The organism is Micavibrio sp. TMED2 (assembly GCA_002168225.1).
In the GTDB taxonomy this organism is placed as follows: domain Bacteria; phylum Pseudomonadota; class Alphaproteobacteria; order TMED2; family TMED2; genus TMED2.
Genome location: NHBH01000009.1, coordinates 345119 through 402789, shown reverse-complemented (window position 1 = coordinate 402789; position 57671 = coordinate 345119). Strand labels below are relative to the sequence as shown.

The window sequence follows — 57671 nt, the reverse complement described above, 5'->3', positions numbered from 1 at the left end:
ACCTCACGCATGTTCTTCACGCCGTATGGTTCGGTCTCGTTATATTGCGAGACCAGCCCACAAAGCGGAATGCGACCATTGAGCCGCATCAGCGGCAGGGCGGTATCAAAGATCATGCCGCCGACATTGTCGTAATAGATGTCATAGCCATCGGCACCGGCCCGGTTCATCTGCTCTACAAAGTCATCGGCCTTGTAATCGAGACAGTCATCGAGGCCGAAACGGTCCCGTACGATGCCGCATTTCTTCGCACCACCGGCAATCCCGACCGTATGGCAACCATGGAACTTCGCCAGTTGCCCGGCAGTTGAACCCACCGCGCCTGAGGCAGCGGAAATCAGCACCCGCTCACCATCCTGAAGCCCGGCAATATGCATCAGCCCAATCCAGGCCGTGATACCGGTCGATCCGAGCGCACCGAGATAGGCGCTCAACGGGGCCTTGTCCGGGTGTACGATCTGCAGTTCGGCTTTTTTGGCAATACTGTAATCCTGCCAGCCAAGACGGCCGACAACCCAGGTACCCGTCGGGAGGGTAGGGTCCCGGGTGTCGACAATCTCTCCCACCGTACGACCAACCATGATGTCGCCGATCTTCATCACCGGGGCATAGGAGTCCTCTGCCTCCATACGCATCCGGATATATGGATCGAGTGAGAGATAATGATTGCGGACCAGCACCTCACCGTCACCGAGCGAGCCGATCGGGCTCGCCTCGATGCGGAAGCAACTCTCATCCGGCATACCGTCAGGGCGCTTTGCGTACAGGACCTGACGGTTTTCAGTATGCGCACTCATGCAACAATTCCTACGGTTTCGGCTTCACGAGGCTGCCAGTGCAGCAGGCGGCGTTCGACGACGCTGACCAGCGCATCCAGCGCAATGGCAAAGAACGTGAGCAGGATCACACCGGCAAAGACGCCATTGATATTGAACAGCCCCTCGGCCTGCAGGATCAGGTAACCGACACCGGCAGCCGATCCCATATACTCACCGATCACCGCACCGACGAAGGCCATACCGACAGCGGTATGCAGGCTGGAGAAAACCCAACTGGTCGCCGACGGGATATAGACGGTCCAGAGCAACTGGCGCTTGTTGGCGCCAAGCATCTTGGCATTGGCAAGCGTGACCGGGCTGACTTCCTTCACGCCCTGATAGACGTTGAAGAACACAACGAAGAATACCAGCGTGATGCCGAGGGCGATCTTGGAAGTCACACCGAGGCCGAACCAGACCGAGAAGATCGGTGCCAGAATGACCCGCGGCATGGCATTGAAGCCCTTGAGGTAAGGTGAGGCCAGTGTCGAGGCCATCGGGCTGAGCGCCAGCCAGAGACCGGCCATCAGCCCCAGTGTCGACCCGGCTACAAAGGCGCAGGCCGTCTCAAACAAGGTCACCCACAGATGCTTGAAGATCATCCCGGTCGCGAACCATTTGTAGATCTGATCGAACACCTTGACCGGATCACCGACAAAGAATTCAGACATAAGATCGAAATGGGTAATCGACTTCCAGGCTGCGAAAACAGCCACCAGAATAATCACATGATAAACAATGAGTTGAGGCCGAGCGGGCAACAGCCGGCTCAAGATGCTCCGTCTACTTGCGCTGTTGTTCATAGCCTTTAAGGACCTCTTCCTTCATTACATCCCAGATATCGGCATGCAGTTTATTGAACGCATCAAGATGGCGAATGTCAGCGACATCTCTGGGACGAGGCAGGTCGATGACAAATTCGCCGATAGGGTGGGTGCCAGGGCCGGCAGAGAGCACAATGACCCGATCCGAAAGCGCGATGGCTTCCTCGAGATCATGGGTGATGAACATCACCGATTTGCGGTCTGCCTGCCATAAATCCAGCAGTTCGTTTTCCATCAGTTGACGGGTCTGGATATCGAGCGCGCTGAACGGCTCATCCATCAGCATGATCTTGGGATTCATAATCAGCATCTGGGCCAGCGCCACACGCTTGCGCATGCCGCCGGATAGATGATGCGGATAGCGATCTTCAAAACCGGCGAGGCCAACCCGCGCCAGCCATTCGATCGCCAGTTCACGGCGTTCCTTCTTGTCCGCCTTGTGAAATTCCAGGCCGACCATGACGTTTTCCAGTGCAGTACGCCATGGCATCAGGCTTTCGGCCTGGAACATGTAACCGGCATCGCGGTTGATGCCCTTCAGCGGCTCACCAAAGACATTGATGCTGCCGCTGCTTGGCTGCAGCAACCCTGATGACACATTCAGCAGGGTGGATTTGCCGCAACCGGTAGGGCCAACGATCGATACAAATTCGCCCTTGGCTATCTCAATCGTCGTGTCGGCAACGGCGGTATAGGTACCGCCGGGATTGCCACGTGCCGGAAACACGCATTCCACATTATAGAGGCCCAGGGCGGGCGTATCCGCCCCGGGTTGCTCTATCGATTGTCCTACAGCCGATTGATCGGGCTGCATTGTATCGAGCGCAGTCATAGTTCAAGACCCGTTAGCATGTTCAACGAAACGGTTGGTGTAGACCGAACCGAGGTCCATTTCACCAGCCTCAGCCACCGCAGGATTGTAGCTCTTCTGAGCACGGTAAGCGGTTTCAACAGCAGCTTCAGGGATCACACCATCCGGTGAAAAGGCTGGTTTGACCTTCTCCAGCATCTCGATGTAAAGCGCCCGGTCACCGCCAACCAGCATGTCCTCAGGCAGAACATCGACGATTTCCTCGGGCGTGCTCTCGTTGATGAACTTCAGCGCCTTGACCATCGCGCTGGCCAGAGCTTGCGTGGTGTTCGGATTGGCTTTCACGAAAGCGGTCGGGACCGACAGGGTCGCAGCGGGCATCGGGCCGCCATAAACCTGCTCGGTACCTTCCGGCGTGCGGGTATCGACCACCGGCACCGCGAGACCTTCTTTTTCAAACAGGGTCGCAGCCGGATCTGCCTGAACCGCAGCCTCTACGCTGCCGTTACGGAATGCGGCCAGGGTACCCGGACCGGCGCCGACACCGATGATAGACACATCGCTTGGCTCCATACCGGCGCCGAGCAGCAGAAGATCAACCATCTTGTTGGTGCTTGAACCCGGTGAGGTTACACCGACATTCTTGCCGCGCAGGCTTTCCATGCCCTTCCAGTCCTTCGCCAGCTCAGGGGTAACACTGAGTACGAAGCCCGGATACTGGCCCATCAGGGTGATGGCGGTGAAATCCTGGTTTTTCGCCTTGAGGACGATCATGTGCTCAAAGGCCGAGGTCAGGACATCGGCACTGCCGCCGACAACCGCCTGAACCGACTTTGAACCGCCCTGGAAGTCGACAACGTCAACATTCAGGCCTTCTTCCGCAAAATAGCCGTTCAGATCGGCAATATTGAGCGGCAGGTAATACAAGGCAACACGCCCACCAATCGCGAGCGTCAGGTCCGGCTTCTCGATCTGTTGTGCCGCAGCCGGTTGTGTCACGGCGGGCGATACGGCAAATGCGCCGATCGCCATCGCGGCAACGAGGGATTTAAACAGTTTCATTTTATTCCTCCCATATAATAGGTCCGGTTGATCCGGGTGTGTATTCGGGCCGGTTGATACGGATGGCCGGCCCCGACCATCGTTTAACGTCGCCTTACTCGGCGGCGGTACTGTGATTGGCTCCCTCGGTTTTTGTCGCAGAGACGATGCCCTTTTCAATCAGGGCAGCGATCTTCTCCGCGCTGTACCCCAGCGCAGCCAAAATCTCTTCCGTATCCTGCCCTACCGGTGGCGGATCGGAGCGGTAGGCGGTTGCCCCCTCGCCCATCACAAGCGGCAGTTTCGGCAACCGTGTATGGGTGCCGTTGGGTAATGTCGTGTCATACAGCGCGCCTGTGGCCTTCAGATGGCGGTCCTCGAACAGATCTTCGGGACGGGCAATCGGCGCAAATGGAATACGCGCCTGCTCACACAGTTCGCTTGCCTCGGCGGTGTCGAGTCCAGCAAAAATCGCCGCTACAATCGGCAATAAGGTCTTGCGGTTCTCGATGCGGAGGTTGTTGGTACGGTAGAGCAGGTCTTCAATCAGCTCGCTGCGCCCGACCGCGTGGCAGAACCGTGCCCAGTGCTGATCCGAGGTAATGCCGACGAACAGTTGCTTGCCGTCGAGCAGGGTAAATGGCTCATAGACCGCCCAGGCAGAGACCCGCTCCGGCATCGGCGGGATCGGCGCATCCGACTGCGCGGCGTAACAGAGGTGCTGGCCCATCATGAAGACGGCGGTTTCAAACAGCGCGGATTCCACATGCTGCCCCTTACCGGTCTGCTCACGCTGACGCAGGGCCAACAGGGTGCCGATGACACCGAACATGCCACCCGCAATATCGATAACCGAGGTTCCGGCCCGCAATGGCCGACCGGTCGGCCCGGTCATATAGGCAAGGCCGCTCATCATCTGGACCACTTCATCAAGCGCCAGACGATCGCGATATGGTCCTTCAAGGAAGCCCTTGAGACTGACATAGATCAGGCGTGGGTTGATGCCGGCAACCGTGTCGTAATCGAAGCCGAGCCGCTCCATCGTGCCCGGCGCATAATTCTCGATCAGAATATCCGCATCGGCACAGAGTTTGGTCATGGCCTCGCGCCCCTCATCGGTCTTGAGGTTCAGGCACAGGCTCTTTTTATTGCGATTGAAATAGCCGAAATAGCCAAGGCCGAACCCGGCAAGACGGCGGGTCGGATCTCCAGCGGGCGATGGCTCTATCTTGATGACTTCGGCACCAAGATCGGCAAGCACCATGGAACAGGACGGTCCCATCACGGTGTGACCAAAGTCCAGTACCCGAAGCCCAGCTAATGGTTGAGACGCTGATGCGGTCATCTGAAATGACTTCACTACTCTTTTTGTTTCCTCGTATCGTTCTGTTCTGCAGAACGTTGTTTCATTTAGTAGAACATCACCGATATAGCCCGTCAACCCCGATTTGCAACTCGGGCACTGACCGGGGACACACAGCTGAGGATAAGAAATCGGCACCGATCAAAATAAGCGTGCACAAACAAGGCGTAACAGGGATACTCCCGGCATCGTGACAAAGAAAAACGCCGCCCCAGAAATCACCACAACTGCAACAGCTGCCAGCAAGGGCGGTGTTGAGGCGGTTGATCGTGCCCTGTCGATCATCAAATGCTTCGGTGCCGGTGAGGATCGCCTGACCCTCGCCCAGATCGCCGAGCGGACCGGCTATTACAAAAGCACGATCCTGCGATTGGCCGTCTCCCTCGAACGACAGGGCTTCCTCAGCCGGTCCAGTGACAAGAGCTTCATGCTCGGCTCGCAACTGCTGCGGCTCGGCAATCTGTATCAGCGTTCGCTGAAACTCGAGGATCAGGTGCGGCCATCGCTGATGAACCTGCTGCAGGAAACCGGCGAGAGTGCCTCGCTGTTCATCCGGCAGGGGGAAGACCGCATCTGCCTGTTCCGGCAGGATTCCGACCACGCGGTCCGCGACCACGTATCGGAAGGCCAGATACTCAGCCTTGATCGCGGTGCCGCCGGTCACGTGATCAGCAAGTTTGATCCCGACTACAACAGCGAAGCAGATATCCGTCCACGCGTAGCGGACCTCCCGGTCTTCTCCTTTGGCGAACGGGTGGCCGAAGTGGCCGCCGCCGCCGTGCCGGTGTTCTGGCTGCATGAGGGACGGGTCAAACTGACCGGTGCCCTCACCGTATCCGGCCCACTCAGCCGCTTCACCGATGACGCCTGCAAGATCATGCGCGCAGCCCTGCTGAAAGAGGGCCAACAGCTCTCGGCCAGACTTGGCGCGGAATATATCTGGAAATAAGCCCAGCAAAAATGCGCCATTAATGGCCGCCAATAACCCGGTATCACTGATTGTGAAACTGCAACCGCTGATTATTCAGCGTCGAGCTTGGCAATCCAGCCCTTGGTGGCAGCACTCAACGCCGGATAGCGGGCCATGACTTCGGGGTCATGGCCGGGAATGATGCGGCCAATATCGTTGCCCGCCAGCTTTCTAAGCTTCTCGTAACCGAGCAGCACGCCCGAGACGCTGTCGCAGCTCGGGAAAACCCGATTGCTTTCCACATGGGCGTAGTGGTGGGTCACATCGGAGGCGAGCACGACCGGTCCACGCGCGGTATTGACCCGCACGCATTGCAGCCCGCGTGAATGGCCACCGATATGATGCAGGGTAATGCCGGGCAGCAGTTCTTCATCCCCATCATGAAAACAGACACACCCGGCATAGACCCGTTCCACCAGATCGGTCACATGCTCCACATCATAGGCATGGTTACCCTGATGGGTGCACATGCATCGCCCGGTGGCGAAACTCATTTCACTGTCCTGCAGGTGAAAGGTCGCGTTCTGGAACAGGTTGTTGTTGCCGGCGTGATCGTAATGCATATGGGTGATGATCACGTCCCGGACCGTATCCGGGTCGACTCCTGCGGCAGCCAGACCGTCCGCCACGGGTGTAACAAGCTGGCGACCTCTTCGCTCGCCGGAATCGGGGCTGAAACCGGTATCGACCACAATCGTGCGATCCTGATTGCGGATCACCCAGACAAAGTAATCCAGCGGCATGGGCAGATCATGGCTGTCACCGCCAATGAAATTTTCCGATGCCGGACGATCATGGTGGCCATAACGAATGGCCAGAACTTCATACTGGTCGTGCATAGCTGCGCCCCAACTCCAGATTACAAGCGAAGCAGGCCGTAATCAGCCTGCATCCTCGTCAAATACCTGACGCGCGGTGCGGAAGGAATCCACCGCAGCAGGAACACCGCAATAAATGGCAACCTGCAGGAAAACCTCACGGATTTCTTCCTTGCTGACACCGTTACGCAAAGCGCCACGAATGTGCATTTTCAGCTCATGCGGACGGTTGAGCGCGCTGATCATCGCAAGGTTGAGCATTGAGCGCGTCTTCTTGGGCAACTCATCGCGGCCCCAGACGGCGCCCCAGCAATACTCCGTCACCAGTTCCTGCATCGGCATGTTGAAGTCATCGGCCGTTGCGATTGAATTCTCGACAAACTCCTTGCCGAGGACGGATTTGCGGATTTCCAGGCCGCGCTCAAAAGTAGCTTTGTCCATGATTTTTCCTTTCGGGACAGGGGAAATAAAACCTCTTCAAAAAAGCCACCGCCGGGTCAGCCATTGACTGACCGTCCCGGCGGTGCAGGGAGGTTAACGGGTTGGCCATTTCGGTTCTGAAACCGCCAGATCCTCAGGGAAGACGGTGACAGGCACACTGTCCTGCCACTGGATGATGGTCAGGCTCGCCCCTTCACGACGGCCATTCTCATCAAAACTGATCGTGCCGCCCGGATAGTATTTGGACGGGCCGCCATCCATGCTGCGCAGCGCATCACCGACAGCCTTGCTGTCACGGCTGCAGGCTTGCTCAAGCGCATCCTTGAAGATCCACATATCGCCATAGGTGGAAACGGCATTCTGGGTCGCCCATGGCTCGCCATAGACATCCTCGAGACGCTTGATGAAGTCTTCCTGACCCTTGACGCCCCAGTTGGCGACAGCGGACATGACGCCATCGAGCAGGGCCGGATCAACGGTTTTCAGAACCTCAGGCTCGGCAATCGCGATACCGAATGAAATGGTCGGAACCTGCACCCGGAACTCGCGCATTTTCTCGAGAATCAGCTTGGAATCCGAAATAACCGTTGGCAGGAAGAACAGCAGGTCAGGGCGCTTGCCGCGCAGTTGCTGCACAAGTGCAGAGGCATCCGCGAGCGGCGGCGTGAAGACTTCCTCGGAGACGAGCTCGAGGCCGACATCATCGAACAGACCTTCCTTCATCCGCTTGACTGAAGACAGGGATGCGGCGGTGTTGTCGGTGATGACCGCTACTGTTTTCGGACGCTTGCCGGTCTGGCTCTCGGCCAGATCCATGATGATCGGCAGGGCGATCTCAGCCTGCGCACCGGAGGTGGCAGAGGTCTGGAAGACATTATCGAAATCCCGGCCGGTAATCAGGTCCGAATAGGACAGGGTAAGCACCGGCAAATCTGCTCGCTCGGTAATCTCGGTAACCGCCAGGGTAAAGGAGCTGAGATAGGAGCCGGTCGCACCAACCATATCGGGATACTCGGCAACCATGCGCTGGGCAGCATTTGCGGCCTTCTCGACGCTGTCGCCGGTATCAACCACCACCAGCTCAAGCGGTGCACCGTCGAGGCAGGAGATACCACCCGCCTTGTTCACGTCCTCGACACCCAGCTCGGCACCCATTTTCATGACCTGACCCGGACGGGCGTAAATACCGGAAATCGGTGCGATCAGACCGATCTGAACCGGATCGGCAGCCTGTGCCGAAAAGCCGAATGCGGCAGTGACCAGCGCGGTCCCGACCATTAATGCGTTTCTTAGTTTTTTCATTGGAGTCCTCCCAATCATTTTGTTTAGGGATGCGCAGCCTGGCGGCATCACATGCCCAGATACGCCTGCCGCACACGATCGTCGGCCTGCAGCGTCTCGTTGTTGCCTTCGAGGACCACCCGGCCCGTCTCCAGCACATATCCGTGGTCGGCGAATTGCAGGGCTTCTGCCACCCGCTGTTCCACGAGAAGAATGGTCAACCCGGCGTCGCGCCGAATTTCCATAAGCTTGTCAAAGATGAAGTCGGCGATTGTCGGAGCCAGTCCCATGGATGGCTCGTCGAGCATCAACAGCTTCGGCGCGGAGGCGAGACCGCGACCGATCGCGACCATCTGCTGCTCACCCCCGGACAGGGTACCGGCAGGCTGGCTCGCCCGTTCCTTCAACACCGGGAACCAGTTGTAGATCTGCTCGAGATTTTCCTTCCAGCGCGCGGCACCCGCCTTGGTGATCGCGCCCATTTCAAGGTTTTCCAGTACGCTCAGTGACGGGAACACCTGTCGTCCCTCGGGCACATGCGCGATGCCATGATGGGCACGCCGTGACGGCTCGACCTTCAGCAGATCCTCGCCATCGAAGCGGATGGAACCGCCCATGGCATCGACCGTGCCGGAGATGGTCTTAAACAACGTACTCTTGCCCGCGCCATTCGGCCCGACGATGGAAACAAACTGTCCGGCATCGACCTCAACCGACACGTCCTTCAGGACGGCAACTTCGGTATAACCGGCGCTCAGGTTTTTAATCTCAAGCATTTGCAGCCCACTTCTTGCCAAGATAAGCCTCGATCACACGGCTATCGCGCGTAACCTCTTCCGGCAGGCCCTCGGTGACGATTTCGCCGTGGTCAAGCACGAGGAAGCGGTCGACCAACTTCACCATGGCCTGCATTGTATGTTCGATAATCACGATGGTTTTGCCCGCATCGGCCAGTTGCCGGATGACGGCAACCACCTCTTCGGATTCATCGCTGCCAAGACCGGCGAGCGTTTCATCCAGCAGCAGGATATCGGGCTGCCCGGCCAGTGCCCGCGCCAGCTCCATCAGGCGCAGTTCCTTGGTGGTAAGACCACCGGCGACACGGTCGGCGCTGTCGGCAAGACCGACCATGGCCACCGCCTCACGGGCGATCCGCTCGGCATCCGCCTCGCTGGTCGCCTTCACATAGGCACCAACTCGGACATTCTCATAGATGGTCATGCGCTTGAACGGACGCATGACCTGAAAGGTGCGGCCGATACCGGCACGGCATAAGGCGTGGGGTTTACGTCGGACGAGGTCAGTGCCCCCCACGATCACGTTGCCGGTATCGGGCCGCTGGAACCCGTTCAACAGATTGAACAGGGTTGTCTTGCCCGCGCCATTCGGTCCGATGATGCCAAGGATCATGCCCTTGCGAACCGAGAAGCTGACATCCTGCACGGCCTGCAGGCCGCCGAAGCTCTTTGAGATATTGCGCACTTCAAGAACGATATCGGCAGTGGCTGCGCGCTCGGCACGATCACTGTGCAGCAGTGGCGTGACATTGGTCGATTTCGCGGCCGCCTCAACCTTCTCTTGTGCGTCCTCAACCTCAGTAACGCGGGATTCATCCCGGTTGTGCAACATATCCCGAACCCGCCAGAACAGACCTTCCGGAGCGAGCAGGATCAGCAGGATAATGGCGAGGCCATAGATAACGCCCTGAATACCCGGAACCACATTGCCAAGTTCGGCATGCAGGATTTCAGCGATCGGGATCAGGAAGGCAGCACCGATGATCGGCCCCCAGACGGTCCCGACACCGCCGAACATGGAAACGGTCAGGGCCTGTGCCGAGATCAGCATGCCGAACACGCTCTGCGGGGTAATCACCAGAATGACCACGGCATAGAAGGAACCGATCAGACCGGCGATTGCACCGCTGACGGCAATCGCTTTCAGCTTCCAGGCCAGCGTATTGATACCGGCTGCCTCGGCGGCGGCTTCGTTCTGTTTAATCGCGATCAGAGCGACGCCGAACCGGGTCAGCTCAATACGACGGGTAATCACCACGATCGCGGCCAGCAGCGCCATGGCCAGCACGGTATAGACCTTGCGATCCTCGAACTGCATGTAGAGCCAGGCATTCTCGGTTACGCGCGGAATGCTGAGTTCCGGATAGCCGAGCCACTGGAACACATAGAGCAGCGCCAGCGGATAGGCGAGCATGGACAGTGCAAAGTAGTGACCACGCAGGCGGAAGGTCGGCAGGCCGATGATCACCCCGGCAACAGCGCCGATCAGGGCCGATACCGGCATCATGATCCATGGCGAAATACCGTAATTGATCTGGGCCAGCACGGTGGCGAAGGCACCGAGACCGAAGAACGAGGCATGCCCGAAGGATACCAGCCCGGTATAGCCGCTGAGCATATTCCAGCTCAGGCCGAAACAGGCCCAGACCAGCACCAGCGTCATGATCAGCTGGTAATAGGAATTGTCGACCATCATCGCGACGCCGAGATAGGCCAACGCGAAAATAAAGAAGGGTCGCAGGGATTTGAACAGTGCCTGCATCAGGTTCTCTCCACATTACGGCCGAAGAAGCCTTGGGGTCTCAAGGTGACGATGAGCAGGAAGATCACGAAAATCGTCGCGTTCTGCAGTTGGGTCGGCAACACCAGCGTTGACAGCTGCTGGACCAGACCGATGGTCATGCCGCCCCAGAATGCGCCCAGAATACTGCCGATACCGCCGAGCACGACGCCGGCATACATGATGATGACGTATTCAAGACCAACGAAGGGATGGAACGGGTAATTGGTGGCGAGCAACCCACCGGCAACGCCGGTGATGGCTGTACCGAGGGCAAAGGCAACACGGTGCGCCTTGTCCACATTGATACCCATATAGACCGAGGCCTCCGGGTTATCAGCGGCGGCACGCAGCGACTTGCCGATACGTGAGCGGGTAATCATCAGCCAGAGCAGGACAATCACGGCAACCGAGAAACCGGCGGCCACGGTCCGGGCCTTGTTGACGAACAGCGCCATATCGGCATCCCAGATCGGCTCAATCAGCCAGGCGGCACTGGACAATGGCGTGCGGATGGTTACCAGATCGGCACCAAACAGGATCATGGCACCGTTCTGCAGGATCAGCGCGATACCGAGGGTCAGGATCAGCTGGGCATAATGCCCCTCACCTTCCATGCTCGCGGTACGGATACCGGTCACCTGCCGGATCAGCACCTTATGTAGCGCCCAGCCGAAGACATAGAGCAAGGGGGCGGCAAGGATCGTGGCCACGTAAGGCCCGATCACATCGCCGAAGAACTGCTGCGCCAGCAGGATAAAGGCAAAATAGGCGGCATACATGCCAACCATCATCAGATCGCCCTGGGCGAAGTTGATGACGCGCATGATGCCGAAGATCATCGCCAGACCAACACACATCAGGCCGTAAATGGCCCCGATGAGCAGCCCGGCGATGGTCGCCTGCATGATGCTTTCAATAAGTATCTGGGTTTCGGTCATACGGCACCTGTCCGGCAGAGACGGATTATGTCTCCGGTACTCTCCTGTTGTTGCAGATTGCTTATCCGCTGATTGATGTCGTTTGCCGTGTCGGTACCAAGGGCCCCACCGGCAGCTTCCAGAAAACGGCGGGTGATCAGGGCGTTGTCGGCAAACTCGATGTCATCGAGACCGGCAACGGCCTGTACGCCGTCGGTAAAGGTCAGTGTCACCCGTGCGCCCTGACGGGCCGGGAAAGCCCCATTGATCCGATCGTCGATCGAGAACGTCATGGAAGCGATCAGCCGGGTAATGTCAGCATCGTTCAGACGGGCATAATTGCTCTCGGCGATCTCGCCGGCGCTCAGTGCAGCGGCAACGCCGAACGGGATACTCATCTTGGCCTGCAGCGGACGGGCAAACGGCCCGGTATGGGCACAGCCCGGATAGTTCAGCGCCGCATCATAGGTATCAACAGTGATGGCCGTGATCTCAGTCGCCGCACGCCCGCTCTGCTGCAGCGCCTTCAGGGCTGCCTGACAGGGCGACTGGGCAAAATTGCAGGCGGGAACCTGCTTGTTGAACACGTGCAGGATTTCAACGTCCCCATCCGGGAACAGCCGCACCGGCTCACTGTGTTTCAAACGACCAAAGGCAGCAAACAGCCCGGCTGGCCCTTCAAGGATCGACGCCGAGGCATCAACACCGGCCTGAGCCAGTCGCAGGCATTGCAGCGCATTGCGCACGACAAAGCCGGGGTGGAAATACATTTCATCAGCGCCGTTATGGGGCCATTCATTGAGGCCGGAGCTGCAATTCGCCGCCAGTGCCAGCGCGGAAACCGTTGTGTCCTCATCAAGCCCCAGCAGGATGGCACCGGCCATCACCGCCGCCAGCGGTCCCACGAGACCGGTCGGGCGGAACAGGCGCGCCACTTCCGGTGTCATGAGCACCCGGCCAATGCGGCCACCGGTTTCATAGCCGATCACGGCGGCGCGGATCAGGCGCTCACCGTCAAACTCGCCGGTTTCGGCCAGTGCCAGCAGGGTCGGCCAGACCACCACGCCGAGATGCGCGATACTGCCTGCATGCATGTCCTCACGCACCAGCCCGTGCCCGCGGACAGCATTGGTAAAGGCGGCATCATCCATCGCCGCCAGTTTGCTGTCGCCGATAATGACCGAGCCGTTCTCAAGCGGTAGTGCGACCCTGGCCGCCTGCTGGCTCCATGGCAGATGGGCAGATTCAAAAGCGCAAGAGAGGAAGTCGAGCAGACACATCCCCGCCTTGTCCGCAACACCGGATGTAAAGATGTGATCCGGGGCGAACAGGGCATCGCGGACCAGTTGCTGCAAACTGGTCAGATGCTGGATGCCCCCCTCTGGCTGTTGCGCTTGCAAGGCCATCGGTATCAGCCCCGGATCTCAACGCCTGACCAGTCCTCGATCAGCTTGGCAATCGAGGTGAAGTCTGAGTCAGCGCCGTATTTGGATTGGGTAATGGCCAGTATCTGGCGAACCAGACTGCCACCGACCATTGGTACGCCGAGGGCTTCGGATTCATCGACGCACATCCGCACGTCCTTGTAGGACAGCCCGGTGGCGAAACCGAAATCGAAGGTGCCCGGCAGAACCGATTTGGGGAACTTGTCCTGTGACGCGCTGTTGCGCCCGGTCGAGATATTGATGATGTCGAGCATCACATTGGCGTCGATCCCGGCCTTGACCCCCATGGCCATGGCTTCCGAGGTCAGCACGATGGCGGCAGCAGCCAGCATGTTATTGGCCAGCTTGACCACCTGACCGAGACCGGCTTTTTCGCCCACATGGAACACCTTGCCGAAATTGGCGATGACCGGCTCGATGGTTTTGAAATCCGCATTCGGGCAGGACACCATCAGGGCCAGCGTGCCGTTGGTCGCTCCCTTGATGCCGCCACTGACCGGACAATCAACCCATTGCTTGCCGACCTTGGCGAGCGCTTCGGCCACTTCGGTTGCTGTGCTCGGCCCGGTGGTGGAAACATCGACCAGCAGCTTTGCGCGGCTGCCATGAATGAAGCCGTCATCACCAAGCGCAGTATTCTTGACGATTGGCGGAGTTGGCAGGCTGGTGAAGACGATATCGGCTGCGTCGGCAACTTCCTTTGGTGTCTTGGCTGCTTTCGCACCCTTGGCAACCAGCGCATCCATCGCCTGCTGACTGACATCGAGGACCGTCAGCTCATGCCCAGCATCAATGAGGCGCCCTGACATCGGGCCACCCATTTTACCAAGACCGATAAAACCCAACTGCATAATGATATCCTTGAAAAAACGGAAAACTCGCGCCGGGCGCCAGTTATGGGCCCGCCACAGACATGCCGGCATCGATCAGCAAGGTGACGCCGGTAATCGATGATGCCTCATCGGAGGCAAGAAAGACTGCCGCATGGCCGATTTCCTCAGCGGTCGGCAAACGTTTGAGCAGGGTCTTGCCCTTGCGACTCTCCCAGCCCTTGTCATCAATGATGGCATTGGCACCGGGAGTTGCGACCGAGCCTGGCGCGACCGCATTGACCCGAATATTTTTCGGGCCAAGCTCGGAAGCCTGCTGCCGGGTCAGGGTATCAATGGCACCCTTGATCGAGGAATAGACGGAAGCGTTCGGGATCGCCATGGACACGGCAATCGACGACAGATTGATGATGGTACCGCCGCCGCGTTTGACGAGATGCGGGGTCGCCGCCTGAAAGCCCCAATAGGAACCTTTCAGCCCGACATTGAGCATCCGGTCGATAATCGCCGGATCGAACTCGACCAGCGGATCGTAATGGAAGGCAACGGCATTATTGATAAAGATATCAAGACCACCGGCAGATGCCGCAAAGGCATCAACCTTCGCCTTCAGCGCATCGCGGTCGGTTACATCGCAGGAAACAGCCTCAACGGTGAGATCACCAGCCTCGGCAACGGCTTCATTCAGCAATGTCTCATTGATATCGGACATCGCGACACGGGCACCCTCACGGGCCATCGCATAGGCAATGGCGCGACCGATACCACCTGCAGCGCCCGTAACGAACGCCACCTTGCCACCCAATCGGGGCATAATTTCCTCCCGGCCGTTCTACCGGCCATCTGCTCTCTCGCGGCGCTTTGTTTGTCGCCTTGTTCCCCGCCCCTGCCATTGTATGCAGAAAGTCGGGCATTTGCATGATGTGCATTATGATTGTATACAATCACACATCATGATCGGGATACAATCATATAATCATGGTGTCGATCAACCCCCGTTCTGATATTATCGCCAACAAATTGCGGATAAGCCGAACGGTGCAAGAAGTTGGCAACGCAACAACCCGGACAACGCAATTACTTCGTCACAGATCATGGATATGAAATCTTCAGAGGCCTACGACTTTAAGGTGCAGCGGGCCACCAGCACGATGCGCTACAGCGTGACGGAAAGCATCCGAAATGCCATTGCCGTCGGTCGTTATCAGGCCGGTGACCGCATGCCCGAACGCGACCTCTGCGAGATGACCGGCGTCAGCCGCACCGTGGTCCGTGAGGCCCTGCGCCAGCTCGAGAGCGAGGGTCTGGTCCATGTGATTCCGCACAAGGGTCCGACGGTCGCCACCATCAACCGGGAACAGGCCAAGGGCATCTATGAAGTACGTGAAGTGCTTGAGAGCCTCGCCGCTCGTCTGTTTGCCGAGAATGCCACGAGCAGCGACATGGCCGAACTCGAACGCGCCTATGAACAGGTCAAGGGCACCTATCTCGAAGGCGACGTGCTCGACCGCCTCGCGGCCAAGAACTATTTCTATGAATGCCTGATCAATGGTGCCGGCAACGAGGCGCTGGGCCAGACCCTGCACCTGATCAATGCCCGTGCGATGATCCTGCGCGGTCGCTCGCTGCAGATGCCGAGCCGGGGCAAGAAGAGCCTCGCGGAACTCAAAGAGATCATCCAGGCGTTAAAAGACCGCAAACCGGACGAAGCCTACAAGCTCGCCCAGCATCATGTCCGCATGGCTGCAGAAGCGGCGCTGCAGTCATTTACCGACTAGCTGTTGCGATCGCAGCCTACCGAATATTACCCGTCTCGCTGTTAAACAACCGGCCGCCTTCGGTGATGAAGGTGACGGCCAGTGCCGCTGCGCCGAAGCAGGCGAAACCGATAGAGATGGGCAAAGTGCTGCCATCATAAGCCTGCCCAACCATCCAACCAAGAAACGCCGCCAGCGCCGTGGTCACCGCGCCAATGAATGACGAGGCGGTACCGGCGATCCGGCCCATCGGCTCCATGGCGAGCGCGTTATAGTTCGGCATGATGAAGCCGAAACAGAACAGCTGCGCCGACATCAGGCTGACAAACAGCACCAGCGGCACATGGAACAGCAGATCAAGGCACAAGTGTAACAGGGCAATGGTGAAAAAACCGGTCATGGCCAGATGCCCCAGTCGCCGCATCCCGAGCCGGTTGACCAGACGGCCATTGATGATCGCGGCAATCGATAGAGCCACGGCAACGAGGCCGAACAGCAGCGGGAACCACTGCCCCATGCCATAGACATCGGCGAAAATCTGCTGGGCGCTGCTGATATAGCTGATCATGCCACCAAAGCAGGCGGAAATAGCAATCGTATAGCCGAGGGTCTGACGATTGGTGACGGTTTCCCGAAATGCCTGTGCCAGCCATGCGGCGGAAAGCGGCGTACGAGCCTCTGGCGGCCGCGTTTCCGCCAGACGCCATGCGGTCCACCCCATGACCAGTAGCGAGAATGCAGCCAGCACCATGAATATCTCATGCCAGTCACCGAGCAGCAGAATGCCGCTGCCCATGGCCGGGGCAATCGCTGGGACCATGATGAATACCGTCATGACAAATGACATAACCTCGGCCATGCGCCGGCCATGATAGAGGTCACGGATGACCGCGACCGAAACCACGCGTGGTGCGGCAGCGCCGATCCCCTGCATGAAACGCATGGCGATCAGCATCTCGAAGGAAGATGCCATCAGACACATGGTCGTCGCCGCAGCATAAATGCCTACCCCCAGCATGATCACCGGCTTGCGACCGAGGCGATCAGACAGCGGGCCGTAGAACAGCTGGCCAAAGCCGAAACCGACCAGAAAGATGATGACCACCAGTTGCTGCTGATTGCCATCAGTCAGGCCATAGGCATCCCGGATCAGCGGCAGCGCGGGCAGCATGATGTCGATGGACATGGCGGTCAGGGCCATGAAACAGGCCATCAGGCAGATAAATTCCACCATCCCCATGACAGGTGCAGGCGCTGGGGCAGACGGCGGTACCGGCGTCGGGGCAGGCGCCGATGAAATATCTGAAGTGGACATAATTTCCACGCTTGTGACGGGTATCGGAAAGGCAAATTATAAGCACACATATGGCCTGACATGCCCAGTGCTCAAGCACAGAATATAAAATCGACTGGCCATCGCCTATGCCTGGTCATCCAAAAAGCTTTATAAAGGCTCGATGAAACAAAGCTTTGGGGTATTCAAAAACCGGATTGTTTTGTTAGAGTACCTCCATCCACAACCAGCCCCGACGCGCGTTCATTTCCGGGTCACTGGTTTGCGCTACACCAATGCGCTGTAGCCCCTGCGAGATGCAGGCCTGAAAATCAGCCCGATGTTCTTTCCGGCTCGGTTTTCAGCACGATGAGAAAAATCATGTGACGGCTTTTCCCCGATGTCTGGCCCGCATGGCGAAAACCACCGAAGCCGGAAAAGTTGTGCATGGAAGAAGCTCCAGATCACAAACCCAGAAAACGTTGCTTACAGCATACTGGATTTCTCCCGGCGGCCCTGATTGCCCTCCTTCTGTCGCTGGCTTTCCCGTCACCGAACCCGGCATTCGCCTATTGCGAGAATGCAGGTAACCGGACCAGCCGAAACATCCCCGGTTTTTCCGGTCTCAACCTTGTCAGCAAACTGGACAGTGAGGCCGTGGATCCCTGCCTCAGACTGGAACTCGGCACGCCGGAACAGCTGATGCTGTCTTCCACCGGTGTCATGAAACCCGAAGAGATCATCGTACAGAACAATCTCACCGGCGGTCGGCTGATGGCTGGGCCGATTGTCTGGCAGGCCATGGCTGCCCATGAATGGCATCAGGTGGAACTCGCCGAAACGGCAGAACGGCACGACTGGAACCAGTTTTCCCTCAACCAGCAACTTGGCCTTGATCGCTTCAGCCTCGGCGGGGAATGGGTCTGGCTGAGCGCCGACGACAACCTTGCCCAGCGTGGGCTGTTTCAGGCGCGCGCCAGAATGATCGAGGACGAGATCGTCAAACTGGCGCTGAAACATGAGTATCAGATGGTTCAGGACGCGAGCGACATCCCCTTCATGCGCTCGCACTTCACCGCTGCCGAAATCAATATCGGCAATGCTATGCTGAATATCGGACGGGTCGAGCAGGGTCAGGAAGATGCGTTGGATGAAACCGGGTTCCGGGCCGATGCCAGCTTCAACCTTAATGCCCCTGAATGGCTGCCGGAACAACTCACCCTGTCACAGCTGTGGCTCAGCAATGACAATGGCGATCACGGCACTTCCCTCGTCACCGGTCGCTGGGAAATCGCCGAGCAGGCCTTCGACATTACCCTCGGCATCGACCGTTATGAGGATGGCCGGATGAACTGGCAACTGACCAGCAACATTCTGGATTTTGCTCCGGAAATCGGCGATTTCGGCGTCAGCGCCAGCTATGGCATGCAGGATGAAATACAGGTCTCGAGCATCAGCCTTTATGGGCGCCTCGCCTTCTAAAAACAGATTTTTCTAATTTCTTGTCGAAACCGTGGAGCCTTTTCGAAATACCGGCGTTATAGGTGGAAGCATTCCGTCACTTACAGCATTTTCATGACCACTGTTTCCCGCCGCAGCCTATTGCTCCAGTCCGTTGCCGTCGTTGGTCTTTCCGGCCTTGCTGGGGGTGCGATCGCGCATACTGCCCGTGCCGCAGACATCAAGTACGGCCCCAGCACATCATTCAGCTTTGATGCGCTGATTAAGCGTGCGAAATGGCTGGCAAAACAGGAATATAAACGCACGCCGGTGGCCGCACCGCAGCAGATTGAGGCGCTCGATTACGACGCCCATTGGCAGATCCGGTTTCGTAAGGAGCAATCCCTCTACCCGGCAGCCCGCAGCGCGCCGGTTGAACTGTTCCATCCCGGCCGGTTTTTCCCGGAACCCGTTAACATCCATGAAGTCAGCGGTGGCGAGAGTCGTCAGGTAATCTATGACCGCTCGTTCTTCGACATGCCGGAGGACAGCCCCGCCCGCCATTTGCCGGAAGATACCGGTTTTGCCGGTTTCCGGGTCATGCGCCCCGGTGGCAAACCTGACTGGATTTCATTTCTCGGTGCATCCTATTTCCGTGCGGACGGCCCGCTTGGCCAATACGGATTGTCGGCACGTGGGCTGGCCATCAATACCGGCCTGGCGGAGCCAGAAGAATTCCCACGCTTCACTGATATCTGGCTCGGCCCACCTCAGGAAGAGGGTGATACACTGACTGCCTGGGCTTTACTCGATGGGCCATCGGTAACCGGCGCATATCAATTCGGCCTGCGTGACAAAAACGATTTGCCGGGCCAGCTGGTCACCGTCAAATGCCACATCTTCATGCGCAAATCGGTCAAACGCATCGGTATCGCCCCGCTCACCAGCATGTACTGGTATGCCGAACGGGACCGAGGACAGGATCACGCCCATGACTGGCGACCTGAAATTCACGATAGCGACGGACTGGCAATCAAGACCGGGCATGGCGAACGTATCTGGCGCGCACTGTGGAACAACCATCAGGGCGTTGAAACATCGAGCTTTTTCGATGAAAACCCGGATGGCTTTGGCCTGATCCAGCGTGATAGGAATTTCGAGCACTATCAGGATGACGGTGTCTTCTACAATCGGCGCCCATCGGTCTGGGTCGAACCACAAGGCAATTGGGGCAAAGGATCCGTACAGCTGATCGAGATCCCGACCCATGACGAAACCTTCGACAACATTGTCGCTTACTGGTCACCGGAAACCACGCCGGAAGCTGGTGATGAGCTGACTTACGAGTACAAACTCAACTGGACCGATCGCGATCCACAGCCGGAACAGGTGGCCCACACCCATGCGACCTATCAGGGCATCGGCGGCGCACCGGGCAGCGATTTGCCAAAAGGTACCGACAAGATGGTCGTGGACTTTATCGGCGGTCCGCTTGACACCATGCCTGATGACAGCACGGTCGAACCGGTGATTGAAGCCCGTGGCGGCAGAATTCTCGAACCGGTTGCCGTCCGTCCCGTGGTCGGCACCAAACGCTGGCGCCTTACTTTCGATTTTACAGCCGATGAAGGCATTGATAAAATTGAGTTACGAGCGTATTTGAAGCACGGCGACAAGACGCTCAGCGAAACTTGGATAACGCGCGCGTCCATCGACCATTCGTGACTTTTTTGCGGCGCAATATTTTTTCGGGAACCAACCCGATACCGCCCAAGTTACCTAATCAGTTGGTGTGAAAGCCAATTTGGACATCCGTCATCCGGGTTTTGACCTATAATGCATCGTCGCCAGTTCATAATGGCTGCGGCCGTTTCAGGCCTGCTCCCCACACTCATGTATCAGCGGGAACTGGCTGATGCCGCCAGCCCGGCCGAAACCGCAATACGCGGCTTTAAGGATGTGGTGCGCCTTGCCACCAATCAGGCTGGCAGCGCATTTTCGGCGCAAAAAATGGCGCTGTCTGCGCCTTTCGCTGATCTGGATCAAACCCATTATCACGGCATAACTGCCACGCCCGAGATACCCGGCATGCTTGGTGGTAACAAGGGTTTCAAACTGTCACCACTGCCCCCCGGCCTGATCTATCGCGACCCGGTCAAACTCTCGGTGATCGGCAAGGAGCAGACCACACCAATCAGCTTCTCGCCAGAGAACCTGCAATTCGATCCGGCACTGTTCGGTTATCCGGATGGGCGCGCACCGGCAGAGGTTTTCGATGGCCTCGACTATAGCGGGTTGCGCCTGTCCCATCCCGTGAACCAACCGGACAAGCTCGACGAGTTTCTGGTCTTTCAGGGGGCCAGCAAATTCCGCGCTCTGGCGCAGGGCCTGCATTTTGGTGCGACAGCCCGGGCACTGGCGATCAGGACCGGCACCCCCGGCGGTGAAGAGTTCCCGGTCATCAAGGCAATCTGGATCGTCGAGCCTGATGCGTTTGCCCAGGAGGTCACCCTCTGTGCCCTGCTCGACAGCCCATCCTGCACCGGTGCCTATGAATTCAGGATCATGCCCGGTGCCACCACCACGATGGACATCAAGGCTCGTCTGTTCCCGCGCACCGAAATCAGCCAGATCGGGATCGCCCCGCTGAACTCCATGTTCTTCTTCTCGCCCGGCGACAAGGTGGGCATTGATGACTATCGCAACGCCGTACACAACAGCAGCGGTCTGCAGATGATTACCGGTGCCGGTCGCCGCCTCTGGCGTCCGCTCACCAACCCGTCACAGGTCGAGATATCGGCTTTTCAGGACCTTAACCCGACCGGTTTTGGCCTGACGCAGCGCCCCCGAACATTTGATCACTATCAGGATATCCAGAACCGTTTTGAGCAACGACCCAGCGTTTGGGTCGAGCCAGCCTCCGGCTGGGGACAAGGCGCTGTGATGCTTGTGGAAGTGCCGACCTCGAATGAACTGAACGAAAACATCTTCGCCTTCTGGCGTCCGGCACAGCCAATCGGACCACAGCCGGATGGTCACGAATTCGCCTACAGGCTGCATTGGGGCCGTGGCGCGCCTGATGATCTGCCACCGGCAAGGGTACTGACCACCCGTATCGGTGATGCGGATCACACCGGCAGTTCTGCCCGCAGATTTGTCATCGACTTCCACAAATATGAAGGCATGCCGAGCCAGCTTTCCCTGCAACCGACTGTATCGACCGGTTCCGTCAGTGAACTGCAACTGCGCGAATTGCCGGACGGCAAGTTCATCCGCGCCAGCTTCCGGTTCGAGCCGGAAGGCACGGCAAAATCAGAGATGCAGATGGAGCTGCATGGACCTGAGGGGCCAGTTTCCGAGACATGGCTTTACCGATGGAACGGCCCATGAGCGTCATCGACATTCACAACAACATGGCAACCCCGCCACCGGCCCCGCTGGCGATGCCGATCCAGTCGCTCAAAAAAACACCGAAGGCCACATTTGACTGGCCCTCGGCCCGCACCATGCTGGCCCGACTTGTCGCCTTTGGCGGCGCGATCCTGCTGACATATTACGGCTATGTGCAGATGAATCTGGTGTTCGGCAACGAAACCCAGACCGTGCTGCAGGAAGTGCTGCTGGTTCTGTTCGTCACCACTTTCGGCTGGATTTCATTCTCGACAACCCAGACCCTTGCGGGGTTTTTCAATATCCGCGCATCGCAGAATGAACTGGACGAGGTCGACCAACGACGCGCCAATCTCGGTCGCACCGTACTCCTGATGCCGGTCTATAACGAAGATCCCGCTGCCACCTGTGCCGCGCTGCAAGCCATGGGCGAGGAACTGGCAGAAGCCGGTAATGGACAGGATTTCGAGATATTCATCGCCTCCGATACCCGCGACCCGGAAGCATGGCTGCGCGAGACCCTCGCCTATGCCGAGTTGAAGCAGGCGCTGCGGAACAAGGTCGCTGTCTGGTATCGCCGCCGCAAGCACAATACCGGACGCAAGGCTGGCAACCTGCACGAGTTCATCGAGCGCTGGGGTGCCCGTTATGACCACATGCTGGTGCTCGACGCCGACAGCGTCATGTCGGGTGACACCATCATCCGCATGACCGCCCGCATGGCAGCTGAACCAAAGCTGGGCATTCTCCAGACCCTGCCGATCCTCGCCGGTGGCAATACCCTGTTTGCCCGGCTGCAGCAGTTTGCCGGACGACTCTACGGTCCGGTGATCGCCAATGGCGTTGCCGCCTGGCAGGGCAAGGACGGCAATTACTGGGGCCATAACGCGATGATCCGGGTCAAGGCCTTTGCCGAGAATTGCGGCCTGCCGACCCTGCCCGGTCGCATGCCCTTCGGCGGTCATGTGATGAGCCATGATTTTGTCGAGGCGGCCCTGATCCGCCGTGGTGGCTGGCAAGTGCGCATGGATACCGATCTGGGCGGCAGCTGGGAAGGCTCGCCGCCGTCCCTGATCGATCTCGCCATCCGTGACCGGCGCTGGGCACAGGGCAACCTGCAGCACAGCAAGATCATCGGTGCCCGCGGCCTGCGCTGGCCGAGCCGGGTACATTTCTTCGTCGGGATCGGCTCCTATCTGATGTCGCCGATCTGGCTCGCCATGTTGCTGGTCGGCTTTACCCTGACCCTGCAAACCCTGATTATCCAGCCCGACTATTTCGAGGATGGTTTACAGCTGTTCCCGAACTGGCCGGTATTCGATGCCGAGCGCATGATCGGGCTGTTCAGCCTGTCGATCTTTATGCTGTTGCTGCCCAAACTGGTCGGCATGGTTGCGGCATTGATCCGCCCGGCAATGCGCCGGAAATTCGGTGGCGGCATCAGGATCATTGCCAGCACGGTGCTGGAGATTATCCTCTCCGCGCTTTATGCGCCGATCCTGATGATGATTCAGGTCTGGCAGGTGGTGCAGATTTTCGCCGGTTTCGACAGCGGCTGGGCGACCCAGACCCGTGAAGGTGCGGTGATGAGCTGGGGCGAGGCATTCCGGCGCCACCGCCGCCATGTGCTGATGGGGCTGATCCCCGGCATCATGCTGGCATGGCTCGCCCCGAACCAGTTGATCTGGCTGTCCCCGGTACTGGTTGGGCTACTGCTCTCGCCCTGGTTGTCACGGATCAGCGGTTGCCAGTGGACCGGCACATTCCTGTCCCGCATCGGCCTGTTGAAGACACCGGAAGAAATCGCAGAACCACCGACATTCACTCGCATGGATGCGCTGGTCGACAACTATCGCGGTGCATCGAGCGCCGGATTGCTGGCGCTGTTCGAGAATCCTGCCGTGCTGACCAGCCATTGCGCATCGCTGCAGCCCGATGATGGTGAAGATGAACAGGCTTTCCTCGACAAGGTCACGGCCCGTGCCAAACTCGAGGCCGCCCCGACGCCGGAAGCCGCGCTGAAATGGATGAACAAAAACGAGCTGACCGCCCTCGTCGGCACCGCCAACGAACTGGTCCCGGCCTATAAACCAAAGGCAGAGCGACAGCAGAAAGAGGGCTAGAGGCTTGAACGCCCGGTCAGGCGACCTCGATCGGATCGAGCAGGAACACGGTGCGGTCGGCAAGATCGCAAATGACTGAAAAATAATTCTCGAAATGCGCTGTCTTGCGATGTGCGTCGATCGCCGAACTGTCGGTGTAGAGCTCGTCGATAACAAACCGGCCCGGCTGCGCCTGATCCTCCCAGAGGTCGTACCGCAGATTGCCCGGCTCTGCCCGGCTGGGGGCAACCATACCGTCGAGCAGCGCACGCAACGCCCCGGCCTTCCCCTCATGGGCGGTCAGAATAGCGACAATCTTTACGTTGGCTGACATGGGTTAATCTCCTTTGGATGGGTGGGTTCCGGCACGGCGCAATCGCAGTACGCCTAGCAGTATCTGTCCGGAAAGCAGGGGCAGGAGGCTGCTAATCACAATAACCAGCCAGCCATCAGGTCCGGGTGGCACCATGTTCAGGACCGATGAGAGGGCCGGTATGAAAACCGTAGCCAGCAACAGGGCGAGACAAAACAGGGTGGCACCCCAGACCCAGCGGCTGGAGACTACATTGTTGCGGATCAGACCGGCATGGGCATCGCGCATGTTGAAGACGTGCCAGAGCTGGGCAAAGCCGATCGAGATAAAGGCGATGGTCGCCGCCCCTTGCGCGCCGACCTCCAGCACAAACAGGCTGAAGACAAAAGCCGCAAGCACGGACAGGCTGATGGCAACGCCGTGGAACATGATCATGCCCCAATGTACCCGGGTCAGGATAGGTTCATCGGCAGGCCGTGGCGGGCGCTTGTCGATCGAGGCATCGCCCTCACCCATCGCCAGGGCAAACGCCGGAAAGACATCGGTGACCAGATTGAGAAACAGGATTTGCAACGGCAGCAATGGCAAGGGCAGACCGGCGAGCAATGCCAGCGCAATCAGCAAGACCTCGCCGAGATTGCAGGACAGCAGATAAACGCAAAGCTGGCGGATATTGCTGAAGATGACGCGCCCCTCGCGAATGGCCAGCACGATGGTCGAGAACGCATCATCCCGCAGGACAATATCCGATGCCTCGCGCGCCACATCGGTGCCCCGAATGCCCATGGCGACACCGATATCCGCCTTGCGCAAAGCCGGTGCATCATTCACGCCGTCACCGGTCATCGCCACCACATGCCCCTTCGCCTGCCATGCAGCGACCAGATCAAACTTGTTCTCCGGCGTGGCCCGGGCATGCACATCATCACCGAAAGCATCCTTGTCGAGACCAACAGACCGGGCGATAGCGCTAGCCGTGACCGGGTGATCACCGGTTACCATCACCACCCGCAAACCGGCATCATGGCAGGCATTGATCGCCGTCTGAATATCGCCACGCGGCGGGTCGCGCAGGGCGGCTATCCCGAGCAGGGTCAGACCGGCATAGGGATCACTGATGTCGCTGTCGGCATATCGTTCGGCGAGCGCAATCATCCGGTAGCCCTCGGCGGCGAGGGCGGCCATCTCGGTCTCGATCTTCTGGCGCAGCGCCGGGGTGAAGGGCTGTTCCTCACCGGCGCTGATCACGCTCGTCACATGGTCCAGCACCGCTTCCGGCGCGCCTTTTACGGCGGCGAATACCCTGCTCTCGGCATCATCATCCCGATGAATGGTCGCCATCATGCGCAAACCGGGATCAAAGGCGAATTCCCTGATCCGGGGATGCCTGCCCAGATGCCCGATGCAGTCCCGGCCATCCAGCCGTCCGGCTTCCAGCAACGCCACTTCCAGCGGATCGCCAGTGGTATTGCCACTGATCTCGTCGAGCGTGGCGTTCGAGCACAGCAACCCGACCCGCAAGGCGTGATCAAGGGCAGTCCCCGGCGCCGGGGCATCTTTGCAGGGCGTAATACGGCCCTGCCCGTGATCAACCTCATACAACCCATCCACGGTCAGCAGAAAACTGACCGTCATCCGGTTTTCCGTCAGCGTGCCGGTCTTGTCGGTCATGATCACCGATGCGGTGCCCAGCGTCTCCACCGCACCGAGCGTTCTCACCACGGCATTGCTGTGCGCCATCCGCAACATGCCTCGCGCCAGAGCCAGCGTCCCGACGATCGGCAGACCTTCCGGAATTGCCGCCACGGCCAGTGCAATCGCCGCCTCGACCATCTGCCGCCAGGGTTGACCAGACCACAGGCCCAGCAGACCGATCAGAACCGTCACCCCAAGGGTCAGCCAGATCAGTTGCCGGGTCAGAACCGCCAGCCGCTCCTCAAGCGGTGAGGCACTGTCCTCACCCGCCTCCACCAGCAATGCGATACGGCCGAGTTCCGTCGACCGGCCGGTTGCCGTCACCACGGCCTCGGCAGAGCCGTTGGTCAGGCTCGTGCCCTTGAACAACATGGATGTCCGCTCATGGATTGCCGCATCATCGGTCACCGCAGCGAGCGCCTTGCCCACAGGCACGGATTCCCCGGTCAGCGCGGACTCATCGACCGACAGTTTCGAGACCGTAAGCAGTCTGGCATCGGCAGGAACCTGATCGCCCGCCTCGAGAATGATAATATCGCCGGGCACTAGATCCTCAGCAGGCAAGACCAGAATATAACCGTCCCGCCGCACCCGGGTGACCAGCGTATCCAGTCGCCGCAGGGCCTCCATCGAACGCACAGCCCGGAATTCGGCGATAAAGCCAATCAGGGTATTAATCATCAGCACACTGGCAATGGCCACGGTCTCGGCCCAGTCGCCAAGCGATGCCGACAGGCCCATGGCGGCGGCCAGCAGGGCCACCACAGGGCTGGCAAATTGCCGGACCAGTATTCGCAGCGCCGAGACGCTTTTGCGCCCCGCAACCTGATTTTTGCCATATCGGGCCTGCCGGACATCAATTTCACCAGCACCAAGACCGGCGGTCTGCGCAGTGCCGGTCAAGGCCAGCACGTCTTCCGGCGACCGGGCATGCATATCGGCAGGCAGAGACACACCATCCCTGCTGCCCGCTTCTGCTGGCTCTACCCTGCGCATGTGTTGATATGCCTTTTGACTGGATTGAGCGACTTGACCGTTCAAGCGACCGACCAGCCGCTCCCTGACCTCGCCCGACAAGGCTAAATGCTAAACCAGCCCATGTCAGCCGCACAGAACGATGTTGCAGGCGTATTTTTTTCCATTATTGAAACAGAAAAACAAATTAGCCCTGTTCTCGGGCGCAAGGATACGGAACGACATGGAACACGCCGCAGCAGAACATCATCATCTGATAGATATTATTGCAAATATCTTGCTGTTCTTCGCGATTGCCGGACTTGCCGTCCCATTTTTGCAGAGAGTCAGGGTTTCACCCGTTTTGGGATACCTTGTCTGCGGCATTTTTGTCGGCCCGTTCGGGATAGCACAATTCTCGGACACGCATGAATGGCTTGGCTATATTTCGATTGATGAACCGGGAACCGTTCAGGTGCTTGGTGAGCTTGGCATTATCACCCTGATGTTCATGATCGGGCTGGAACTTTCCCTTGATCGCCTGAAAGAATTGCGCCGGTTTATCTTTGGATTGGGCTCTGCACAGATACTGATTACAGCGCTGGTTATTTTCGCCATTGCCAGCCTGTTTGATAATGCTTTACAGGCATCCATCCTGCTTGGGGCTTCATTCGCGCTCTCTTCAACCGCGATTGTGATGAAGCTTCTGGAAGAGCGCAAACTGTCCAGCCGGCCGATTGGCATTCTGTGTTTTTCGGTGCTGTTGATGCAGGACCTGGCCGTCGTTCCCATTCTGGTGCTGGCATCATCCTTTACCGGCGATGCAGAAACCAGCGTTATTGTTGCACTGGGCAGCTCATTGCTTCTCGGGGCTGCAACGGTGGTGGTAATTTACTGGCTTGGCAAAAAGGTACTGACCCCCGTACTGCGGTCCATCAGCTTCTCGACAACGCCGGAGTGGCTCGCCGCCTTCATCGTATTCGTAGTGCTGGCCTGTTCCGTTGTGACCCATGCCGCAGGTTTGTCGTTGGCGCTCGGCGCCTTTATGGCGGGACTGCTGATTGCAGAAACCGAATTCAAGCACGAGGTTGAAGTCATCATCAACCCGCTCAAGGGCCTGCTGCTTGGCGTGTTCTTCCTGTCCATCGGCATGATGATCAATCTGACCGAAGTGATGACGCATCCGGCACTGCTTTCCATCTCCGTACTCGGCATCTATTTGCTGAAAGCCTGCATCATACTGCTCTTGTGCCTTGCCTTCCGCGTGCCGGGCAGGCAGGCGGCCGAAGCGTCGGTATATCTGGCGCAGCCCGGTGAGTTTGCCCTCATGATCCTTGGTGTCGCCATGTCCACGCAGCTGATGGCTGTCTCGGATGTCCAGTTCTTCCTGCTGGTAACTGTAGTGGCCATGATGCTGACCCCGATATTGTTCAAGCTGGCCCCGGTCGCCGGAAATTGTGGTCATCGCTTTTTTGGTGAAGGCGAAGCCACGCCGTCATCCTCGGCAATCAGCGGGGGCAATAAAGTCGTCATTGCCGGATTTGGTCGTGTTGGCCAGCTTATAGCCAGTGTTCTCGAGGAGCAGCGCATTCCCTATGTTGCGTTCGACCACGATGGGGAACGTGTACAGCGGCTCAAAAAACAGAACTTTCATGTCATCTATGGCGATGCCCGAAAACGGGAATTATGGCACCACCTGATAGGTGAAAACATCGAAGTGGCCGTGATTGCGATAGATGATCATCATGCTACCAAACCGATTTTAAAGTCTCTTCGAGCCCAGTTTCCCCTGTTACCGGTCATTGTGCGGTCCAAGAATAATGAAGACCTGAATATGCTGTATGACGAGGGTGCCAACGATGTTGTGGCAGAAACACTGGAATCCAGTCTGCGTATCGCCCAGCTGTTGATGGAAAAGCTCGGAAGCGGGCCTGATGAAACAAAAGGCATGATCGAAAAAGTGCGGGCAGAGAGCGCATGACAAGGTGCGATTTGAAAGTCAATCTTGGCCTTCAAATGAATGGCGGTGGTGGCAGTCGTCTGCGAACCATGCTCGTTTCCCTGTTATCGCTGCAATACAGGGATTATCAACATTCATGCGTTCTCAAAACAGTGCCCCTGCCCATGAACAGGGCAGAGAACTGCGGCACAATCAGAAAATTCCCTGATCGTAGAAACAGGGAAGTGAATGCTGCTGAACAGGGAATTATAGTTCGATACCAATCGTCGCGAACCAGTTATTCAACTGCTCAAGCTGGCGACGGGCCAGATCAACATGGGCTTCATAATCTTCCGGGTATGGCTTCTCTGTTCGTATCTCGAACAAAGAGGCCCCGGTCTGGCGAGCGATTGTGCTGGCAAATACCCGTGTATTCCCGCTTCGGGTGAGATACGCGACAAGAATTGGCGACTGATCGCGGCTCTGCCCCCGGACAGTGTAGGCTGAGAGCACACCCGCACCGGCAAGTGATGACGACAGCACAGCAGACACAGCATCTCTTCTGGTTCTCGTTGTCACAGCTTCTAGGCCTGCGGGTAATCCATACGACTGATATGTGGCTCCAAGACAGGCATGACAGGGGCAAGCACATCGGCATATTTCAACCAACGGCCACGGGCATGGGTGAATATCCGACCACCGGCAACATCACGGGCTGATGGCGTACTGATAACCTTGCCGGATGAGGATTGGCCAAACTGGCGGACGTTGTCCTCCCAATCGAGCGACAGGAAACCGAGAATGCGGCTCAGACAGGCATCGAAGTCGGTCAGCAGCATTTCATAACGATGCTCGATGAATGAAATATCCAGCCGGTCACGCGCCTCTGCCCAGAAGGACATGACCGCATGATAGGCCCGTGCCGTATCCTCGATATCCAGAAACTGGATCATTGCTTCATTGAGCTGGAAATTCTGCATCCAGCAGCTGAGGACCACATCACGAGGGTCTCGCAAGGCGACAATGATCCGCGCATTCGGAAACAGGCGGGATATCCAGCACAGATAGACAATATTCAACGGCAGCTTGTCGACCAGCCGCCGATCGCCGAGAGGCCCGACAGCAGTTTCCATTGCTTTGAAGTAAGCCTGTCTCAGCCCGGCGATGCTCTTGTCATCAAGCGCAGCCAGACTGTCAATCTCACCGGCCTCTTGCAGGACTTCTGCAAGGACCGGTTGCTCATCGCTGGTCATCAGACGCGAATGCCCGGCCAGAGATTGTTCGAGCAAGGTGGTGCCAGAGCGCGGAAAGCCAACGAGAAATACTGGATCAGCAAAGCCGTCTGACGGTTGGTCCGGCAATGAAGCCTTTTCCAATTGCCGCAGAAATTCATACTGACGATCAATTTTCGCGAAAAACGCCGCGTCATTTATCTGTTGTGCAACCGGGCTTTCGGCATGCAGCTGATTGGCGCGTGAAAATGCTCTCACCGCCGCTGGCTGGTCACCCAGCCGGTCATGGGCATGACCAAGCTCAAACGCAATCGAGCTTGCCTGCGCAACCGGCAAACCGCCCTGGCCCGCGACAGCCCCAAGCAATCTGACTACGTCTTCATGCTTTCCCTGACGACGAGCGATACGCGCCAGCACGAGACGCGCTTCGGCATTCTCCGGCTCTAACTCAAGTGCGCGAAGTGCAACCTTGTGCGCTGTTTCCAGATTTTTTCTGCGCTCTTCCAATGTCGCAAGCCCGATAAGCGCGCGAATTGCACCCGGATCAATTTCCAGTGCCCGCTGCAAGTTTACAGCGGCAACATCATATGCCTGACCATCCTGTTGGACCTTGGCCAGATTGCAGAGATACTCCACTGACTTGGGTGCCAGTTCGCAGGCCTTTTCCAATGCCTGCAGTGCTGCCTTGCGATCACCAGCATCGTTCAGCACAACACCGAGATTGTTATACAGTGGCGCAACCTGATCCTGCCTGAGTGCATCCTGCAAGACTGTGACAGCCTGTTCCCGCTCACCGGTCTGAACCATCAGATTGGCAATACGAATGGAAAGGGCCGTATCTCCAGCCCTGTTCTGAAGCGCCTGCTGAAAATGCGTCAGCGCCTTGTTCAACTCACCCTTGCGTTCATAGGCATCAGCAATCCTGATTTCGATATCATAACCTGAGCGTCCCAGCTTTCGGGCCTTCTTATAGGCCTTGATCGCAGGCTCATACTTCCCGGACATGCGGGCCGCTTCACCGAGGTGAAACTGATAATCAACATTGCCGGGTTTGTGCTGGACAGCCCTGGACAGATACTCAACAGCCTTGCAGGCCTGACCGTTTTTCAGAAATGCGATACCGGCCAGATACTGTACGTCGCCATCCTTCTGGTGCCTCTCGGCAAATGGCAGGATCAGGCGCAGAGCCTCCCCGGCTCTACCGATCCGCAGCAGGTTTACAGCGGTTTGAACGGCCTGTTTGACATAGGCCGGATTTGCGTTGTGATACAGCAATCGGGAAAGCGCCAATCATTGCGCAGCTAAGGGCAAGACAGTTGCGCAAAACATGCCGGTAACGATTGTATGCGCACATACAAACATAAGACTTCCCACGGCAAAAGATTAGTGGCTCAAAGCTGCAAGGCATCGTGAATACAATTCATGAATGCCAGACCTGATGGTTATCGGGTCTGGCCTGCTAGTTAATCGGCATTGCATGATTTAAGTTACCGGCTGCTTTCCCCGATTCCGGCAGGTTGTCATTGATGCTCACGCCATATCTCGAACATCCCGAACACATTCTCAGCCAGTGGCTTGAGTGGCGATGCCATGGCCCGGTCGCAATCATCTTTGTGATCGCGACCGAGGGCGGCGGCGTGCGGGCACCGGGAGCCATGATGCTGGTCAGCGCCGATGGTCAAAAAGCAGGCTATATTTCCGGCGGCTGCATTGATGCCGATGTTGCATCACAGGCCGTAGACTGCCTGAGGACCGGGACAGTGAAACGGCTGATATATGGCCGTGGCTCCCCGTTCATTGACCTGCCCCTTCCCTGCGGCGGCATGATCGAGGTCATGATCGTCCCCGATGCCAACGAAGATGTTATCCGCGCCAGTCATGATCGGCTTGCCGCGCGACAGACCGTTCTGGTCACGCTCGATGATAACGGCAACCTTGCCGTTGCCTCATCGGGGATACCAGCGACAGGCATGACCTTCCGATACACGCCGAGGCTGAAGTTGCGTATTGCCGGTCGCGGCGCAGATGGTCTGGCACTGGCCCGGCTGGCGAGTGCCAATGGCATCGAAACCACGTTGATGCTACGCGACGGCGAGGATATCGAGGAAGGCAAGAGACTGGGATTGGATAACCTTGTTCAATTAACCAGTCCCGAGCACCTGCCTGAACTGCAGGATGATCCCTGGACCGCCTTTCTGCTCGCGTTTCATGATCACGACTGGGAAACCAGCCTGTTACAGCAGGTCCTGCAGGGACCGGCATTTTATGTCGGCGCCGTGGGTAGCCAGCGCAGCCATACAGAACGCTGCCAGCGACTGGCTGATCATGCCGTGCCAACGCATCAGATCAAACGCATCCACGGTCCGGTCGGCCTGATCAAGGCGATGCGGGATGCGTCATTGCTGGCTGTATCCATACTGGCGGAAATCATCGAGGCCTATCACCTCAGAACCTATGCACCGCTGCATGATACAGCGCTGATCCTCTTGGCTGCCGGTGCTTCCAGCCGCTTCACCGATGGCGACAAACTGCTGGCCGGGTACAAAGGGCGCCGGGTGATTGATCACGCAGCCTTGGCCCTCAGCCACCAACAGGTCACAGCACGCATTGCCGTTGTCCCACCGGATGCTGGTGAAGCGGACGGCAAAGCCGACCATACAGCGCGGGCCAATGCCTTGATTGAGGCCGGATGGCAGGTTGTGGTCAATCAAGATGCAGCATCCGGCATGGCCAGCTCCCTGGCCGCCGGCATATCGGCGATCCGTGACAATGGTAGTGACCCGACACATGCACTCGTGCTGCTCGGCGACATGCCCAACATACCGGATGTTCATCTGTTTGATTTGCGTGATCTGATCACGCCGGAGCGTCCCGCCGTCATGTCACGTTTTGCCGACACCACAACGCCACCGGCCATGTTCTCGGCCCATCTTTTTGATGCGCTTGAAAAGCTGACCGGCGATCGCGGTGCCAAGCAGCTGTTCAATCAGCTGGAAAACACCGCGACACTGGATATGCCAGCAGAATGCGCGGTTGATATCGACACCGCGCAAGACCTGAACCGGTAAGAAGATGCCGCAGGTTCAGAGGGCAGGCATATCAGCGAGAAACTTGTCGAGCGTAATCGGATAATCGCGAACCCGTACCCCCGTGGCGTTATAAACAGCATTAGCCACAGCAGCAGAAACCCCACAAAGACCAAGCTCGCCAATCCCCTTTGCCTTCAGCGGATTTGATTTTTCATCTTCATAATCGAGAAAGATCACTTCCTGTTCAGGGATATCGGCATGTACCGGCACTTCATAACCGGCCATATCGTGATTGATGAACAGACCGTATTTGGTGTCCGGTGCCAGCTCTTCCATCAGGGCACCACCGACGCCCATGGTCATCGCACCGATAACCTGTGAGCGCGCAGTAAGCGGGTTCAGAATGCGACCGGCATCACAGACCGCCAACATCCGTCGAACGCGGATCTCACCGGTTGCCGCATGGACACCGACCTCAACGAAATGCGAGCCGAAGGTCGAGAACAGTTCCTGCTTACGGATACCTTCGAACCGTATCGTGTCTTCGGCAACAATTTCAGTGTTCTCAACAAGTTGATCCAGAGCATAGTTCTCATTGCCAACCGTCACGATGCCATCCCTGAAGACCAAATCATCAGGATCACGATTGATGCGTTCGGCAATAATCTGACGCAGCGCAACGGCGGCGGCATAGACACCGGATGTGCTGCTGGCAGCGCCCCATTGTCCGCCAGAGCCGGCAGACACCGGCATCGCTGAACTGCCCAGCTTCACCTCGATCTGCTCTACCGCCAAACCAAGCATTTCAGCCGCGGTCTGGGCGATGATTGTGTATGAACCGGTGCCGATATCGGTCATGTCGGTTTCAACAACCAGCTTCGGTCCGGGCTGCAGGCGAAGACGCGCGCCGGATGCCATTACAGGAGCTTCACGATACGCACCGGCCATGCCATGACCAATCAGCCAATGGCCGTCACGCATTTGTCCGGGTTTTGTATTTCTATCTGCCCATCCGAACCGTTCAGCACCAACCCGCAATGTTTCGACAAAATTGCGTTGCGAGAAAGGCTGTTCCGGCTTCTCAGGATTGTACTGAACATCATTGACCACCCGGAACTCGACCGGGTCCATGCCCAGCTTCTCAGCCATCTCATCCATGGCGATCTCGAGGGCCATGAGACCAGCAGTTTCACCGGGTGCACGCATGGCGTGGGATTCCGGCATGTGCATCGTCACCTTGCGATCAATGATCAAACGATGATCACCGGCATAAAACGCACGTGTCGGAGCGGTACTGTTCTCACCCTTGTCACCGTAGGGTTGATTGTATGACGTGTTGTCATGAGCGATCGCAATGATCCGCCCGTCCTGATCCGCACCTATCCGTATCTTCTGAATTGTGCCTGCGCGGTGCGCGGTATTATTGGCGATGATTGGTCGCGGTAACATCACCTTGACCGAGCGGCCGGTTTTACGAGCAGCAAGAGCTGCCAAAACCGCATCAACGCGGACAAAAAGCTTCGCTCCGAACCCACCACCGATATACGGAGAGTCCAGCAGAATATCATCGGGAGACATATCCAGAATGGTTGCCACCGCCTGACGCCCCCATTCAATCATCTGGTTTGATGTCCAGAGCGAGAGCTTGCCCCCCTTCCACTCCGCAATCGATGCGTGTGGCTCCATCATCGTGTGGCTTTGCCCGGGTGTCGTGTAGGTCTCGTCCAGTTTGACCGGTGCCGCCCGGAATGCCGTTTCAAAATCACCGACAGAGGCTTCCGGCTCCACATCCTGATTGGCAAGTTCACGCCCCTGTGTGGAGAAATCGAAGTCGGCACTGGTGTCAGCCATGTACTTCGTTTCAATCAGATTGGCAGCAGCCCGTGCCTTCTCGAAGGTTTCGGCGACGACAACGCCAATCGCCTGATGGTAAAACTCGACCTGATCACCCCCGAAAAGATAGGCATAATGGAAATTCGTCTTCCCGAGGCGATCCATATCAAGGGTTGTGATCACATCGACCACGCCCGGTGCCGCTTTCGCCTTCGTGGTATCCATGGACAGGATACGCCCCTTGGCAATGCCTGAGACGACTGGATAACCATAAAGTTGCTCTGCCGCTGACACGTCATGACGCTCATAGGCATATGGCGCGAGACCGGTGGTTTTCAGCGGGCCATCAATCCGGGTAACGGCTTGACCGAGGACGACCTTTTTATCAGCAGCATTGCTGCCTGCCGGTTTATCGAAAAGCATGGGTTCAGGCCTCCTCGTATTCTTTGATCAGGCCAGCCAGCGTTCGTTGCGCCAACGTGACTTTATAGGCGTTATGTTCGGTCGTTCTGGCGCCCCCAAGCAGATCGGCGATTACCGCACTGGCTCCACCGCTATGCAGCTTCGCCTCGGCAGATTTCTTGCGCCAGGGTTTGGGAGCAACCCCACCCAGCGCAACCCGTGCAAGGCCGTTGTTGCCGATCACGACACCGACAGAAACCAGCGCAAAGGCGTAGGACGCCCGATCACGTACCTTGTGATACATCTGCCAGCCACCAAGCGGCTGCGGCAGATGCACAGCGGTGATGAACTCACCCTGTTGCAGGACGTTTTCGATATGCGGGGTATCACCCGGCAGACGATAAAACGCGTCGATCGGGATTTGCCGGATCTCACCCTCAGCACTGATAGTCTCAACCACGGCATCAAGCGCCTGCATGGCAACCGCCATGTCACTCGGATGCGTTGCGATACAGTGATCACTGACACCGACGATACCAAGCTGCCGGTTGAAGCCTTCCAGTGCGGCACAGCCAGAACCGGGCTTGCGTTTATTGCACGGCATGTTGGTGTCATAGAAGTACGGACAGCGGGTACGCTGCAGCAGGTTGCCAGCCGTCGTTGCCTTGTTGCGCAACTGACCTGACGCCCCGGCGACCAGCGCACGGGTCAGCAGCGGGTAATTTTTGCGAACCAGAGGGTGCGCAGCAAGATCGGTATTGCGAACCAGCGCCCCGATCCGCAGCCCATCGGATGTTTCCTCGATGGTATCAAGTCCGGTGCCATTCACATCAATCAGATGTGCGGGCGTCTCGATCTCCAGCTTCATCAGATCAAGCAGATTGGTGCCGCCGGCGATAAACTTGGCACCGGGCGTTCTGGCAGCCGCGGCAGCGGCAGCTTCAGGTGTCGAGGCTTTTTCAAAACTGAATGTCTGCATGATCAGGCCCCCGCCACATCAGCGATTGCATCCATGATATTCGCATATGCACCGCAGCGGCATATGTTCCCGCTCATGCGCTCCTTGACCTCGGCAGCACTGAATTGAACAGATGCGGTCAGGTCCTTGGTCACATGGCTAGGAATACCTGCTTTCATTTCCTCAAGCGTAGCCTTGGCAGAGCAAATCTGGCCCGGAGTGCAATAACCGCACTGATAGCCGTCATGCTTGATAAAGGCTTCCTGCATTGGATCGAGATTATCCGGCTTACCGATCCCTTCAATTGTGGTGATCTCATCACCCTCATGCATCACGGCGAGCGACAGGCAGGAATTAACCCGGCGGCCATTGACCATCACCGTGCAGGCACCGCACTGGCCATGATCACAGCCCTTTTTGGTGCCGGTGAGTTGCATGCCCTCGCGCAGCGCGTCGAGCAGGGTCACACGGTTATCGACAACCATGCTCCGGGTCTCGTCATTTACCGTCAGGGCGATTTCGGAAACGCCGGTACGATCAATCACGCCGTTATTCTGGGCTATTTCATCTGCAAGACTGGAATTTTTGGGCAAGAGGAACACCGTAGCTGTTGCACTGCCGAATATCATCAACTCACGACGGGTGATTTCAAGCCTGTTATCGGCTCTCTCTACCGGTGATAATGAACCGGATTCTGACGTGTTTTTGCGACGCATGACCTACCCTGAATTTTAATTATAATAATTCCAAGGTAGGTCATTCCTTCAGTAAGTCTATGCAACCAAATCGCATAAAACTTATGTTTTCAATTCATATAACCTATCATAAAGCCGCTATAATCCCTGCTTTCCAGAAGCCGTAAAATTTCAAACAACAATCAAAACAGCGAAAATGCCTCCAACAATGAAACGTGATGAGCCGGGCGATCTGGTAGAATTTCTGTTGGCACAGCATTCCGCTTGAACTCATCGCAGAAATTGTCCGTCCCATGTTGGTTTCCTCTCATCGCGGATATGCGGACAATCAATTTAATCGGCAATTAATGAGTGAGCCTCATGAGTGTTTGTGAGTTCAGCCGGATTATACCGGCAGCCTTCTCTAACTAAGTTAATGCCAAAGGAGCGGCTTGCGGTCGCTCCATTGGATATTGCTCTCAGGAGCTACAAGAGAAAGGAACTCGAAAATGGTATTGCAAGATACGCAAACATTGCCGAATGGCGTTGCCATTCCAAAGCTCGCGCTCGGTACATGGATGATTGATGACGACAAGGCGGCTGAGGCAGTCAAGGCTGCAGTCGAGATTGGCTATCGTCATATCGACACTGCTCAGGCCTATGGCAATGAGCGCGGCGTTGGTGAAGGCGTGCGCAGCTGTGGCGTGCCAAGAGATGAATTGTTCGTGCAAACGAAACTCGATGCCGGGATCAAGGACTACGAAGGTGCCAAGGCCGCGATTGATGGCTCTCTAGAAACGTTGGGGCTCGATTACATCGATCTGATGATCATCCACAGCCCGCAACCCTGGGGTAATTTCGGCGATACGGACCGTTACTTTGATGGCAACCTCGCAGCATGGAAAGCGCTGGAAGAAGCGCTTGGGGCCGGCAAGGTCCGCGCGATCGGCGTATCAAACTTCCAGAAAGCCGACCTCGACAACCTTATCGAGCATGCGACGGTCAAGCCGATGATCAACCAGATTCTTGCCCATATCGGCAATACGCCGTTTGAGCTGATTGACCATGCCAAGAGCCAGGGGATGCTGGTCGAAGCCTATTCCCCGATTGCACACGGCAAGATTCTCGACAATGCCGAGATCGGAGCCATGGCGGAAAAATATGATGTCAGCATTCCGCAACTCTGCATCCGATATATCCTCCAGCTTGACCTTTTGGCCCTGCCCAAGACCGCAAATCCGAAGCACATGAAGATCAATGCTGATGTGGATTTCGAGATTGCGGCCGAGGATATGGAAACGCTGAAGGCAATCACCGCAAAAGACTATGGCGATGCCAGTGTCTTCCCGGTCTATAGCGGCAAGGTTTAATCGGTTTGCTCAATACGGATCCGGAACTTGCCATCCTTGAGCAGCATCTCAATCGGGCCGTCAAAGGCACCCAGGCGGATCAGGCCACTTGTCGCCGGAAACGATTTGTAGAAGATCGCGAGATTTCCCCACGGGGCGTATAGCGTGATGTCACCCGGCGAAGCGGCGAAGCTTGCCGGGGCACCTGTGATGTCCAGCCTCCTTGGCAGGTCTGCTATTTTTTCTATGCCGTGATAGTCCGACAGGGTCAGTTCCAGCGGTAGCAACTTGGCGAAATCGCGACCTGATGCAGTGTCATCAAGCGTTGCATAGAGTTCGTCAGTGCCGATGATGAATTTAATCCGCGTCATTGCTTTCTTCTCCGCTGCATCGGTGGCCAAGGCAAGAGGCTGCGCGAGATTCAAGGCAATCATTGCGCTGGCCAACATCACGGCCTTGATAATTGTGCGTCGCATTTTCCCGGGGCTCTCCGCGATTTATCCTGATCTGGCTATATGTGATTCTGCTGCTTTAGTGAATACATCCATTTTTCAAGCCATCTATGGCTTTTGCTCATGAGTAGACAACTTATTCATCCCGATGAGCTAGGTGCGCACGTAGGCTTATGAGTTGTGCTCATCTGTGTTTTCCGATTGCAGGGCATTATCCTTTGGCCTTGTGCCAATAGGTTTATGGACAGGCACGGGATGAGCCCTGGCCGGAAGGCCGCGAGGCCGCCTCTCACAAACGGAGACGACCTGTCATGTTTCGAATTATTGGTACTGCTCTTGCTCTCACCCTCATCGCTCCAGCTGCTTTTGCACAATCCGTTGTGATTACGCATAGCGAGGATCGAGGCGGGCAAATCGGCAGCCCTGAAGTATTTACCGGAACATCATTCGTGGCCCCGGTATTCCCGCCAGAAATGAATGATGTCAGTGCCGGCGAAGTAACATTTCTGCCCGGTGCCCGATCTGCATGGCACACCCACCCTGCAGGGCAGATGCTTGTCGTAACCCATGGCACCGGTTGGACCCAGGAACGTGGGCATGACAAACAGGTCATCAAGGCAGGCGATGTGGTCTGGTGCCCGCCCGGTGTTGAGCACTGGCATGGTGCAACAGACAGCACTTCCGTGACCCATTATGCGATGCAGGGAACCGTTGACGGCTCTGCCGTTGAATGGGGTGTACATGTCACCGATGAAGAATACGCAAACTGATGATCGATACAGGCCGCGGGCTATGTCCGCGGCTTCTCGATCACGGGCATATGTATAGACTTCCGGCGCGACCAGCAGATAGTCTGGAAGGGAGAATGACATGATCCTTGACCAGCAGGTCAGAGCCACCCTTATGCTGCGCGAAAATATCAACGATCTGATTGCGCTCGCCGCTGTTGCGGAAGAGCGTAGCTTTACCAAAGCCGCAGCCCGTCTGAATGTTTCACAGTCGGCGCTGAGCCATACGATCAAGGCGCTGGAACAGCGCCTTGGCTTACGCCTGCTGACCCGTACGACACGAGCAGTATCCCCCACGCTTGAGGGCGAAGACCTTCTGGCGACCATAGGGCCGTGCTTTGAGAAGATCGAGGCACGGCTTCAGGCTCTGAACGATGCCAGAGACCAGCCGACCGGTACGGTCAGAATTGTGGCAACGGAGTATGCCATTGAAACACTGCTCTGGCCCAAGCTGTCGCCGGTTATCAAGGAGCACCCATCGGTCAATGTCGAGTTCGTCATGGATTACGGCTACACCGACCTCGCTGAGTCCCAGTGCGATGCTGGTGTGCGCTATGGCGAACAGGTCGGAGAGGGTATGATCTCCATGCGTATCGGGCCGGATGAGCGCATGATCTGTGTCGGCTCACCGGCCTATTTTGAAGAGGCTGGCGTGCCAACCAAGGTTCAGGATCTGGCCGAGCATCGTTGCGTCAATCTTCGGTTGTCGACCCATGGAGCGCTTTATGCATGGGAGTTCGAGGATGCAGACGGCAATGACATCCGCGTCAAGGTAAGGGGGCAAATCTGTTTCAATACGATCAATCCGATTATGCGGGCGGCGCAGGATGGTCATGGTCTGGCCTTGTTGCCCGAACGTCTTGCCGCTGAGCATGTTGCATCTGGTGAGCTGAAAACCTGTCTTGAGGATTATTCGCCCTATTTTCCGGGCTTCCACCTCTATTATCCCAGTCGTCAGCGACCATCATCGGCATTTCAGGTCGTGCTTGATGCGCTGCGTGAACGTGGCTGAACATTCATGATTACAAATCATGAGTGGCTTGATGGTTTCCGGTATTAAGCTTGGGCGGCACAACTCCACATCATACAGGTAATGATAACCAGTAGATGGAGTTCCGGCATGAAGACCTACCTAACCGCAACCGCATTGGCGATGATTGCATCGAGTGCTGCCGCTCAGGATATGAGCAAAACCCTGCCTAAAAGTGTTGGGCAGGTTGCGCCAGCATTGGAAGCATACAGTGCGAATAATCTGTTCGGTGAGGTTTGGCAGGGAGCCGAGCTCTCAACCCGGGATCGCGCGCTGGTTACCTTTGCGGCGCTGATGACCCGACACGAGACTGGCAATCTGGCAGAGCATATTGAGTTAGCGCTTGATGCTGGTGTTTCACCCGCTGAAATTTCAGAAACCATTACGCATCTGGCTTTCTACACCGGTTGGGGCAATGCGATCGCTGCGACTGAAGCTGCCGCGCCGGTTTTTGCAGAGCGCGGTGTAAAGCCGGAAGACTTGCCGGTTGTGGATCCAGAGTTGTTGCCATTGAATGAAGAGGCCGAGGCCGCACGTGAAAAAGCGGTGTCTGGCAATTATGGTGATGTCAGTCAGGGTGTCGTTGATAATACGCGTGAATTGCTGTTTCTGGATTTGTGGTTGCGTCCGGATCTGGCTCCGCGGGATCGCAGCCTTGTGACTGTGGCAGCACTGATTGCCGCTGGTCAGCCGGAACAGATGACCTTTCACCTGAACCGGGCCATGGATAACGGTCTGACCAAGGAAGAGGCTGGCGGTGTCTTGGCTCATCTGGCCTTTTATGCCGGCTGGCCAAAAGTGTTTTCGGCATTGCCGGTGGCCAAAGAGGTGTTTCAATCCCGCGCTGACTGAGTGTGGTGCAATACCAGGGGAAGCAAGTGAGAATAGCTATTCTGGGATCAGGCCTGATGGGCGGCAAGCTGGGCCAATTATGGGCGCAATGCGGGCATGACGTAACCTTTGCCTATGCCCGCAATGCAGCGAAGCTGGAGCGTCTGGCGACTGAGAGTAACGCATCCTGGGGTTCCATATCACAGGCCGTGCAGAACGCAGACGTAATCCTGCTCGCGGTTCACTGGTCCCGCATTCCGGATGTGCTCGATCAGGCTGGCGACATGGCCGGGCAGGTTGTGTTGAATTGCTGTATTCCCCTTGATGACAGCAATACGGATATCGTTGTGGGCAAGACGACTTCCGGTGCCGAGAAACTGTCAGAAATGCGCCCGAAAGCGCGCTGGGTATCAAGCTTCAACACCAGCCCATCCGAGAGCTTCCGCCCTGTTTTTGCGCGCAAGGGTCAGAAGCCTGCACCGCAATTGCTGGTTTATGGTGACGATGCCGGTGCCAAGGATATTGCCGGCGAGCTGATCCGCGATATCGGTTTTGAGCCATTGGAAGCAGGTGGGCTTATCACCGGCCGTTTTGCCGAGCCATTCGCCATGGTGACCGCAGAATTGGCATACAGCCAACCCGGCGGACCTGCATTGACCTATCATTTTGAGAAATTGCATCAGTGAGATGCAGATTAAGGAGAACTCATGAAAATCATTCGTTCCGGTACCAATCCATCAGCCCCCGGCCCCGATGACTATTTCACTGGTACAGTTCGTATCGATCCGCTGTTCGCAGCTGAGGAACCGGGTCGGACCAGCGGTGCCCATGTGACGTTTGAACCGGGCGCCCGCACTGCCTGGCATACGCACCCGGCTGGCCAGACCCTGATTGTGACATTTGGCAGGGGACGGGTTCAGCGTGAAGATGGCCCGATAGAAGAGATCAGCCAAGGGGATGTCGTATGGTTTCCCGCTGGCGAAAAACACTGGCATGGAGCGCAACCGGACACGGCAATGAGCCACATCGCGATACAGGAAAGTATCGACGGCAGTCCCGTAACCTGGCTGGAGCAGGTGTCAGACGAGGATTACAAGGGCTGATTGCTTCTCCCGGTCCTTGAGTGTCAATCCCAGACCTATGCGGTGCGACGTGCAGCTAAACAGTGCTGAAACGGTTGGTTATGCCTAGACCCGAAATCATCTGTCATATGATCACTTCCCTTGATGGCCGTCTGTTGACGGAACGCTGGCCATCAGGGGAGGCGGCGTTGATGAACCTCTATGATGCAGCTGCCGAGCGCCTTGATGCTGACGGCTGGATTGTCGGGCGCAAAACGATGGAACACTATGTGGCCTCGGATCGTCCGGCTCTGGCCGACCGCGCACTGTATCGTTCAGACCTGATCGGTGCGCGCAGCGATCGTCAGATTGGTATCTGTTTTGATCGGTATGGAAAGCTGCGCCCCGAAAGTGATGAGATTGAAGGCGATCATCTGGTACTGGTCCTCTCGGACCGGGTAGCCCAAAGCCATGTGGATGCGCTGACGGCGCTTGGGATATCAATATTCTTTGCCGGTCCTGAGGGCGACGAGATTGCCCAGGTTATTCAGCGTATCGCTCAGGCCTTTGGGGCAAGACGCCTGTTGCTTGAAGGGGGCGGGGAACTGAATGGAGCGTTTCTCGTTGCCGGTATGATCGATGAGGCCAGCACGCTGGTCTTCCCGGTCGTTGACGGTCAGCAGGGCGTACCCGCGATTTATGATCGACACGGTCGTACAATGGCACAAAAACTGGCGTTGATCGGCGTCGAACAAATGCAGGACGGGGCAGTCTGGTTGCGGCACCGTGTTATCAAGGCCGACAGACAATGACCGATAACGAGAACGCAAAACCTGCGAAATGGCCTCTGGCAATTATCGCCATAGCAACATTCCTGTCATTGGTGGTTTTTACACTACCGCTGACTACTCTGGATGCGATGACGGCTGCTCTGGCACTGTCACCGGAAGAACAGGCATGGATCATGAGCGGCATGCCGCTCGGTGCAGCATGCGGATTGCTGACGGCAGGCGCTCTGGGCGACACCCATGGTCGACGGCGCACTTTTGTCGGCGGCTTGTGGCTGACAGCATTGGCCTCGATTGCGGCCGCGCTCTCACCCTCCGGCGTCATGCTGATTGCAATGCGCGTCATGCAGGGGCTGGGCAGTGCCGGCATAATGGCCTGCGGCCTTGGTCTGATAGGACAGATATATACCGGCCCCGACCGGCGACATGCAGCTGCGATCTGGGCGTCATCAATTGGCGCAGGCGTTTCCGCAGGACCGATTATTGCATCACTGCTTTTGCCTGTCGGTGGCTGGCCGTCTGCTCATTGGCTTATTGCTATGATCTCGGCACTGCTGGGGGTCATGGCCATGCTGCGCTTGCCGGAAAGCCCCAGAACCGGCCGCAAAGTCGACCTGCCCGGCAGCGTTCTGTTGATCGTTGGACTGGGAGCCTTGTTATCGGCACTGACCGAAGCCCGGCTTGGCTCTGTTGCGCTTGTCGTTGCTCTTGCAGTAATCGGCTTATTCCTGATCCTGACATTCATATGGGTTGAGCGACGGGTCGGTAATCCAATTCTGCAGCTTGACTTGTTCCGCTTGCCTGATTTCAACAGCGCAACGATTGCAGCATTTGCGTCCGGGGCAGGTGTGTTGGCGCTTGTGTCTATGGTGCCGACAGTACTGGTTCGGGGGCTGCATGTTGCACCGATTGCGGCTGCGCTTATTCTGGTAACCTGGTCAGGGATGACCATGTTGTCCGCGCTCGGCGCCAGATTTCTGCCGGACAGGGTCTCGGCCCGACAATGGGTGATTGTTTCCCTGTTTGGTTGCGGTCTCGGCCAGTTTTTACTGATTGGTATCGGTGGCGACAGCAGCTGGATGATTGTCTTGCCCGGCTTGTTTATTGCAGGTGTCTCGAATGGCATCCTGAATGCCTCACTCGGGCATGAAGCGGTTCAGACCGTGCCGGCTGATCGTTCCGCCATGGGCTCCGCTGCAAATAATACCGCACGTTACCTCGGGTCGGCGCTTGGCATCGCCATGATCTCAATCATGATTGCGAATATGCAAGGTGAAGCCTTCTTTACGGGGTGGCATGAGGCGGTGATTGTCACGGTCGGTTTCAGTCTGCTCGGCGCAGCATCAATGATTTTTCTGAGCAAGCGATCGGTCAGTGAGGCGTAGCTTGCGCATAATCGGACTTCATCTCGACAAGAAAGCCGTCTGGTTTGTTAATTGATGAGCCTGGATCATGATCGGCAGAGCAGTTGCGCACATGATAGCGCCACCGCAAATGACTACCTTTCAGCCATGGGCATATGCATTGGCCCATCGGTTTTTTCGAAAGGATATATGATGTCATTGAGTTATGACTTTTCTGGCCAAACAGCGCTGGTGACCGGCGCCGCCACTGGCATGGGGCGGGCTGCTGCATTGCTTTACGCAGAGGCAGGGGCCTCAGTTGCCCTGCTGGATGTGAATGTGGACGAAGTGTCTGCACTTGCTGAAGAGTTGAAAGCAGGTGGCGGTGATGCGCTGGCACTGCAATGCGATGTGCGGGATGAGGCACAGGTCGCAGAAGCTGTGCAACAGACGGTGGCACGCTGGGGCAAGCTTGATATGGCCTACAATAATGCCGGTGTTCAGGCACCGCCGATCGAGATGCATGAGCAATCCGCAGAGGCATATGATCGGGTTATGGATATCAATCTGCGCGGTATCTGGGCCTCAACCAAGCATGAGGTTGTACAGATGCGCAAACAGGGGCATGGCTCGATTGTAAATTGTGCGTCAATCGGTGGCCTTATCGGCGGGCAGTTGCTGGGGGCCTATCATGCCAGCAAGCACGGCGTGATTGGCTTGACCAAAAGTGCAGCCTTGGAAAACGCTGCCCACGGCATCCGTATCAACGCAGTATGCCCCGGTACAATCGACACGCCGATGGTTGCCGAGATGAAGAATAATCAGCCGGAGAACATTGAGCGATTGATGCAGCGGCAGGTGATTGGTCGCCTTGGTCGCCCCGAAGAGGTCGCGGCGGCTGTAATCTGGTTGTCGAGCACAGCTGCCAGTTTCTGCGTCGGTTCGGTTCTTGCCGTCGATGGCGGCTTCACCGCGCATTAAGTTCACTCGTGGGCGCGGCTGGTTCAGTACCCTGAACCAGGCGCCATGCCTTTGTATTCTTTGAACGAATACAGAGACCTGGAAACCTAGAAAAACAGAGAGAAATGCATGGCGGAGGGAGAGGACTCATCCTCTAACTCTCTGATAAGCCGTGGCGAATCGCCCACAACTCCCGCCCACTCCCAAGCATTTCCTCGTATGCGCAGCTTTACGCAGTTCGCAAACGCGAGTGGCCAGCCGCGCTCATGCGGACATTTCACGTAGCCCTGCTCACCATTGCGCAACAATCTGACTGGTTTGTGCAAAGAATAGCGCTCACGAGTGAATCCAGGAGAATCGTGGCGAATTGCTTCGTAAATCTTGGAGGGAGTGGGCCTGATATCCAACCTTCTCCACACTAGGATATTGATTTTAAACATACATACGACGGCTGTCTTGGAGGAGCGGATTTCATCCGGAGCGGTTCATCATAGCACAAGGTCGGTGGCGCAGTGCGGCAATCGACTTCGTCAATCTGTGGTCGCGCCCCTGATCAGCCAACCATCGTCCTCGGCCCGCCAGAGCGGCACCGGCGTAGATGGCGAGGGTGCCGGATGCGGTCACGATATCACCTCGCTCTCCGGATGCCGGTGATCGGTCGCACACAGGGAATGATCCCCCAGAACTTCGATGACCCGGCAATCGGTGATCCGACCGCCCGCACATGGTACGACCATGCGTTCGCGCTCCCCTTGCAACGCGCTTAGCTTGGCAAGGCGGCTTCAGGCCCCGGCCAGTTGCGCCGTTGAGATGGCAGCCGTGGCGGCACCGGACTGGTCGGGCCTGCCCGACAGGCTCAGGAGGTCGCGTATCGCCTCCAAGGTAAAGCCCAGGTCGCGTGCGTGCCGGATGAAGGCCAGCCTCTCAAGGGCCTTGCGGCCGTAGAGCCGCTGGTTTCCCGCGCTGCGTTCGGCCTCGGGCAAAAGACCGATCTGCTCGTAATAGCGAATGGTCGGGACCTTCACCCTGACCTGTGCCCCGAGCTTTCCGATGGTCAGCATCAGATTCCCCCTAAGTCTGTAGTTGCTAGAGACATTATGTTCCAGATTCGATGACCACAACTGCGCCCTCGGGTCCGAGGGAAAACGATGACGGAAGCAAAAAGCGAAGCCGCCTGCGACTGGACCGTGTCAGGCATGAACAGCTGATGTGACCCTGGTAGCTTCTTCGGGTTGAAACTCCGCCGACCCTCATGGCTTTTCATGGTGCGGATCGCGCCGGATCTCGGCGCAGAGGCGGGACGAGTCGGCAGTCACAGTTTCTTAGCCTGGATACTACTCGTCGTAGTTTCTGCAAGCATCGACGCCGCTTGCCGCGTCCCTGAGCAGCTCGTCTGCAAGCAGCAACAGCTCCTCCGAGCGCGAATCGCTCAAGCGGTAGTAGACGAAGCGTCCATGTGGGTCGCCAGTTACGAGACCGCATTCGCTCAGGCAGCGGAGATGGTTCGAGGCGTTCGACTGCGACAAGCCCGTTATTGCGACGATCTCTCCAACCGAGAGGGGCCCTGCGCGTAAAGCCTCCAGGATGAACAGGCGCGAGGGATCGGCCAGCCCCCGGAACAGCTTCGCCCGTAGCAGGACAGAGTGGGCATCGGCCCGCCCAACCAGTTCGGCATCGCTCGACATATCATCCACGAATGATATAATCCTTCAGGAACAGAGAAGGTGTGGCCATGAACATAGCAGCTGCAACGGAGAAAGCCGAGACCGAACGCTACCGGGTCACCGGCATGGATTGCCCGTCCTGCGCCGGAAAGATCGAAAAGGCCGTGCGCTCGGTCGGGGTGGAAGACGTGAAGGTCTCGACGGCAACGCAGATCATGACGCTGCGCGTCGATGATCCCGCCACACGGCTGCCCGAGGTCGAGCGCGCTGTGACCGGGATCGGCTATCGGCTGGACCGCCTGGACAGGCCCGCAATTGACGGCGAAGGCGACATCGACGACCTGCCGAAAGACTTGGCGCACATCACCCCGGCCTACAAGCGGGCGCTGTGGATCGTGATCCTCCTGAACATCGGCTATGGCGTTGTAGAGGCGGTCGGCGGATTCATCTCGGGATCGCAGGCGTTGAAGGCCGACGCGCTCGACTTTCTTGGCGACGGCCTGATCACCTTCCTGGGCATTCTCGCGATTGGCTGGTCTCTGGCGTGGCGAGCCCGCTCCGCGCTGATCCAGGGCCTGTTTCTGGGTGCTCTCGGCCTGGGGGTTCTCGCCAACACCGCGTACCGCATCCTGGTCCAACAGCAGCCCGAGGCGGAGTTGATGGGCCTGTTTGCAGTGATTGCGCTGGTGGTCAACGTGGTCGCAGTGCTTCCGCTGCTGCCTCACCGGACAGGAGACGCCAACGTGCGGGCGGTCTGGCTCTTCAGTCGCAATGACGCCATCGGCAACGCCGCGGTCGTCGTGGCGGCGGGCCTGGTTGCCTGGACCGGAACGGCATGGCCCGACCTTGTGGTTGCGGCCGTGATCGCCGGGCTGTTCCTGCAATCCTCATGGTTGATCGTCCGCGATGCTCGGGCCGATCTGCGGGAGAGGACATGAGCGCCGTCCGCCGACTTGGCGTCGCGTGCGCCGTGGCTGCGTTCGCTCTGGACCAGGGCTCGAAGGCGATCGTCGTCGCTTCCCCCGCTCTCGCCGCCGGCGTGGAAGTTCTTCCCTTCTTCAATCTTGTGCGCGGTCAGAATTCCGGAGTGACCTTCGGAATGTTCGGTGGGGCGCCATGGTGGGTGCTCGCACTGCTCGCCCTCGCCATTGTGGCGGCGCTCTCCGTTTGGCTGTGGCGAGCGCAGAACCGGCTGGTCGCCGCTGCCCTCGGGCTGCTGATCGGCGGGGCCCTCGGCAACGTGCTGGACCGGCTGCGCCACGGGGCCGTGACGGACTTTCTCGATTTCTACCTCGGGGCCTATCACTGGCCCGCCTTCAACCTCGCTGACGTGGCTGTTGTCAGCGGAGTTGCCCTGCTTCTGCTGGACGGTTTTCGCGCTCCGCAAGAGCAGCGACAAGGGGAGCCGGAGGAGGGATGACCGTGCCCCGTATGCCGCGCGATGAGGATTTCGACAGCACGCTGGCGCTGCTCCGCGATCCCTATGGCTTGATTTCCAAGAGGTGCCGCCACTACGGGACCGACCTATTCGAGACCCGTCTCCTGCTCCGCAGGACGATCTGCATGACGGGGCCGGAGACCGCAGAGCTGTTCTACGATCAGGAGCGGTTCGTCAGGCGTGGTGCGGCGCCCGGCCGAGTTCAAAAGACGCTCTTCGGCCGGGGCGGCGTTCAGGGGCTTGACGATGAGGCACACCGGCATCGCAAGCAGATGTTCATGGCGCTCATGACCCCCGAGCGGATCCAGCATCTCGGAGAGCTGAGCGCCGAGCAGTGGCGCATCCATGCCCGGAATTGGGCGAGCATGGACCGTGTCGTCCTCTATGACGAGGTCCAGGAAATCCTGACCCGGGCCGTTTGCGCCTGGGCGGGCGTTCCGCTCCCAGAGAAGGAGGTTCGTCGGCGCACGGCGGAACTGACCGCGTTGTTCGATTCCGCGGGGGCGACCGGACCGAGGCACTGGTGGTCGCGCCTGTCCCGCAAGCTGTCGGACAAGTGGATTTCGGACATCGTAGAGCAGGTCCGCGCGGGCCGTCTGGACCTGCCGGAGCAAAGCCCGGCGCGCGTAATCTCCACATGGCGCGGGCCGGATGGTCAGATGCTGAGTCCACGAATAGCTGCGGTGGAACTGCTGAACATCTTGCGTCCGACCGTTGCCGTGTCCGTCTTCATCACGTTCACCGCCCACGCGCTGCACCAGTTTCCAACCTGCCGTCAAAAATTTCGGGCCGACGACGGATATCTCGAGTGTTTCGTGCAGGAGGTCCGGCGCCGGTATCCCTTCTTCCCCGCCGTGATGGCGCGCGTAAGGCGAGATTTTGAGTGGAAGGGCTACCGGTTCCCGCGTGGCCGGCGGGTGGTCCTTGATCTATACGGCACCAACCGCGACCCGCGGGCATGGGATGCGCCGGAGGAGTTTCGGCCGGAGCGATTTCAGGGTTGGGATGGCAGCCCCTTCCATTTCATTCCTCAGGGTGGCGGCGACCACCACCGGAACCATCGCTGCCCGGGCGAATGGATCACGATCGAACTGATGAAGGTGGCCTGCGAGTTCCTTACGGAACAGATCGTCTTCGATGTGCCGGACCAGGACCTGCGCATCGATATGTCGAGACTGCCGGCACTCCCGGAAAGCCGGTTCGTGATCAGCAATGTAAGGCCTGATGAGCGATGAGCACGGTCCTTTGGGCAGCTGTTCTGCTGGGTGCCGTCTGGGCGGCGCATTGGGGCGCGGAGCATCTAGCCGACCCGCTGAAGAAGCTGCGCCGCCAATGGGGGTTCTCCGTCGCGGCCGGTGGCTCGTTCATCGGACTCGCCACGGCGAGCCCGGAGGTCGGAATCAACATCACGAGCGCCTTTCGCGGCGTTGCCGATATCGGTCTCGGCGCGATGCTGGGCGCCAACATCATCGTCGTTCCGATCCTGCTCGCCACCGCCTATCTTGCTACACGGAAGAAGGAGCTTGGCGGAGAGCATCGCGATCACGAACGGCATCTGCGCGAGCACTTCCTGCCCGTGGATCCCGGGGCAGTTACCGTGCAGGCGCTGCCGTATCTCGGCATCCTCGTCGTCGTCGCCCTGCTGACGCTTCCAGAACCGTGGCGGGGCCTCCAGCCAATCGACGGCTGGATCCTGCTCATTGCGTACCTGGCCTATCTCGCGCAGGCGCTTCTGCGCGGCCGGAAGGGAGGCGAGCAGGTCGAGTGGAGCCGGCGCGAACGATGGCTCGCGGCTGGCGGTTTGGCGGCGCTCGCAGTCGGCGCTTACTTCATCGTCTTCTCGACCGAAAAGATTGTCAGCGCGCTTGGTATTTCAAAGATCATCGGCGGGCTGTTCATTACAGCGCCGGTGGCGGCGCTGCCGGAGGTCTTCGCCACATGGACCCTCGCGCGCCGTGGCCAGATCACGGCGGCCGCGACCGACGTCATCGGCGATATGGCCGCCACCATGACCATCGCCTTCATCCCGCTCACGATCATTGCGATGCCGATCCAGGACCTGCGTCTGTTCTGGGTGAGCCTGGCCTTCGTGGCGATCATGCCGGCACTCTACGCCGCGTTCATCTGGTGGGGGCGCGTGCGCGAAACCGGCTTCAGGCGGTGGCAGGTTCTCAGCTTCCCGGTCGTCTACGCTTTGTTCGTGGCGACCGTCGTTTTCTGGGTGCAGCCGTTCGGGCAGAACGGACAGAGCGGCGGAGCCGAATCCGGAGGCAGCCCAGGCGCATCGGACCAGCAGCGCTAGAGAATGATGATGCTCGCACGAACCGAGAGAGGATACGGAAGCGACATGCGGGGCTTTGAAGGGGAGCTCTGGCACGACCGGATCCGCACGATCCTCGACCACGTCAAGAGCACACGGCCAGAGCGGGAGTTCCAGGCAGTACGGAGCCGTGCCGACGAGGTTGGGCGATGACCGGGACCGAGCGCACGCGGGGCGGGAGCTCCAGCGCGCAGCCGCGCGGCTGGATCTTCGCCATACCCCTTTCCGTAGCCCTACTGCTCGGCTCCGTCTTCTATTGGGGCCTCTCGAACAGCACCGACGACCTGCCGTCCACCATGATCGGCCGCGAAGTGCCGGAGTTCGACCTGCCGCCGGTAAAGGGGCGATCCCTGGGCCTTTCGGACGGCGACCTCTACGGCGAGGTCTCGCTGGTCAACGTCTTCGCCTCCTGGTGCGTCGCCTGCCGCGAAGAGCACCCAAATTTCATGGCTCTCGAGCAAAGCGGCGCTGTGCCGATCCACGGGCTCAACTACAAGGACCAGCCGGCGGATGCGGCGGAGTGGCTGGATACGCTCGGCGACCCCTACACCCGGACCGGGGCCGATATCGACGGCCGCGTCGCGATCGACTGGGGCGTCTACGGCGTGCCGGAGACCTTCGTCGTCGGGGCCGACGGGACCATTGCCTACAAGCATATCGGTCCGGTGACCCAGTCCGATCTCGACCGAAAAATCCTGCCGCTCGTCCGGGAGCTTCAGGCAGCTGCCAAGGAAAAAAGGAACCCCGGATGAAACACCTTCTCAGCGCCGCCCTGGTCCTCGCAACATATTGGAGCAGTGCCCTGGCGGATCCGCCGCAAAACTTTGTGCTGCACGAGACGCCGCGCGAGGTGCCCGAGATCGGCTTTGCCGACGGGCAAGGGCGCGAGGTCACGCTTGAGGATTTCCGCGGCCGCACCGTGCTCCTGAATGTCTGGGCGACTTGGTGCCCGCCCTGCGTCGAGGAGATGCCGACGCTCGATGCGCTTCAGGCCGAACTCGGCGGCGACGGTTTCGAGGTGGTCGCACTCTCGATCGACCGCGCCGGGCCGGGGGCGGTGCGCACCTTCTTCGAGCAGACCGGCGTCGAACATCTTGGGCTTTACATCGACGAAACCGGCCGCGCCTCATCGAAACTTGGCGTGCTCGGGCTACCTGCTACCCTGCTGATCGATGAGGAAGGCCGTGAGCTTGGGCGCCTCATCGGCCCGGCCGAGTGGGACGAACCGGAAATGGTCGATTTCCTGCGGGGTTTGGCGGCCCGGGGCGGCAAGAGGGCCATACCCGCGGAGGCGGAACAGTCCGCCTTGTCGGAATGACCATCAATAGGAGGAAGAAGTGAGTCGCCTGACCCGCCGTACCGTGTTGGCACTCGCAGTCGCCCTCGTCGCCACACCCGTTCTTGCCCATTCAACAGCCGAGCTGAGCGAGCTGCTCGGTGGCAAGGAAAGATACTTCCAGGCCTTCGATATGCAGCCGCCGGATTTCAGGTTGAGCGATGCCGACGGCCGGATCTACAGCCCAGGGGACTTCCGCGGGAAAGTTGTGGTGCTGAACTTCGTCTATGCCAGCTGTCCCGACATGTGCCCGCTGCAGGCGGAGAAGCTCGCGGCTGTGCAGGAAATGGTTAATCAAACGCCGATGAAGGGTCTGGTCGAGTTCGTGACGATCACTACCGATCCGGCGAACGACACGCCCGACGTGATGCGCGCCTATGGACCTGCGCATGGGCTCGATCCCGCCAACTGGACGTTTCTGACCACCGCGCCGGACCAGCCGGACAACGCCACGCGTAAGCTTGTTGAGGCATTCGACCAGGGCTTCAGCTCGGCGGAAGCCGGAACACGGATCCACGGTGCCGTCACACATATCATTGACATGACGGGCCGCTGGCGGGCGAACTTCTACGGGCTTGGGTTCGACCCGACGAACATGGTGCTGTTCGTGAACGCCCTCACGAACGACTTCGCCAAGCGGCACACCAGTAGCGGACCCGGATTCTGGGGCCGCTTGACGGACTTCTTCAACTGAACGATTGGGATCGCCATCAGCATGCTTGAAATATCCGGCATCGGTGTGTTCGCCGCTTTCCTTGCCGGCGCCATCTCTTTTCTCTCGCCCTGCGTTCTGCCGCTCGTACCGGGCTATGTCTCGTATATCGCCGGCCAAGATCTGGCAACGGCGCGACGCGCCAATGTTGTGGCCCGCCTGCCGGCCGCAGGGCTCAGCCTCTGTTTCGTGCTCGGGTTCTCGACGGTTTTCGTGCTGCTCGGCGCGGGCGCCAGCATGCTCGGCCACCTGCTCCTCACATATCGCTACGAGCTCAACCTGGTGGGCGGCGCGGTCGTCATCCTCTTCGGGCTGTTCATGCTCGGCGTGTTTCGCGTCGGCCTGTTCTTCCGCGACACCCGATTCAGCTTGGACGTCCCGGGCGGACGCCCGCTCGGGGCTTATCTGCTTGGGCTCGCCTTCGCCTTCGGCTGGACTCCCTGCATCGGCCCGATCCTTGGCGCCATTCTGACGGTGAGCGCCAGCTCAGCGCAGATGTCCGGCGGAATCTGGCTTCTTTCGATCTACTCCGCCGGGCTCGGGGTGCCTTTCCTGCTGGCGGCGCTCTTCACCGATGTAATCGCGGTGCGCCTCAAGGAAGTCGGGCACGCCGGGCGCCTTCTCTACAAGGGGGCTGGCGGCGTCATGGTCATCATGGGGCTGGCCATGATGACAGGACAACTGTCGCGCTTCGCCTATTGGCTGCTCGATACCTTCCCGGTCCTGGGCAGGATCGGGTGAGGCACCGCCACGTAGCGCCACCCCGTGGCTGCCGCGAGCGAGGTCTCAGCTGTCGACAATTGTGCAGCCGCAGCCCGACAGGATGGGACTGGCGCCGCAGATTGCCCTCAGTCCGCCTCGACATATCATCAGTCGATGATATATGATCGCCTCCATCTGGAGGTCTAGGCAAAGGAGCCAAGAGCCAGTGGAGCGACCGACCATGCCCGATTATCAGCACCTGACCCGCCACTCCCCCTCCACCGGGCGCGGCAGCCCGGACGTATGGGGCGTGTACGAGGCCGCCACGGGCTCGATCCAGTACGTCGTCGCCTGCCCGGAGACCAAGGCCGCCGTCGTCATCGACACGGTGTTGAACTTCGACCCCGCCGCCGCGCGAACCTCCACCGAAAGCGCCGAACGCATCCTGGCGCTGATCGAGGAGAACGGGCTGACGCTGACGCGGATTCTCGACACGCACCCGCACGCCGATCACCTCATGGCGTCCCACTGGCTCAAGCAGCGCACCGGCAAGCCCAACGCGATCGGAGAGAAGGTACGCGAGATCGCCAAACTCTGGCGCGACTACTATCATGAGCCGGGCGCCTTCCAGACCGAGCGCCACTTCGACGCGCTCTTCGCGAACGGCGACACGTTCGAGGTCGGCTCGCTGTCCTTTCGCGTCATGCTCTCACCCGGCCATACGCTGGGCTCGATCACCTATGTCGTGGGCGACGCAGTCTTCGCGCACGACACGCTGATGTACCCGGACGTGGGCTCGTCCCGCGCCGACTTTCCCGGTGGCAGTGCGGCCGAACTCTGGGACTCGATCCAGGCGATCCTCGCACTGCCGGACGGAACTCGTGTCTTCATCGGACACGATTACGGCGCGGACGGGCGCGACGAGCCGATGTGGGAGGCGACGGTGGGCGAGCACCTGGCCTCGAACAAGCACGTGAAGAAGGGAACGACGAAGGCGGACTTCGTCGCCACGCGCGAAGAGCGCGACGCCACGCTCGGCCTGCCCGAGCGCATGCTGCACGCCCTCCAGGTCAACTTGCGCGGCGGCGCGCTCCCTGAGCCCGAGGTGGATGGCAACAGTTACTTCAAGATCCCCGCCAACAAGTTCTGATGGAGTCGAACCGTGACCAAGTCAACCCGACGCGAATTCCTTCGAACTTCGGCCGCCGCGCTGGCCGTGTCCATGACACCACCCGTAATCGGGCGCGCCTTTGCAGCCGAAGGTGGGCGCGATCTGCCTGTTCCGTCGCTGGTCGAAGTGGGGGATGGCGAGCGCTTCTCGCTCAGGGCACGAACGGGGCGCTCGAGCTTCCTGTCAGGGCGCGAAACGCCGACGGTCGGTTTCGAAAGTGACTATCTCGGTCCGGTTCTCAGACTTCGACGCGGCACCAGCGTGCGACCGGAGGTGACGAACGATATCGATGAGCCGATCACCGCTCATTGGCACGGGCTGCATGTCGAGGGGCGATACGATGGCGGTCCGCAGACGGCCTTTTCTCCGGGCGAGACCTGGCGCCCTATCTTGGACGTCGATCAGCCAGGTGCGACGCTTTGGTACCACTCCCACATCCATGGCCGCACGGGACCGCACGTCTATTTCGGCCTCGCCGGGATGCTTCAGATCATCGATCCAGAGGCTGAAACCCGCCTGCCATCGACGCATGGCGTCGATGATCTGCCTCTTATCGTGCAGGACCGCCTCTTCGCCAAGGATGGCTCACTGCTCTACGCCCCGCGTGGTCCTTCGCTCATGCATGGATACCGAGGCGACCAGATTCTCGTGAACGGAGCGATCCGGCCACGCGCAAGTGTGCCGGCGGGGCTGGTACGGTTGCGAATTCTGAACGCCTCAAACGCACGCACCTACCGTTTCGCGTTCGAAGACGGCCGTCGCTTCTATCGCATCGCCTCCGATGCGGGGTTCCTGCCCATCCCGATGACCATGAGCGAAGTCGAGCTCGCACCGGCCGAACGGGCAGAGATCGTGGTCGACTTCGCCGACGGAGCGGCGACACGGCTCGTATCCGGGCGTGGCAGACGTTCGAGAGATCGTATGATGGGTGGCATGATGGGCATGAGACTGCCAGAACCAGATGCCATCGATCGCGAGGGGCGGTTTGAAATCATGCGCTTCGAGGTCGACGGTAGGCCACCCTCCGCTGTGACGAAGCTACCGGAACGCATCCAAGGAGCCCCAAGCCTGGCGGGGCCGACAGGTGATGAGACGCGGCGGACGTTCACTCTCGACATGCATGCAGGTGGTATGGGCATGCGCGGGATGCGGAGGGAGGGGCGCATGGGCATGTCGGACAGACGCGGCGGCCGTGACATGTGGATGGGTGGAGGCATGGGCATGATGGGGATCAACGGCCGATCCATGGATCCGGACCGCATCGATCTGCGCGCCCGTCTCGGTGAACCGGAAATCTGGCGCGTGGTGACCGACTGGATGGCCCACCCGTTCCACCTGCACGGTGCGTCGTTCCGCGTCCTTTCTCACAACGGCAATCCCGTATCGCCCGAAGCCTCCGGAGCAAAGGACGTGGTACACGTCAATGGCGAAGCGGAAATACTCGTCACGTTTAACCGCAAGGCAGACGAAGCGACGCCGTACATGTTTCACTGCCACATTCTCGAGCACGAAGATGCGGGTATGATGGGACAATTCACAGTGTCATGACGGACAAAGGAAGCTGCATTCGTCATCGGGCGGGGCAGCATCGGGTTCCGACGATCTGACCGCTCTCCGTCAGTTCTGGCGGCTACGGCGCCGTCTATATGGAGTCGCAAGTGGATGCTCCGGGTGATGCCAAATAGTCGCGCTTCGCCTATTGGCTGCTCGATACCTTCCCGGTCCTGGGCAGGATCGGGTGAGGCACCGCGACGTAACGCCACCCTGTGACTGCCGCGAGCGAGGTCTCAGCTGTCGACAATTGTGCAGCCGCAGCCCGACAGGATGAGACTGGCGCCGCAGATTGCCCTCAGTCCGCCTCGACATATCATCGGCCGATGATATATGGTGGCCCTCCATCTGGAGGTCTAGGGAAAGGAGCCCCGAGCCATGAGTCTTCGCATCAACGACACCGCTCCCGATTTCGCGGCCGACACGACCGAGGGCGAGATCCGCTTTCACGACTGGATCGGCGACGGCTACGCCGTGCTGTTCAGTCATCCGAAGGACTTCACGCCCGTCTGTACGACCGAGCTCGGCTACATGGCCGGGCTGAAGGAGGAGTTCGCGAAGCGCAGCGCCAAGATGATCGGGATCTCGGTCGACCCGGTCGAGGATCACCGGAGATGGAAAGCCGACATCGAGAAGGTCTCGGGCCATAAGGTCGACTATCCGATGATCGGCGACCCCGAGATGAAGATCGCCAAGCTCTACGACATGCTCCCCGCCGAGGAGACTGGCGCGTCGGAGGGGCGGACGCCCGCGCAGAATGCCACCGTGCGCAACGTGTTCGTCATCGGGCCGGACAAGAAGATCAAGCTGATTCTGACCTATCCGATGACCACGGGTCGCAATTTCGACGAGATCCTGCGGGCGCTCGACTCGATCCGGCTCACCGCGAAGCACCAGGTTGCGACCCCGGCGCAGTGGAAGCAGGGCGAGGACGTGATCATCACGCCCGCCATCTCCGACGAGGACGCCCGGCAGCGCTTCGGCGAATTCGAGCAAGTCCTGCCCTATCTGCGCAAGACCAAGGCCCCGACCGCCTGATGTGATC

The 57671-nt window shown here is 58.6% G+C and carries 52 protein-coding genes and 1 pseudogene (1 of these 53 cut by a window edge); 28 read left to right on the top strand and 25 right to left on the bottom strand.

The genetic code is table 11. The features are described 5' to 3' along the window. The 5 genes from CBB62_13620 to CBB62_13600 all read right to left on the bottom strand — a co-directional run. A protein-coding gene (locus CBB62_13620; protein OUT39413.1) for a hypothetical protein crosses the window boundary here: on the bottom strand, positions 1–797 show its 5' portion. Its footprint begins 217 nt before the window's first position; only the first 797 of its 1014 coding nucleotides appear in the window; its start codon is at positions 795–797; the stop codon falls past the left edge of the window. After that, on the bottom strand, positions 794–1621 hold the full coding sequence (locus CBB62_13615) for an ABC transporter permease (protein OUT39412.1): 828 nt from the start codon (positions 1619–1621) through the stop codon (positions 794–796). The genes CBB62_13620 and CBB62_13615 overlap by 4 nt, the downstream gene beginning before the upstream one ends. After that, positions 1602–2456 carry a mannosyltransferase gene (locus CBB62_13610; protein OUT39826.1) on the bottom strand — a complete coding sequence of 285 codons (855 nt, stop codon included), beginning with the start codon at positions 2454–2456 and terminating at the stop codon, positions 1602–1604. Before CBB62_13610 ends, CBB62_13615 begins: the two co-directional genes overlap by 20 nt. 21 nt (positions 2457–2477) lie before the next feature. Continuing rightward, positions 2478–3515: a hypothetical protein gene (locus CBB62_13605; protein ID OUT39411.1), complete on the bottom strand. Its 1038-nt coding sequence runs from the start codon at positions 3513–3515 to the stop codon at positions 2478–2480. A 94-nt stretch (positions 3516–3609) separates the two neighbouring features. Further along, complete coding sequence (locus CBB62_13600) at positions 3610–4839, bottom strand: formyl-CoA transferase (GenBank protein OUT39410.1); 1230 nt, start codon at positions 4837–4839, stop codon at positions 3610–3612. A 235-nt stretch (positions 4840–5074) separates the two neighbouring features. Between CBB62_13600 and CBB62_13595 the strand changes: the two genes are divergently transcribed. Continuing rightward, on the top strand, positions 5075–5806 hold the full coding sequence (locus CBB62_13595; GenBank protein OUT39825.1) for a hypothetical protein: 732 nt from the start codon (positions 5075–5077) through the stop codon (positions 5804–5806). 71 nt (positions 5807–5877) lie between these two features. On the opposite strand, the gene CBB62_13590 is transcribed toward CBB62_13595, so the two are convergent. From CBB62_13590 to CBB62_13550, 9 genes are all read right to left on the bottom strand, one after another. Next, positions 5878–6666, bottom strand: a complete 789-nt coding sequence (locus tag CBB62_13590; GenBank protein OUT39409.1) for an MBL fold hydrolase — start codon at positions 6664–6666, stop codon at positions 5878–5880. A 42-nt stretch (positions 6667–6708) separates the two neighbouring features. Further along, the gene (locus CBB62_13585; protein OUT39408.1) at positions 6709–7086 is read right to left on the bottom strand and encodes a 4-carboxymuconolactone decarboxylase; all 378 of its coding nucleotides are present in this window, start codon (positions 7084–7086) and stop codon (positions 6709–6711) included. 93 nt (positions 7087–7179) lie between these two features. After that, positions 7180–8406: a branched-chain amino acid ABC transporter substrate-binding protein gene (locus CBB62_13580; protein ID OUT39407.1), complete on the bottom strand. Its 1227-nt coding sequence runs from the start codon at positions 8404–8406 to the stop codon at positions 7180–7182. 29 nt (positions 8407–8435) lie between these two features. Beyond that, complete coding sequence (gene livF, locus CBB62_13575; GenBank protein OUT39406.1) at positions 8436–9143, bottom strand: branched-chain amino acid ABC transporter ATP-binding protein; 708 nt, start codon at positions 9141–9143, stop codon at positions 8436–8438. Then, positions 9136–10926: a branched-chain amino acid ABC transporter gene (locus CBB62_13570; GenBank protein OUT39405.1), complete on the bottom strand. Its 1791-nt coding sequence runs from the start codon at positions 10924–10926 to the stop codon at positions 9136–9138. Before CBB62_13570 ends, livF begins: the two co-directional genes overlap by 8 nt. Further along, complete coding sequence (locus tag CBB62_13565) at positions 10926–11864, bottom strand: branched-chain amino acid ABC transporter permease (GenBank protein OUT39824.1); 939 nt, start codon at positions 11862–11864, stop codon at positions 10926–10928. Before CBB62_13565 ends, CBB62_13570 begins: the two co-directional genes overlap by 1 nt. 17 nt (positions 11865–11881) lie before the next feature. Further along, positions 11882–13270 carry a hypothetical protein gene (locus tag CBB62_13560; GenBank protein OUT39404.1) on the bottom strand — a complete coding sequence of 463 codons (1389 nt, stop codon included), beginning with the start codon at positions 13268–13270 and terminating at the stop codon, positions 11882–11884. Positions 13271–13275: 5 nt separating this feature from the next. After that, entirely contained in the window at positions 13276–14160 is an 885-nt protein-coding gene (locus CBB62_13555; GenBank protein ID OUT39823.1) for an oxidoreductase, read from the bottom strand. Between the two features lie 43 nt (positions 14161–14203). Then, complete coding sequence (locus CBB62_13550) at positions 14204–14953, bottom strand: short-chain dehydrogenase (GenBank protein ID OUT39403.1); 750 nt, start codon at positions 14951–14953, stop codon at positions 14204–14206. A gap of 280 nt (positions 14954–15233) precedes the next feature. Here CBB62_13550 and CBB62_13545 point away from each other — a divergent pair, with 280 nt between their 5' ends. Beyond that, positions 15234–15917: a GntR family transcriptional regulator gene (locus tag CBB62_13545; GenBank protein OUT39402.1), complete on the top strand. Its 684-nt coding sequence runs from the start codon at positions 15234–15236 to the stop codon at positions 15915–15917. Positions 15918–15933: 16 nt separating this feature from the next. Here the strand turns inward: CBB62_13545 and CBB62_13540 are convergent, their stop codons facing one another. After that, entirely contained in the window at positions 15934–17211 is a 1278-nt protein-coding gene (locus CBB62_13540) for a hypothetical protein (GenBank protein OUT39401.1), read from the bottom strand. 405 nt (positions 17212–17616) lie between these two features. Between CBB62_13540 and CBB62_13535 the strand changes: the two genes are divergently transcribed. The 4 genes from CBB62_13535 (at position 17617) to CBB62_13520 (ending at position 24122) form a co-directional block, all read left to right on the top strand. Continuing rightward, a complete protein-coding gene (locus tag CBB62_13535; protein OUT39400.1) occupies positions 17617–18651 on the top strand; it encodes a hypothetical protein in 1035 nt (344 codons plus the stop codon). Between the two features lie 93 nt (positions 18652–18744). After that, positions 18745–20334, top strand: coding sequence for a glucan biosynthesis protein D (locus tag CBB62_13530; GenBank protein OUT39399.1), 1590 nt, complete (start codon positions 18745–18747; stop codon positions 20332–20334). Between the two features lie 111 nt (positions 20335–20445). After that, the gene (locus CBB62_13525; protein OUT39398.1) at positions 20446–21999 is read left to right on the top strand and encodes a hypothetical protein; all 1554 of its coding nucleotides are present in this window, start codon (positions 20446–20448) and stop codon (positions 21997–21999) included. Positions 22000–22022: 23 nt separating this feature from the next. After that, on the top strand, positions 22023–24122 hold the full coding sequence (locus CBB62_13520; GenBank protein OUT39822.1) for a glucan biosynthesis glucosyltransferase H: 2100 nt from the start codon (positions 22023–22025) through the stop codon (positions 24120–24122). Positions 24123–24138: 16 nt separating this feature from the next. Here CBB62_13520 and CBB62_13515 read toward each other — a convergent pair whose 3' ends face one another. Beyond that, positions 24139–24435, bottom strand: a complete 297-nt coding sequence (locus CBB62_13515; protein ID OUT39397.1) for an antibiotic biosynthesis monooxygenase — start codon at positions 24433–24435, stop codon at positions 24139–24141. 3 nt (positions 24436–24438) lie between these two features. Beyond that, entirely contained in the window at positions 24439–27105 is a 2667-nt protein-coding gene (locus CBB62_13510; protein ID OUT39396.1) for a hypothetical protein, read from the bottom strand. A 202-nt stretch (positions 27106–27307) separates the two neighbouring features. Here CBB62_13510 and CBB62_13505 point away from each other — a divergent pair, with 202 nt between their 5' ends. Continuing rightward, positions 27308–29044 carry a sodium:proton exchanger gene (locus CBB62_13505; GenBank protein OUT39395.1) on the top strand — a complete coding sequence of 579 codons (1737 nt, stop codon included), beginning with the start codon at positions 27308–27310 and terminating at the stop codon, positions 29042–29044. A 225-nt stretch (positions 29045–29269) separates the two neighbouring features. Here CBB62_13505 and CBB62_13500 read toward each other — a convergent pair whose 3' ends face one another. Both CBB62_13500 and CBB62_13495 read right to left on the bottom strand, forming a co-directional pair. After that, complete coding sequence (locus CBB62_13500) at positions 29270–29467, bottom strand: hypothetical protein (GenBank protein OUT39821.1); 198 nt, start codon at positions 29465–29467, stop codon at positions 29270–29272. 119 nt (positions 29468–29586) lie between these two features. Next, complete coding sequence (locus CBB62_13495) at positions 29587–31524, bottom strand: hypothetical protein (GenBank protein OUT39394.1); 1938 nt, start codon at positions 31522–31524, stop codon at positions 29587–29589. 236 nt (positions 31525–31760) lie between these two features. Between CBB62_13495 and CBB62_13490 the strand changes: the two genes are divergently transcribed. Further along, positions 31761–33302, top strand: a complete 1542-nt coding sequence (locus tag CBB62_13490) for a xanthine dehydrogenase (protein OUT39393.1) — start codon at positions 31761–31763, stop codon at positions 33300–33302. 15 nt (positions 33303–33317) lie between these two features. Here the strand turns inward: CBB62_13490 and CBB62_13485 are convergent, their stop codons facing one another. Genes CBB62_13485 through CBB62_13475 form a run of 3 tightly spaced genes read right to left on the bottom strand, consistent with a single transcriptional unit; the run spans position 33318 to position 37172 of the window. Next, positions 33318–35519 carry a xanthine dehydrogenase gene (locus CBB62_13485; protein ID OUT39392.1) on the bottom strand — a complete coding sequence of 734 codons (2202 nt, stop codon included), beginning with the start codon at positions 35517–35519 and terminating at the stop codon, positions 33318–33320. Positions 35520–35523: 4 nt separating this feature from the next. Next, positions 35524–36477 carry a molybdopterin dehydrogenase gene (locus tag CBB62_13480; protein OUT39391.1) on the bottom strand — a complete coding sequence of 318 codons (954 nt, stop codon included), beginning with the start codon at positions 36475–36477 and terminating at the stop codon, positions 35524–35526. A gap of 2 nt (positions 36478–36479) precedes the next feature. Further along, on the bottom strand, positions 36480–37172 hold the full coding sequence (locus CBB62_13475) for an aldehyde dehydrogenase iron-sulfur subunit (protein OUT39390.1): 693 nt from the start codon (positions 37170–37172) through the stop codon (positions 36480–36482). Positions 37173–37639: 467 nt separating this feature from the next. Here CBB62_13475 and CBB62_13470 point away from each other — a divergent pair, with 467 nt between their 5' ends. Next, on the top strand, positions 37640–38500 hold the full coding sequence (locus CBB62_13470; protein ID OUT39389.1) for a 2,5-diketo-D-gluconic acid reductase: 861 nt from the start codon (positions 37640–37642) through the stop codon (positions 38498–38500). Here CBB62_13470 and CBB62_13465 read toward each other — a convergent pair. Beyond that, complete coding sequence (locus CBB62_13465) at positions 38497–38850, bottom strand: hypothetical protein (protein OUT39820.1); 354 nt, start codon at positions 38848–38850, stop codon at positions 38497–38499. The genes CBB62_13470 and CBB62_13465 overlap by 4 nt on opposite strands. Before the next feature lie 392 nt (positions 38851–39242). Here CBB62_13465 and CBB62_13460 point away from each other — a divergent pair, with 392 nt between their 5' ends. The 8 genes from CBB62_13460 (at position 39243) to CBB62_13425 (ending at position 45753) form a co-directional block, all read left to right on the top strand. Further along, a complete protein-coding gene (locus tag CBB62_13460) occupies positions 39243–39701 on the top strand; it encodes a TetR family transcriptional regulator (GenBank protein OUT39388.1) in 459 nt (152 codons plus the stop codon). A gap of 133 nt (positions 39702–39834) precedes the next feature. Next, on the top strand, positions 39835–40731 hold the full coding sequence (locus CBB62_13455; protein ID OUT39819.1) for a LysR family transcriptional regulator: 897 nt from the start codon (positions 39835–39837) through the stop codon (positions 40729–40731). Positions 40732–40839: 108 nt separating this feature from the next. Further along, entirely contained in the window at positions 40840–41601 is a 762-nt protein-coding gene (locus tag CBB62_13450; GenBank protein OUT39387.1) for a 4-carboxymuconolactone decarboxylase, read from the top strand. A gap of 26 nt (positions 41602–41627) precedes the next feature. Continuing rightward, the gene (locus tag CBB62_13445) at positions 41628–42266 is read left to right on the top strand and encodes a transmembrane reductase oxidoreductase (protein ID OUT39386.1); all 639 of its coding nucleotides are present in this window, start codon (positions 41628–41630) and stop codon (positions 42264–42266) included. A gap of 21 nt (positions 42267–42287) precedes the next feature. Then, on the top strand, positions 42288–42683 hold the full coding sequence (locus tag CBB62_13440; GenBank protein ID OUT39385.1) for a cupin: 396 nt from the start codon (positions 42288–42290) through the stop codon (positions 42681–42683). Between the two features lie 80 nt (positions 42684–42763). Beyond that, positions 42764–43453, top strand: a complete 690-nt coding sequence (locus CBB62_13435; protein ID OUT39384.1) for a riboflavin deaminase — start codon at positions 42764–42766, stop codon at positions 43451–43453. After that, positions 43450–44814 (top strand): hypothetical protein, encoded by a 1365-nt coding sequence (locus CBB62_13430; GenBank protein ID OUT39383.1) that lies wholly within the window; start codon positions 43450–43452, stop codon positions 44812–44814. The genes CBB62_13435 and CBB62_13430 overlap by 4 nt, the downstream gene beginning before the upstream one ends. A gap of 171 nt (positions 44815–44985) precedes the next feature. After that, positions 44986–45753: an oxidoreductase gene (locus tag CBB62_13425; protein OUT39818.1), complete on the top strand. Its 768-nt coding sequence runs from the start codon at positions 44986–44988 to the stop codon at positions 45751–45753. A 599-nt stretch (positions 45754–46352) separates the two neighbouring features. Here the strand turns inward: CBB62_13425 and CBB62_13420 are convergent. Then, positions 46353–46793: pseudogene (locus CBB62_13420) on the bottom strand (MerR family transcriptional regulator). Between the two features lie 273 nt (positions 46794–47066). After that, complete coding sequence (locus CBB62_13415) at positions 47067–47417, bottom strand: transcriptional regulator (protein OUT39382.1); 351 nt, start codon at positions 47415–47417, stop codon at positions 47067–47069. A 47-nt stretch (positions 47418–47464) separates the two neighbouring features. On the opposite strand from CBB62_13415, the gene CBB62_13410 reads away from it, so the two are divergent. The 11 genes from CBB62_13410 to CBB62_13360 all read left to right on the top strand — a co-directional run bounded on the left by CBB62_13410 (position 47465) and on the right by CBB62_13360 (position 57664). After that, positions 47465–48334, top strand: a complete 870-nt coding sequence (locus tag CBB62_13410) for a cation transporter (protein OUT39381.1) — start codon at positions 47465–47467, stop codon at positions 48332–48334. After that, positions 48331–48816, top strand: a complete 486-nt coding sequence (locus CBB62_13405; GenBank protein ID OUT39380.1) for a signal peptidase II — start codon at positions 48331–48333, stop codon at positions 48814–48816. Before CBB62_13410 ends, CBB62_13405 begins: the two co-directional genes overlap by 4 nt. 2 nt (positions 48817–48818) lie before the next feature. Further along, positions 48819–50069 carry a cytochrome P450 gene (locus CBB62_13400; GenBank protein ID OUT39817.1) on the top strand — a complete coding sequence of 417 codons (1251 nt, stop codon included), beginning with the start codon at positions 48819–48821 and terminating at the stop codon, positions 50067–50069. After that, positions 50066–51136 carry a sodium:calcium exchanger gene (locus CBB62_13395; protein ID OUT39379.1) on the top strand — a complete coding sequence of 357 codons (1071 nt, stop codon included), beginning with the start codon at positions 50066–50068 and terminating at the stop codon, positions 51134–51136. The genes CBB62_13400 and CBB62_13395 overlap by 4 nt, the downstream gene beginning before the upstream one ends. 167 nt (positions 51137–51303) lie before the next feature. Continuing rightward, positions 51304–51906, top strand: a complete 603-nt coding sequence (locus tag CBB62_13390) for a thiol:disulfide interchange protein (protein OUT39378.1) — start codon at positions 51304–51306, stop codon at positions 51904–51906. Then, a complete protein-coding gene (locus CBB62_13385; GenBank protein ID OUT39377.1) occupies positions 51903–52472 on the top strand; it encodes a redoxin in 570 nt (189 codons plus the stop codon). Before CBB62_13390 ends, CBB62_13385 begins: the two co-directional genes overlap by 4 nt. Before the next feature lie 19 nt (positions 52473–52491). Next, positions 52492–53184 carry a cytochrome-c oxidase gene (locus tag CBB62_13380; GenBank protein ID OUT39376.1) on the top strand — a complete coding sequence of 231 codons (693 nt, stop codon included), beginning with the start codon at positions 52492–52494 and terminating at the stop codon, positions 53182–53184. 21 nt (positions 53185–53205) lie between these two features. Then, positions 53206–53943, top strand: a complete 738-nt coding sequence (locus CBB62_13375; GenBank protein OUT39375.1) for a cytochrome C biogenesis protein — start codon at positions 53206–53208, stop codon at positions 53941–53943. 202 nt (positions 53944–54145) lie between these two features. Continuing rightward, a complete protein-coding gene (locus tag CBB62_13370) occupies positions 54146–55054 on the top strand; it encodes an MBL fold metallo-hydrolase (protein ID OUT39816.1) in 909 nt (302 codons plus the stop codon). A 72-nt stretch (positions 55055–55126) separates the two neighbouring features. Further along, positions 55127–56623, top strand: coding sequence for a hypothetical protein (locus CBB62_13365; protein ID OUT39815.1), 1497 nt, complete (start codon positions 55127–55129; stop codon positions 56621–56623). 381 nt (positions 56624–57004) lie between these two features. Beyond that, complete coding sequence (locus tag CBB62_13360; GenBank protein OUT39374.1) at positions 57005–57664, top strand: peroxidase; 660 nt, start codon at positions 57005–57007, stop codon at positions 57662–57664. Positions 57665–57671 lie beyond the last annotated feature (7 nt).

Excerpts from the sequence above, each read along its gene's own strand:
- CBB62_13615 (OUT39412.1), bottom strand. The coding sequence starts at position 1,621 with ATGAACAACAGCGCAAGTAGACGGAGCATCTTGAGCCGGCTGTTGCCC.
- CBB62_13610 (OUT39826.1), bottom strand. The coding sequence starts at position 2,456 with ATGCAGCCCGATCAATCGGCTGTAGGACAATCGATAGAGCAACCCGGG.
- CBB62_13605 (OUT39411.1), bottom strand. The coding sequence starts at position 3,515 with ATGAAACTGTTTAAATCCCTCGTTGCCGCGATGGCGATCGGCGCATTT.
- CBB62_13600 (OUT39410.1), bottom strand. The coding sequence starts at position 4,839 with ATGACCGCATCAGCGTCTCAACCATTAGCTGGGCTTCGGGTACTGGAC.
- CBB62_13590 (OUT39409.1), bottom strand. The coding sequence starts at position 6,666 with ATGCACGACCAGTATGAAGTTCTGGCCATTCGTTATGGCCACCATGAT.
- CBB62_13585 (OUT39408.1), bottom strand. The coding sequence starts at position 7,086 with ATGGACAAAGCTACTTTTGAGCGCGGCCTGGAAATCCGCAAATCCGTC.
- CBB62_13580 (OUT39407.1), bottom strand. The coding sequence starts at position 8,406 with ATGATTGGGAGGACTCCAATGAAAAAACTAAGAAACGCATTAATGGTC.
- livF (OUT39406.1), bottom strand. The coding sequence starts at position 9,143 with ATGCTTGAGATTAAAAACCTGAGCGCCGGTTATACCGAAGTTGCCGTC.
- CBB62_13570 (OUT39405.1), bottom strand. The coding sequence starts at position 10,926 with ATGCAGGCACTGTTCAAATCCCTGCGACCCTTCTTTATTTTCGCGTTG.
- CBB62_13560 (OUT39404.1), bottom strand. The coding sequence starts at position 13,270 with ATGGCCTTGCAAGCGCAACAGCCAGAGGGGGGCATCCAGCATCTGACC.
- CBB62_13555 (OUT39823.1), bottom strand. The coding sequence starts at position 14,160 with ATGCAGTTGGGTTTTATCGGTCTTGGTAAAATGGGTGGCCCGATGTCA.
- CBB62_13550 (OUT39403.1), bottom strand. The coding sequence starts at position 14,953 with ATGCCCCGATTGGGTGGCAAGGTGGCGTTCGTTACGGGCGCTGCAGGT.
- CBB62_13545 (OUT39402.1), top strand. The coding sequence starts at position 15,234 with ATGGATATGAAATCTTCAGAGGCCTACGACTTTAAGGTGCAGCGGGCC.
- CBB62_13540 (OUT39401.1), bottom strand. The coding sequence starts at position 17,211 with ATGTCCACTTCAGATATTTCATCGGCGCCTGCCCCGACGCCGGTACCG.
- CBB62_13535 (OUT39400.1), top strand. The coding sequence starts at position 17,617 with ATGGAAGAAGCTCCAGATCACAAACCCAGAAAACGTTGCTTACAGCAT.
- CBB62_13530 (OUT39399.1), top strand. The coding sequence starts at position 18,745 with ATGACCACTGTTTCCCGCCGCAGCCTATTGCTCCAGTCCGTTGCCGTC.
- CBB62_13525 (OUT39398.1), top strand. The coding sequence starts at position 20,446 with ATGCATCGTCGCCAGTTCATAATGGCTGCGGCCGTTTCAGGCCTGCTC.
- CBB62_13520 (OUT39822.1), top strand. The coding sequence starts at position 22,023 with ATGGCAACCCCGCCACCGGCCCCGCTGGCGATGCCGATCCAGTCGCTC.
- CBB62_13515 (OUT39397.1), bottom strand. The coding sequence starts at position 24,435 with ATGTCAGCCAACGTAAAGATTGTCGCTATTCTGACCGCCCATGAGGGG.
- CBB62_13510 (OUT39396.1), bottom strand. The coding sequence starts at position 27,105 with ATGCGCAGGGTAGAGCCAGCAGAAGCGGGCAGCAGGGATGGTGTGTCT.
- CBB62_13505 (OUT39395.1), top strand. The coding sequence starts at position 27,308 with ATGGAACACGCCGCAGCAGAACATCATCATCTGATAGATATTATTGCA.
- CBB62_13490 (OUT39393.1), top strand. The coding sequence starts at position 31,761 with ATGCTCACGCCATATCTCGAACATCCCGAACACATTCTCAGCCAGTGG.
- CBB62_13485 (OUT39392.1), bottom strand. The coding sequence starts at position 35,519 with ATGCTTTTCGATAAACCGGCAGGCAGCAATGCTGCTGATAAAAAGGTC.
- CBB62_13480 (OUT39391.1), bottom strand. The coding sequence starts at position 36,477 with ATGCAGACATTCAGTTTTGAAAAAGCCTCGACACCTGAAGCTGCCGCT.
- CBB62_13475 (OUT39390.1), bottom strand. The coding sequence starts at position 37,172 with ATGCGTCGCAAAAACACGTCAGAATCCGGTTCATTATCACCGGTAGAG.
- CBB62_13470 (OUT39389.1), top strand. The coding sequence starts at position 37,640 with ATGGTATTGCAAGATACGCAAACATTGCCGAATGGCGTTGCCATTCCA.
- CBB62_13465 (OUT39820.1), bottom strand. The coding sequence starts at position 38,850 with ATGACGCGGATTAAATTCATCATCGGCACTGACGAACTCTATGCAACG.
- CBB62_13460 (OUT39388.1), top strand. The coding sequence starts at position 39,243 with ATGTTTCGAATTATTGGTACTGCTCTTGCTCTCACCCTCATCGCTCCA.
- CBB62_13455 (OUT39819.1), top strand. The coding sequence starts at position 39,835 with ATGCTGCGCGAAAATATCAACGATCTGATTGCGCTCGCCGCTGTTGCG.
- CBB62_13450 (OUT39387.1), top strand. The coding sequence starts at position 40,840 with ATGAAGACCTACCTAACCGCAACCGCATTGGCGATGATTGCATCGAGT.
- CBB62_13440 (OUT39385.1), top strand. The coding sequence starts at position 42,288 with ATGAAAATCATTCGTTCCGGTACCAATCCATCAGCCCCCGGCCCCGAT.
- CBB62_13435 (OUT39384.1), top strand. The coding sequence starts at position 42,764 with ATGCCTAGACCCGAAATCATCTGTCATATGATCACTTCCCTTGATGGC.
- CBB62_13430 (OUT39383.1), top strand. The coding sequence starts at position 43,450 with ATGACCGATAACGAGAACGCAAAACCTGCGAAATGGCCTCTGGCAATT.
- CBB62_13425 (OUT39818.1), top strand. The coding sequence starts at position 44,986 with ATGTCATTGAGTTATGACTTTTCTGGCCAAACAGCGCTGGTGACCGGC.
- CBB62_13415 (OUT39382.1), bottom strand. The coding sequence starts at position 47,417 with ATGTCGAGCGATGCCGAACTGGTTGGGCGGGCCGATGCCCACTCTGTC.
- CBB62_13410 (OUT39381.1), top strand. The coding sequence starts at position 47,465 with ATGAACATAGCAGCTGCAACGGAGAAAGCCGAGACCGAACGCTACCGG.
- CBB62_13405 (OUT39380.1), top strand. The coding sequence starts at position 48,331 with ATGAGCGCCGTCCGCCGACTTGGCGTCGCGTGCGCCGTGGCTGCGTTC.
- CBB62_13395 (OUT39379.1), top strand. The coding sequence starts at position 50,066 with ATGAGCACGGTCCTTTGGGCAGCTGTTCTGCTGGGTGCCGTCTGGGCG.
- CBB62_13390 (OUT39378.1), top strand. The coding sequence starts at position 51,304 with ATGACCGGGACCGAGCGCACGCGGGGCGGGAGCTCCAGCGCGCAGCCG.
- CBB62_13385 (OUT39377.1), top strand. The coding sequence starts at position 51,903 with ATGAAACACCTTCTCAGCGCCGCCCTGGTCCTCGCAACATATTGGAGC.
- CBB62_13375 (OUT39375.1), top strand. The coding sequence starts at position 53,206 with ATGCTTGAAATATCCGGCATCGGTGTGTTCGCCGCTTTCCTTGCCGGC.
- CBB62_13370 (OUT39816.1), top strand. The coding sequence starts at position 54,146 with ATGCCCGATTATCAGCACCTGACCCGCCACTCCCCCTCCACCGGGCGC.
- CBB62_13365 (OUT39815.1), top strand. The coding sequence starts at position 55,127 with ATGACACCACCCGTAATCGGGCGCGCCTTTGCAGCCGAAGGTGGGCGC.
- CBB62_13360 (OUT39374.1), top strand. The coding sequence starts at position 57,005 with ATGAGTCTTCGCATCAACGACACCGCTCCCGATTTCGCGGCCGACACG.